At 62.6% G+C, this 55947-nt stretch carries 57 protein-coding genes (1 of these 57 cut by a window edge); 30 read left to right on the top strand and 27 right to left on the bottom strand.

What is annotated here, in order from left to right; all coding sequences use genetic code 11:
• Positions 1–591, top strand: partial view of a TetR/AcrR family transcriptional regulator gene (locus tag H1S03_RS04445; RefSeq protein WP_185803324.1) — the 3' portion only. The gene continues 27 nt to the left of window position 1, outside the view; only the last 591 of its 618 coding nucleotides appear in the window; its start codon lies beyond the left edge, outside the window; it ends in the stop codon at positions 589–591.
• On the opposite strand, the gene H1S03_RS04440 is transcribed toward H1S03_RS04445, so the two are convergent.
• On the bottom strand, positions 575–2347 hold the full coding sequence (locus tag H1S03_RS04440) for a putative bifunctional diguanylate cyclase/phosphodiesterase (RefSeq protein ID WP_185803323.1): 1773 nt from the start codon (positions 2345–2347) through the stop codon (positions 575–577). The two genes, H1S03_RS04445 and H1S03_RS04440, sit on opposite strands and share 17 nt — an antisense overlap.
• Positions 2348–2501: 154 nt before the next feature.
• On the opposite strand from H1S03_RS04440, the gene H1S03_RS04435 reads away from it, so the two are divergent.
• The 4 genes from H1S03_RS04435 to H1S03_RS04420 all read left to right on the top strand — a co-directional run bounded on the left by H1S03_RS04435 (position 2502) and on the right by H1S03_RS04420 (position 5242).
• The gene (locus H1S03_RS04435; protein WP_185803322.1) at positions 2502–2915 is read left to right on the top strand and encodes a DUF2852 domain-containing protein; all 414 of its coding nucleotides are present in this window, start codon (positions 2502–2504) and stop codon (positions 2913–2915) included.
• Between the two features lie 85 nt (positions 2916–3000).
• Positions 3001–3474, top strand: a complete 474-nt coding sequence (locus tag H1S03_RS04430) for an RDD family protein (protein ID WP_166191811.1) — start codon at positions 3001–3003, stop codon at positions 3472–3474.
• Positions 3475–3570: 96 nt separating this feature from the next.
• Positions 3571–4380, top strand: coding sequence for an arginyltransferase (locus H1S03_RS04425; protein WP_185803321.1), 810 nt, complete (start codon positions 3571–3573; stop codon positions 4378–4380).
• Between the two features lie 238 nt (positions 4381–4618).
• Positions 4619–5242 carry a hypothetical protein gene (locus H1S03_RS04420; RefSeq protein ID WP_221892589.1) on the top strand — a complete coding sequence of 208 codons (624 nt, stop codon included), beginning with the start codon at positions 4619–4621 and terminating at the stop codon, positions 5240–5242.
• A 79-nt stretch (positions 5243–5321) separates the two neighbouring features.
• Here H1S03_RS04420 and H1S03_RS04415 read toward each other — a convergent pair whose 3' ends face one another.
• The 3 genes from H1S03_RS04415 to H1S03_RS04405 form a co-directional block, all read right to left on the bottom strand.
• The gene (locus H1S03_RS04415; RefSeq protein WP_185803319.1) at positions 5322–7685 is read right to left on the bottom strand and encodes a TRAP transporter large permease; all 2364 of its coding nucleotides are present in this window, start codon (positions 7683–7685) and stop codon (positions 5322–5324) included.
• A 30-nt stretch (positions 7686–7715) separates the two neighbouring features.
• A complete protein-coding gene (locus H1S03_RS04410; RefSeq protein ID WP_185803318.1) occupies positions 7716–8615 on the bottom strand; it encodes a TRAP transporter small permease subunit in 900 nt (299 codons plus the stop codon).
• A gap of 92 nt (positions 8616–8707) precedes the next feature.
• Entirely contained in the window at positions 8708–9790 is a 1083-nt protein-coding gene (locus H1S03_RS04405; RefSeq protein WP_185803317.1) for a TRAP transporter substrate-binding protein, read from the bottom strand.
• 207 nt (positions 9791–9997) lie between these two features.
• Between H1S03_RS04405 and H1S03_RS04400 the strand changes: the two genes are divergently transcribed.
• From H1S03_RS04400 to H1S03_RS04380, 5 genes are all read left to right on the top strand, one after another.
• The gene (locus tag H1S03_RS04400; RefSeq protein WP_185803316.1) at positions 9998–11410 is read left to right on the top strand and encodes a cache domain-containing protein; all 1413 of its coding nucleotides are present in this window, start codon (positions 9998–10000) and stop codon (positions 11408–11410) included.
• Positions 11407–12039 (top strand): response regulator, encoded by a 633-nt coding sequence (locus H1S03_RS04395; protein ID WP_185803315.1) that lies wholly within the window; start codon positions 11407–11409, stop codon positions 12037–12039. Before H1S03_RS04400 ends, H1S03_RS04395 begins: the two co-directional genes overlap by 4 nt.
• 334 nt (positions 12040–12373) lie before the next feature.
• Positions 12374–14125: an acetolactate synthase 3 large subunit gene (locus H1S03_RS04390; protein WP_185803314.1), complete on the top strand. Its 1752-nt coding sequence runs from the start codon at positions 12374–12376 to the stop codon at positions 14123–14125.
• A gap of 167 nt (positions 14126–14292) precedes the next feature.
• Positions 14293–14856 (top strand): acetolactate synthase small subunit, encoded by a 564-nt coding sequence (gene ilvN / locus H1S03_RS04385; RefSeq protein ID WP_166191829.1) that lies wholly within the window; start codon positions 14293–14295, stop codon positions 14854–14856.
• A gap of 235 nt (positions 14857–15091) precedes the next feature.
• Positions 15092–15337 carry a GlsB/YeaQ/YmgE family stress response membrane protein gene (locus H1S03_RS04380; RefSeq protein ID WP_185803353.1) on the top strand — a complete coding sequence of 82 codons (246 nt, stop codon included), beginning with the start codon at positions 15092–15094 and terminating at the stop codon, positions 15335–15337.
• Positions 15338–15562: 225 nt separating this feature from the next.
• Here H1S03_RS04380 and H1S03_RS04375 read toward each other — a convergent pair whose 3' ends face one another.
• A complete protein-coding gene (locus H1S03_RS04375; RefSeq protein WP_185803313.1) occupies positions 15563–16000 on the bottom strand; it encodes an Lrp/AsnC family transcriptional regulator in 438 nt (145 codons plus the stop codon).
• Positions 15997–16452, bottom strand: a complete 456-nt coding sequence (locus tag H1S03_RS04370; protein WP_166191837.1) for an Lrp/AsnC family transcriptional regulator — start codon at positions 16450–16452, stop codon at positions 15997–15999. Before H1S03_RS04370 ends, H1S03_RS04375 begins: the two co-directional genes overlap by 4 nt.
• A gap of 134 nt (positions 16453–16586) precedes the next feature.
• Between H1S03_RS04370 and ilvC the strand changes: the two genes are divergently transcribed.
• The 7 genes from ilvC to H1S03_RS04335 all read left to right on the top strand — a co-directional run bounded on the left by ilvC (position 16587) and on the right by H1S03_RS04335 (position 22069).
• On the top strand, positions 16587–17609 hold the full coding sequence (ilvC, locus tag H1S03_RS04365; protein ID WP_166191840.1) for a ketol-acid reductoisomerase: 1023 nt from the start codon (positions 16587–16589) through the stop codon (positions 17607–17609).
• 230 nt (positions 17610–17839) lie between these two features.
• On the top strand, positions 17840–18292 hold the full coding sequence (locus H1S03_RS04360; RefSeq protein WP_185803312.1) for a DUF4760 domain-containing protein: 453 nt from the start codon (positions 17840–17842) through the stop codon (positions 18290–18292).
• Positions 18293–18319: 27 nt separating this feature from the next.
• The gene (locus H1S03_RS04355) at positions 18320–18466 is read left to right on the top strand and encodes a hypothetical protein (protein ID WP_185803311.1); all 147 of its coding nucleotides are present in this window, start codon (positions 18320–18322) and stop codon (positions 18464–18466) included.
• A gap of 44 nt (positions 18467–18510) precedes the next feature.
• Positions 18511–19077, top strand: a complete 567-nt coding sequence (locus H1S03_RS04350; RefSeq protein WP_185803310.1) for a hemerythrin domain-containing protein — start codon at positions 18511–18513, stop codon at positions 19075–19077.
• 108 nt (positions 19078–19185) lie between these two features.
• Positions 19186–19551 carry a preprotein translocase subunit SecG gene (gene secG / locus H1S03_RS04345; protein ID WP_166191849.1) on the top strand — a complete coding sequence of 122 codons (366 nt, stop codon included), beginning with the start codon at positions 19186–19188 and terminating at the stop codon, positions 19549–19551.
• A 161-nt stretch (positions 19552–19712) separates the two neighbouring features.
• Positions 19713–21356: a CTP synthase gene (gene pyrG / locus H1S03_RS04340; protein WP_185803309.1), complete on the top strand. Its 1644-nt coding sequence runs from the start codon at positions 19713–19715 to the stop codon at positions 21354–21356.
• Between the two features lie 35 nt (positions 21357–21391).
• Entirely contained in the window at positions 21392–22069 is a 678-nt protein-coding gene (locus tag H1S03_RS04335; protein WP_185803308.1) for a fumarylacetoacetate hydrolase family protein, read from the top strand.
• Between the two features lie 6 nt (positions 22070–22075).
• On the opposite strand, the gene H1S03_RS04330 is transcribed toward H1S03_RS04335, so the two are convergent.
• Positions 22076–25489, bottom strand: coding sequence for an indolepyruvate ferredoxin oxidoreductase family protein (locus tag H1S03_RS04330; protein WP_185803307.1), 3414 nt, complete (start codon positions 25487–25489; stop codon positions 22076–22078).
• Positions 25490–26053: 564 nt separating this feature from the next.
• Between H1S03_RS04330 and H1S03_RS04325 the strand changes: the two genes are divergently transcribed.
• Positions 26054–26965 (top strand): LysR family transcriptional regulator, encoded by a 912-nt coding sequence (locus tag H1S03_RS04325; RefSeq protein WP_166191861.1) that lies wholly within the window; start codon positions 26054–26056, stop codon positions 26963–26965.
• Positions 26966–27198: 233 nt separating this feature from the next.
• Here H1S03_RS04325 and H1S03_RS04320 read toward each other — a convergent pair whose 3' ends face one another.
• Positions 27199–28059 (bottom strand): LysR family transcriptional regulator, encoded by an 861-nt coding sequence (locus tag H1S03_RS04320; RefSeq protein WP_185803306.1) that lies wholly within the window; start codon positions 28057–28059, stop codon positions 27199–27201.
• Positions 28060–28350: 291 nt separating this feature from the next.
• On the opposite strand from H1S03_RS04320, the gene purL reads away from it, so the two are divergent.
• The 4 genes from purL to grxD all read left to right on the top strand — a co-directional run bounded on the left by purL (position 28351) and on the right by grxD (position 31500).
• Complete coding sequence (gene purL, locus H1S03_RS04315) at positions 28351–30528, top strand: phosphoribosylformylglycinamidine synthase subunit PurL (protein WP_185803305.1); 2178 nt, start codon at positions 28351–28353, stop codon at positions 30526–30528.
• Between the two features lie 95 nt (positions 30529–30623).
• Positions 30624–30866 carry a BolA/IbaG family iron-sulfur metabolism protein gene (locus H1S03_RS04310; RefSeq protein WP_166191870.1) on the top strand — a complete coding sequence of 81 codons (243 nt, stop codon included), beginning with the start codon at positions 30624–30626 and terminating at the stop codon, positions 30864–30866.
• A gap of 17 nt (positions 30867–30883) precedes the next feature.
• Complete coding sequence (locus H1S03_RS04305; protein ID WP_166191873.1) at positions 30884–31132, top strand: hypothetical protein; 249 nt, start codon at positions 30884–30886, stop codon at positions 31130–31132.
• Positions 31129–31500, top strand: a complete 372-nt coding sequence (gene grxD / locus H1S03_RS04300; protein WP_166191876.1) for a Grx4 family monothiol glutaredoxin — start codon at positions 31129–31131, stop codon at positions 31498–31500. Before H1S03_RS04305 ends, grxD begins: the two co-directional genes overlap by 4 nt.
• 119 nt (positions 31501–31619) lie before the next feature.
• Here grxD and H1S03_RS04295 read toward each other — a convergent pair whose 3' ends face one another.
• The 4 genes from H1S03_RS04295 to H1S03_RS04280 are packed head-to-tail and all read right to left on the bottom strand — an operon-like array spanning position 31620 to position 33435.
• On the bottom strand, positions 31620–32453 hold the full coding sequence (locus H1S03_RS04295) for a patatin-like phospholipase family protein (protein WP_185803304.1): 834 nt from the start codon (positions 32451–32453) through the stop codon (positions 31620–31622).
• On the bottom strand, positions 32440–32790 hold the full coding sequence (locus H1S03_RS04290; RefSeq protein WP_185803303.1) for an ArsC/Spx/MgsR family protein: 351 nt from the start codon (positions 32788–32790) through the stop codon (positions 32440–32442). The genes H1S03_RS04295 and H1S03_RS04290 overlap by 14 nt, the downstream gene beginning before the upstream one ends.
• Positions 32787–33188: a cell division protein ZapA gene (locus tag H1S03_RS04285; RefSeq protein WP_185803302.1), complete on the bottom strand. Its 402-nt coding sequence runs from the start codon at positions 33186–33188 to the stop codon at positions 32787–32789. Before H1S03_RS04285 ends, H1S03_RS04290 begins: the two co-directional genes overlap by 4 nt.
• Positions 33181–33435 carry a hypothetical protein gene (locus tag H1S03_RS04280; protein ID WP_185803301.1) on the bottom strand — a complete coding sequence of 85 codons (255 nt, stop codon included), beginning with the start codon at positions 33433–33435 and terminating at the stop codon, positions 33181–33183. Before H1S03_RS04280 ends, H1S03_RS04285 begins: the two co-directional genes overlap by 8 nt.
• Before the next feature lie 257 nt (positions 33436–33692).
• Between H1S03_RS04280 and tkt the strand changes: the two genes are divergently transcribed.
• From tkt to H1S03_RS04240, 8 genes are all read left to right on the top strand, one after another.
• Positions 33693–35705 (top strand): transketolase, encoded by a 2013-nt coding sequence (gene tkt / locus H1S03_RS04275; RefSeq protein WP_185803300.1) that lies wholly within the window; start codon positions 33693–33695, stop codon positions 35703–35705.
• A 158-nt stretch (positions 35706–35863) separates the two neighbouring features.
• A complete protein-coding gene (locus H1S03_RS04270; protein WP_166191894.1) occupies positions 35864–36007 on the top strand; it encodes a hypothetical protein in 144 nt (47 codons plus the stop codon).
• A 17-nt stretch (positions 36008–36024) separates the two neighbouring features.
• Positions 36025–37212, top strand: a complete 1188-nt coding sequence (locus tag H1S03_RS04265; protein ID WP_185803299.1) for a phosphoglycerate kinase — start codon at positions 36025–36027, stop codon at positions 37210–37212.
• Between the two features lie 172 nt (positions 37213–37384).
• A complete protein-coding gene (locus H1S03_RS04260; protein WP_185803298.1) occupies positions 37385–38314 on the top strand; it encodes a class I fructose-bisphosphate aldolase in 930 nt (309 codons plus the stop codon).
• A gap of 163 nt (positions 38315–38477) precedes the next feature.
• Positions 38478–38786 carry an FtsB family cell division protein gene (locus H1S03_RS04255; RefSeq protein WP_240910335.1) on the top strand — a complete coding sequence of 103 codons (309 nt, stop codon included), beginning with the start codon at positions 38478–38480 and terminating at the stop codon, positions 38784–38786.
• 118 nt (positions 38787–38904) lie between these two features.
• The gene (gene pdhA / locus H1S03_RS04250; RefSeq protein ID WP_185803297.1) at positions 38905–39924 is read left to right on the top strand and encodes a pyruvate dehydrogenase (acetyl-transferring) E1 component subunit alpha; all 1020 of its coding nucleotides are present in this window, start codon (positions 38905–38907) and stop codon (positions 39922–39924) included.
• On the top strand, positions 39921–41309 hold the full coding sequence (locus tag H1S03_RS04245; RefSeq protein ID WP_185803296.1) for a pyruvate dehydrogenase complex E1 component subunit beta: 1389 nt from the start codon (positions 39921–39923) through the stop codon (positions 41307–41309). The genes pdhA and H1S03_RS04245 overlap by 4 nt, the downstream gene beginning before the upstream one ends.
• 13 nt (positions 41310–41322) lie before the next feature.
• Positions 41323–42687 carry a pyruvate dehydrogenase complex dihydrolipoamide acetyltransferase gene (locus H1S03_RS04240; protein ID WP_185803295.1) on the top strand — a complete coding sequence of 455 codons (1365 nt, stop codon included), beginning with the start codon at positions 41323–41325 and terminating at the stop codon, positions 42685–42687.
• 84 nt (positions 42688–42771) lie between these two features.
• Here H1S03_RS04240 and H1S03_RS04235 read toward each other — a convergent pair whose 3' ends face one another.
• The 15 genes from H1S03_RS04235 to H1S03_RS04165 form a co-directional block, all read right to left on the bottom strand.
• Entirely contained in the window at positions 42772–44379 is a 1608-nt protein-coding gene (locus tag H1S03_RS04235) for a DUF2125 domain-containing protein (RefSeq protein WP_185803294.1), read from the bottom strand.
• Positions 44328–45143, bottom strand: coding sequence for a serine O-acetyltransferase EpsC (epsC, locus tag H1S03_RS04230; RefSeq protein ID WP_185803293.1), 816 nt, complete (start codon positions 45141–45143; stop codon positions 44328–44330). Before epsC ends, H1S03_RS04235 begins: the two co-directional genes overlap by 52 nt.
• 73 nt (positions 45144–45216) lie before the next feature.
• The gene (locus tag H1S03_RS04225) at positions 45217–45933 is read right to left on the bottom strand and encodes a DUF2793 domain-containing protein (RefSeq protein ID WP_185803292.1); all 717 of its coding nucleotides are present in this window, start codon (positions 45931–45933) and stop codon (positions 45217–45219) included.
• Positions 45926–49765, bottom strand: coding sequence for a baseplate multidomain protein megatron (locus H1S03_RS04220; RefSeq protein ID WP_185803291.1), 3840 nt, complete (start codon positions 49763–49765; stop codon positions 45926–45928). The genes H1S03_RS04225 and H1S03_RS04220 overlap by 8 nt, the downstream gene beginning before the upstream one ends.
• Positions 49766–50221, bottom strand: coding sequence for an NlpC/P60 family protein (locus H1S03_RS04215; RefSeq protein ID WP_185803290.1), 456 nt, complete (start codon positions 50219–50221; stop codon positions 49766–49768). It abuts the gene before it with no gap.
• Positions 50196–51089, bottom strand: coding sequence for a DUF2163 domain-containing protein (locus H1S03_RS04210; protein WP_185803289.1), 894 nt, complete (start codon positions 51087–51089; stop codon positions 50196–50198). Before H1S03_RS04210 ends, H1S03_RS04215 begins: the two co-directional genes overlap by 26 nt.
• Positions 51089–51715 (bottom strand): DUF2460 domain-containing protein, encoded by a 627-nt coding sequence (locus tag H1S03_RS04205; RefSeq protein ID WP_166191925.1) that lies wholly within the window; start codon positions 51713–51715, stop codon positions 51089–51091. Before H1S03_RS04205 ends, H1S03_RS04210 begins: the two co-directional genes overlap by 1 nt.
• A gap of 75 nt (positions 51716–51790) precedes the next feature.
• Complete coding sequence (locus tag H1S03_RS04200; protein WP_185803288.1) at positions 51791–52444, bottom strand: phage tail tape measure protein; 654 nt, start codon at positions 52442–52444, stop codon at positions 51791–51793.
• Complete coding sequence (locus H1S03_RS04195) at positions 52441–52632, bottom strand: rcc01693 family protein (RefSeq protein ID WP_185803287.1); 192 nt, start codon at positions 52630–52632, stop codon at positions 52441–52443. The genes H1S03_RS04200 and H1S03_RS04195 overlap by 4 nt, the downstream gene beginning before the upstream one ends.
• Positions 52629–52970, bottom strand: coding sequence for a gene transfer agent family protein (locus tag H1S03_RS04190; protein WP_185803286.1), 342 nt, complete (start codon positions 52968–52970; stop codon positions 52629–52631). The genes H1S03_RS04195 and H1S03_RS04190 overlap by 4 nt, the downstream gene beginning before the upstream one ends.
• Positions 52967–53380, bottom strand: coding sequence for a phage major tail protein, TP901-1 family (locus tag H1S03_RS04185; protein WP_166191939.1), 414 nt, complete (start codon positions 53378–53380; stop codon positions 52967–52969). The genes H1S03_RS04190 and H1S03_RS04185 overlap by 4 nt, the downstream gene beginning before the upstream one ends.
• Before the next feature lie 36 nt (positions 53381–53416).
• Positions 53417–53809, bottom strand: coding sequence for a DUF3168 domain-containing protein (locus tag H1S03_RS04180; protein ID WP_185803285.1), 393 nt, complete (start codon positions 53807–53809; stop codon positions 53417–53419).
• A complete protein-coding gene (locus H1S03_RS04175) occupies positions 53806–54147 on the bottom strand; it encodes a head-tail adaptor protein (protein WP_240910336.1) in 342 nt (113 codons plus the stop codon). The genes H1S03_RS04180 and H1S03_RS04175 overlap by 4 nt, the downstream gene beginning before the upstream one ends.
• On the bottom strand, positions 54144–54695 hold the full coding sequence (locus H1S03_RS04170) for a head-tail connector protein (protein WP_185803284.1): 552 nt from the start codon (positions 54693–54695) through the stop codon (positions 54144–54146). Before H1S03_RS04170 ends, H1S03_RS04175 begins: the two co-directional genes overlap by 4 nt.
• Before the next feature lie 84 nt (positions 54696–54779).
• Positions 54780–55946 carry a phage major capsid protein gene (locus H1S03_RS04165; RefSeq protein WP_185803283.1) on the bottom strand — a complete coding sequence of 389 codons (1167 nt, stop codon included), beginning with the start codon at positions 55944–55946 and terminating at the stop codon, positions 54780–54782.
• Position 55947 lies beyond the last annotated feature (1 nt).

The following is a 55947-nucleotide window of genomic DNA, read 5'->3' as shown; positions in this document are numbered from 1 at the left end:
GGAAACCTGCGACAGGCGTTGGTCGAGGCGACCCTTACCCTGATCGAGGAAAAGGGCCCGACCGGGTTCACCCTGGCTGAGGCTGCCCGGCTGGCCGGGGTCAGCGCCGCCGCACCCTACCGCCACTTCAAGGGCCGCGAGGATTTGATCGCAGTGGTGGCGTTGCAAGGCTACGAAATGTTCGCCGATCTGCTGGAGCACGCCTATGACGAGGGCAAGCCATCCGCCCTCGCCGCGTTCGAGACTGTGGGCCGGGCCTATCTGCATTTCGCGCGGGTTCAACCCGGCCACTACATCGCGATGTTCGAAAGCGGTGTGTCCGTCCTGGGCAACCCCGAGCTTGCCCGCGTGTCGCAACGCGCAACCGACGTTCTGGACCGCGCGGCGGAGGCCATGATGCAACATCTGCCAAAGGGCCAGCGACCGCCTGCCAGCATGGTCAGCCACCATATCTGGGCGATGAGCCATGGCGTCGTCGAATTGTTCTCACGCGGGGCGCCAGGGGCCCGCGCACCCTTCTCACCGGAGGAGCTGCTGGAATCGGGGATAGGCATCTATCTGCGCGGGCTCGGCATCATTCAGAAGGACTGAGGCACGAATTCAGTTCACGCAGCAAGGTGTTGCTCGGGCGGCTGGCGAATGCGGCCAATGCCTCCACATCCATGGGTTTCGAGAACAGCCAGCCCTGCAAGACGCTGCACCCCATTTCGCGCAAAATCCGGGCCTGCTCCATCGTCTCCACCCCCTCGGCCACGATATCGACGTTCAATGTGCGCCCGATTTCGATCATCGCGGCAATCACCCTCCGGGCATGGTCCGACCCGTCCAGCGCCGCCGTGAACTGCCGGTCGATCTTCATCCTGTCGGGGCTCAACCGCAGCAAGCTGACGATCGACGCATAACCGGTGCCGAAATCATCGATCTCGATCTCGATTCCCAAATCGCGAATGCGGTCGATCTGCCATTGCCACGTGGCATCGGTTTCATCGAACAAGACTGTTTCAACCAGTTCGAAGCTGAGGCTGCCCGGCGCGAGGTTGAGCGCCCGCAATTCGTCGATCAGCTCCGACCCACCCAGTCGCTGTGCGGAAACGTTGACCGACAGGCGCGGGATGTCGATGCCCCGCTCGCGCAGGTTCTTCATATCGACGCAGGCAGCTTGCAGGATCATCGAATCTATGGCGCCCATCCTGTCGTCGCGTTCGGCAACAGCGGCAAACCGGCCCGGTGCCAGAATGCCATCCTTCGGATGGTGCCAGCGGGCCAGCGCCTCAACCCCGCAGATCTCGAATGTATCCGCGCGCACCTGAACCTCGTAGACGGGATGAAACTCCCCCCGCTCCAACCCGCGGATCATGTCGTCGGACAGCCGGTTTTCCAGCTTCATCTCCGCATCCATCGAGCGGGAGAAGATCTCGACCCGGCCGCGCCCCCCTGTCTTGGCGCGGTAAAGTGCAACATCGGCGTTCAGCAGCAACTGGCGAGGTTCTATCGTGCCGAAATCCGGCAGCGCCACACCGATCGACGCGCCGGTCCGGCATTCGACCCCCTTGCATCGCATCGGCTGCGACAGCCGGTCAACCAGACGTTGCGCCATTGCTAGAACGCGCGAAGCCTCACCGGTATATCCGCACAGGATCGCGAATTCGTCGCCCCCGACACGTGCCACGAAATCACCAAGGCGCGATTCCTGCACCATCGTCGTCGACACCTGACGCAAGACGTAATCGCCCATGAAGTGGCCGAACGTATCGTTGATTTGCTTGAACCGATCCAGGTCGATGTGCAGAACGGCCAGCTTTTCCCCCTTGCGCGCCGCTTCCTCCAGCCGTCGCTCCAGATATCTGCGGTTCGCCAGCCCGGTATGGGCGTCGTGCAGGCTGACATATTCGATTTTCTCGTTCGCCTCCGCCAGCAGCAGGGCGCGCTGCTCCGCCTCCCGCTTGAGCAGACCCAGATCGTGGATCGCGCCCAGTTGCTGATCGCGATATTCGGTTATGTCGAACAACAGCCCGGCGATCCCCGGCGTTCCATCCGGTAAGGTGATGACCACCTTCTCCACCAACCACAGGCGACCGTCGGCGGTTGAGCGCTGCGATACGCTGCGCCCCGAATGCAGACACCTCCTGTCCTCCTCTTCCACCAGGATGGGATCATATGTCTGGCACGACCGGCGGTCAGGTCGCTCCGGGATGACGGTATTGCAAAACAGCCCTTCAAATGCTGGATTGGTATAGAGGTATTGCTGCTGCGGGGTCTTGATAAACACCGGCGATCCCAGCGTCCCGATCAGTTCACCGAGTATTTCCAGCGTGACAGGGTTTTCTACCCGTTCCAAAACCTGCATTCGTACCCCCGGTCCGATCTGTACGCACAGCATCGGGGCAAAGTCCTACCGTAAGGTTTACGCCGCACGAATTTCGCGGATGGTGCTTGAACGGAGACAGCCGCTCCCCCAAATATGTTAATGTGAATAACATTTACATTTGGAAGGACCCCCGATGACAACCGCCACCGCCTACCTGCACAACGCCGAAAGCTGGCTCGACCAGCGGGGCAAGGGCGCCTGGATCGCTGCCATGGTGCTCGGCTTCATCCTGTTCTGGCCTCTAGGCCTCGCCCTGTTGTTCTATATGATCTGGAGTAAACGTATGTCTTCGCCGAAATCCTGTGCGCCCTGGCGCGCCCGCAGCCACACCTCACGCTCATCCGGCAATTCCGCCTTCGATGCCTATCGTGACGATACGATCCGTCGGTTGGAAGAAGAGCAGGAAGCGTTCCAAGCCTTCATGGAGCGGCTGCGCAATGCACGTGACAAGGCCGAATTCGACCAGTTCATGAACGAGCGGCGTGAGCGTGCCGACACGCAGGCCACCACCGAGGCCGATACGACGCAACGGCAGAATTTCGACTGAAACGCCCGCGTGACCCGAATGCCTCTTCGCGTTCGGGTCACGGCACCCCATATGACAAGCATACTCACTTAACGGAGCGGTATAGATGAACACCCGAGCCTACAATCCAAACTACCGCCCCGACCGGGCGAGCGGCCTGCCCGATCCGCAGACCGACCCGCAATTCTATGATGGCGTCCCGGCCAAGCGGCTGATCGCCTGGGTCTTCGACATCGTGCTGATCACGGTGCTGTGGTTCGTCTTCGGCCTGCTTACGCTGGGTCTGGGATGGCTGCTGCTGCCATTCTGGGCGGTCATCAGCTTCGCCTATCGTACGTTCACCCTGACAGGGCGCTCGGCAACGTGGGGAATGCGGATGATGGGAATCGAGATGCGCGACGGTTTTGGCCAGCGCTTCGGCCTGGGTCAGGCGCTGGTGCATACCGGCCTTTACACCGTATCGCTGATGTTCATGATTTCGCAGATCGTCAGTGTCGTCCTGATGGCGGGCACCGCGCGTGGGCAGGGTCTGCATGACATCCCCCTCGGGTCCACGGCGATCAACAGCCCGATGGGCTGAACGCAAACGGGTCGGATACGTTGACACCCCGGCATATTCGACCCACTCTTAACGGATCACGAAACGCGCCCGCTGGGCGGCTTACACTTGGGTCCGATGCGCTATACCCCGCCAAACCTGCCGCAGTTCTACGTGACGGCACCGCAGCCCTGCCCCTATCTGGATGGTCAGATCGAGCGCAAGCTGTTCACGGCCTTGCAGGGTGGCGATAGCCAGCGATTGAACGATGCCCTGTCCGCGCAGGGATTTCGCAGATCGCAAAACGTGCTCTACCGGCCCTCTTGCGTGGATTGCTCGGCCTGTCTGTCGGCACGAATTCGCGTGGCGGATTTTGCCCCCTCCCGCAGCCAGCGTCGGATCATTCGCAAGAACGGCGATCTGGAGCGGGCCGGCACGTCCCCCTGGGCGACCGAGGATCAGTACATGCTGTTCCGCCGCTATCTGGACCGGCGTCACGCGGATGGTGGCATGGCGGACATGGATATGTTCGAGTTCGCGGCGATGATCGAGGAAACGCCGGTGCGCAGCCGCGTTATCGAGTATACCGATGCGGAGGGGGCGCTGACGGCCACCTGTCTGACGGACGTGCTGAATGACGGCGTTTCGATGGTGTATTCGTTCTTCGACCCGGACGCGACCTCACGTTCGCTGGGAACCTATCTGATCCTCGACCACATCGAAATCGCGCGAGAGGCCGGCCTGCCCTATGTCTATCTGGGCTATTGGGTGCCGGGCTCACAGAAAATGGCCTATAAGGCGCGGTTCCGACCCTTGGAGATCTATCTTAAGGGACAGTGGCAGGATTTGACGGACCCGACCAATGTCGCAACCGGTCCGCAACCGGTAAAGATGGACCGCATTCAGGATCAGGTCGCCGCCATCCAGTTGCCGGACGGAAACGTTTAGGCGCCACCGCTTTCTCTACAAAAAATGATTCCGCAGGTTTTCAGTCGGCTCTGACATGACTGACAGAAGGCCTTCGACCGCAGTGGCCCGTCGCTGTCGAACATTCAAGATCTGTAACGATATCAAATCTGTGATCACCGCATGTGCAACGAAAGTGCGGAGCACACGTTATCGCACTGTCCCGTCAGATTCTAAGGGGCAGTTTGAAACAGATGAGAGGATATCTCAGATGACATTTATGAAAAAAACTTTGGCAGCATCGACCGCGCTCGCACTTGTCGCGGCACCCGCATTCTCGCAAACCACACCTACCGTGAACGCCGAAGCCAGCGCCGAAGCGCAAGTTCAGATTGAAAAAGACGGCGACAACGGCGTGAATTCCGTCGGTGACGCGCTCGGCGCGACCGGCGATTTCGCAACTGACACCGTCGGTGGAGCAGTCAATCTGGCCGGTGACGCCGTGACCGCAACTGGTGAGTTCGTGGCCGGAACCGGATCCGCGATCACGGGCCTGCTCGAAGGTCCGGGCGCTGACATGACGACCACAGCCACCGTCTATCGCTTTGTTTCGGCTGAGGAGCTGGACGCCCGCGTCGCCAAGGGTACGCCCGTGACCGGGCTGGATAATGCCTCCCTGATCGGGGAATACGTAACCACCCTCGACGGCACGCAGATCGGTCGCATCGGTGAGGTTGAGCGCACGGAGGCCGGCGCCCTGCAAACTCTGACGCTGGATACCAACGTCACGGATGCCGAATTCAAGCTGATGGCCAGTGCAACCACGAAAACGGATGATGGTATCATCCTTGCCCTGACAGATGCCGAATTCGTGGCAATCGTCGAGGCCACCGAAGCAGACTGATAGCTTCCTGCCTTTAACGAAAGGGCCCGCCCGGTCACTACACCGGGCGGGCCTTTTGCGTTTGAAGTGTTCGTTCAGATCAGTTCGACAGCAGATCCGGCACGATGGTCACGATGGATGGGAACAACCAGAGCAATCCCAGCCCGAGCATCTGGATCGCGACGAATGGCAGAACACCGCGATAGATGTGCCCGGTCGTGACGCTGACCGGCGCGACACCACGCAGGTAGAACAGCGCGAACCCGAACGGAGGCGTCAGGAACGAGGTTTGCAGGTTCACCGCAATCATGATCGTCACCCATTTCGGATCCAGCGTCCCGCCATAGATCACCGGCCCGACGATGGGGATCACGATGTAGATGATCTCCAGAAAATCGAGCACGAACCCCAGGATGAACAGCACCAGCATCACGATCAGGAAGACCTTGAGCTCACTGTCGAAGCTCTTGAGGAAATCCTGGATATAATGCTCCCCGCCGAAGGAAATCAGCACGAGGTTCAGCAACTGGGAGCCAATCAGGATCGCGAACACCATGCTGGTAACCTTCGCGGTCTCACGCACCACGGGGGTCAGAACGCCCTTGATCCACAGGATCCAGCAACAATACAGCAAAGTCAGCATCGTGATGGCGTAGCAGATCAGCGCCACGACGAAGGCGATGTAGTTTTCGACCGAGACCTGCTCGAGGGAGATGCGAAGATCGAAGGTCGTGCCCAGGATCAGCATCAGGGCAATCGCGAGGGTGCCGATCAGAACCGGCAGCGCGGATCGCTCGGGGTCCTCCGCCAGCTTGCGATAGGCCGCCAGCAACAGCGCACCCGCGGCCCCCAACGCCGCCGCCGGTGTCGGGTTCGTGATGCCGCCCAGGATCGACCCCAGCACGGCCACGATCAGAACCAGCGGCGGGAACACGACCCGTAGCAGATCGTTTTCACCCAGACGCGAGGCCACGTGGCGCATCGACCACAGCAAGGCCGCGAACGGAATGGCCAGGATCAGGAACGTCGTTCCGGGTGAAGTCAGCGGCCCGATAAACGCCGCGTCCAGTACGATGCCCGCAGCTATGGCGCCAACCCCAACAAAGATCGGCAGCATGGGCCGGTTGGGCGCGGTTGCGATGGACAGGGCCAATGCGATCCCCGCCATGACCCATACCAGCATCAGGTTGGAGGAGAGCATCGGCGCATTCTGAATGGCGCTCGCCCGTGCCTCTGCCATCTGCTCGGGCGATAGTACACGGTCCTCCTGGGACAGCGCGCCGCCATCCGCGTCGATTTCCGCTTGCTGCGCGACGGCGAGGTCCCATTTGTCCTGGCCGTGCCGCTCGATCATCGAGGCCTGACAATCGGCGGAGACATTGGTGCGCAGCACCGCTTGCTGCCCCTGAGCCGCGATGGTCGAGACGTTGACATTCTGCGACCCGGACAGCCCCACCGTGCTCAACCCGATGGCGAACAGAATGATTGCGACCGGAACACCCAGATACCAGGTAACGTTATGATAGGGGCCGACAATCTTGACCTCACCGGGTCCACCACGCACGGGCGGAGCCTTGTCGGGGAACACCATCGCGAAACAGAACGCATAGGCGGCGTAGAGGAACGCGAGGAAGATGCCGGGCAGCAGGGCCGCCTGAAACAAGGTGCCGACCGACAGGACCGCAGGTTCGCCCAGATAGGTCAGTGCGTCGGGGCACATGTTCGCCTGCGCGAATTCCTCCTGCGCGGTGGAGTACAAATCCCCCGCGAGGGTGCCCAGCAGAACGATCACGATGGAGGGCGGAATGATCTGTCCCAGCGTCCCCGAGGCCGCGATCACGCCTGTGGACAGCTCCGGCGAATATCCGCTGCGCAACATGGTCGGCAGGGCCAGCAGGCCCATCGTCACCACCGTGGCGCCGACGATACCCGTCGAGGCGGCGAGGAACGCGCCCACGACCACGATGGACACAGCCAGCCCGCCGGGCAGCGGCCCGAACACCCGCGCCATCGTCGTCAGCAAATCGTTCGCGATGCGGGACCGTTCCAGCGTGATCCCCATCAACACGAACATCGACACGGCCAGCAACGTCTCGATCGACGGGCCGGCAAAGACACGCTCGTTCATCCGGTTGGTAATCAACGCGATATTGCGATCAAAGGCGCGCTGCCACCCCTCCGCGAACAGAGGTTCCACATAGGTGGGCAAATCTGGATATCGAAACAGCGAAATCGTGTCCCGCGCCACACCGCTGGCCACCAGTTGCGCATATTCCGCAGACCGGTCATCGACCGCCTGATGCAGCAATATGCCCGCATCGCTGAGCAGCGCCAGTATGAAGAAGGCGATGATGCCCGCACCACCGATGGAAAACGCCACCGGGTAACCCGACATGATCGCCCCGAACAGGCAAGCGAAGGTGATAATCAGGCCAATCTCGACCCCGTCCATACCGAACAACATGTGATCCGTGCCCCTTGGTGTTTTGTGGCTTTAGTGGATTTCGGACGCGGTCTCGGCGATTTCATCGCCCAGCTGGTCCTTGTCGATATACTTGCCGTCGCTTTCCGGCCCCTCGATGCATTCCAGCAGCGAGCGGTAGAGGAAAGACCACGCCATCAGGAACATCAGACCGGCAAATGCCAGGATCAGAACCTTGAACAGGATGTAGGCGTTGAAGCCGTTGGGACTGAAACCGATGGTTTCGATATCCCAGCGAACGACCTGCGCCCTGCTCAACATCTGATCGAGCGTATTGGTCACGGCGACGGGCGGGCGGATCATGTTGCGCCACATGAAGTACCAGGCGAACATCCAGATGACCACGGTCAACGGCATCAGCAACAGGGCCGATCCCAACATATCCACGATCTTCTTCGTCCGATATTTCGCGCCGGCATAAAACAGATCGACCCGCACATGACCGCCCTGCACGAACGTGTATCCGACGCAGAGCGCAACAATCAAAGCGTTGTAGAGTTTCAGCTCCTCGGACCACCACGATATGTCCTGGGTAAAGCCGACATCCCCGATACCGAAGGTGATCGCGCCCTCACGGAACAGACGTTGCAGAAAGATGATGACGACCTGTTGCAGCACCAGCAACAGCGCCGCATAGGCGAAGAACCGCCCAAGTGCGTTCTGGCCGTACTCGATCACCCGCACGACCCCCCATAGGAACGGTCGGTGAAACAATCCGGCAATCAGAACAGCGGTAAAGATCGCGAGCAGTGCGAAAAACAATTCCGTCGAGGCACCGTAAAAGATGAACCGCATGAGGCTTTCACTGTCCTCGAACCAGTTCAGCCACGCGCCCGGATTTGCCAAAGCCACAAAGATGCCGGCCACCCCGGCCCACAGATTGCCAAAGAACCAGCTCAACGCATCAAGCATCGCACACCCGTCGGATTATTGAAGGAAGAGGTCCGGTCCACGAACCGGAGAAACGGGGCGCATATCGCTGCGCCCCGCCAATGGTTCGGCTATCAGCCCAGAATACGCTGACGCTGCTTCATAAACACGCCCGAGGAATCGTTGACCCATTTCGAGCTGGATTCCTGCGAAGCCATCGCGGATTCATAGGTGCGGCGATACAGATCGTCGCCCATGCTCTCCTCGATGACCTCCTGCGAGGCGGTGTAGAATGCGTCCCAGACATCATCGGGGAATTCGTGCAGTTCGACACCGGCGGACTGAAGACGCTCAAGCGCGGCCGCGTTCTCGGAGAGGAACATTGACAGCGTGTTCATGTTCGATGCCGCACAGACGGTTTCGATGATCGTCTGATGCGTCGGTGACAATTCGTTGAACACGTCGAGATTGGTGGTCAGGGTCAGGGCGGGGCCAGGCTCATGGAAACCGGCGGGGTAGTAGATCTTGGAGATTTCCTGGAAACCGGCCTTCTCATCCGCCCAGGGGCCGATCCACTCGGTTCCGTCGATCGCGCCGGATGCCAGCGCCTGATAGACCTCCGCACCGGGAAGGTTCTGAACGGATGCGCCCAGCTTGGCCAGCACCTGACCGCCCTGCCCGGGCATACGGAACTTGAGGCCGTTGAAATCCTCGGCGGATTCGATCCGGCGAGAGAACCAGCCGCCCGCCTGTGCGCCGGTATTGCCTGAGAGGAACGGCTTGAGGTTGAACAGCGCGCCCAGTTCGTGGTTCAGCTCCATTCCGCCGTCGGAATAGTACCAGGTGTTCATCTCCTGCGGTGTCATGCCGAAGGGAATCTGTGAGAACAGGGCAAAGGCAGGGTGCTGGTTGAGGAAATAGTAATCCACACCGTGATACATGTCCGCCTGACCGGAGGAGACGGCGTCGAACACTTCGAAGGCACCCACCAGTTCGCCTGCGGCCTTCAACTCGACCGTCAGCGCACCGTCGGTCGCGGCGGTGATCATGTCCGCACAGTATTGCGCGCTGTCATGCACACCGGCAAGCCCGCGACCCCATGTCGTGACCAGCGTCAGCGTGCGGCGACCCTGCGCATAGGCGGGTGCGGCCAGCGTCGCTGCGGCGGCAGTGGAGCCACCGATAGCTGTGTTCTTCAGAAAAGAGCGACGATCCATATTTTTCTCCCTATAACGCCCACCCTTGAATGGGCGGATCGATAAACAAGACCGATCCTAAACATATGCCGCGCGGCGTGGAATACCCATTAGCCCGTAGATCCGAAATTAAATTGCGCCGCGCCTCAAAATCTGACCACGACGCGACCATAACTGTTGACCTTGACCGGGCGGCGGGGCTTGATACTCCATTGTCCGTGGACTTCCATGATTGATCGACAACGTTTCCAGCTCAACCTGACCTACGGCCAGAAGATCTTCTTTCTGGCGACGGTTCCGCTGGTTCTGGCGATGGGCAGCATTGCGGGGCTGGTCGCCTATCAGGCGCGGCAACTGGCCGAGGATGAAATCGCCTTTCTGGAGGAAACCCTGCTGGAGGCAAAGCAAGGCGAATTACGCAATTACATGGCGCTGGCCCGCAACGCGATCTATCACATCTACGGCCCCGCCGGGCCCGACGATCAGGAGGCCAAGAACCGCGCCACGCAAATCCTCGCGGCGATGACCTACGGAAAAGACGGGTTTTTCTTCGTTTACGATTACGACGGCGTCAACCTGGTCAGCCCCAAGCAGACGGACCTGATCGGCCGCAACCTGATCGACCTGACGGACGGATCGGGCACGCCGGTGGTGGAGCCGCTGATCGCGCTGGCCCGCAACGGCGGCGGCTATCACGAATATGTCTGGCCCAAACCATCCAGCGCCGAGGAAAGCCCCATCGTCAGCTACGTTATCGGGCTTCAGGACTGGCAATGGGCGATCGGCACCGGCATCTTTATCGACGACGTTCGCGCGCATGTCGCCGTCAAGCGGGCGGAGATGGAGGCCCGGATCAAGGACACATTTGTCTGGATCGCGGCGATCACCCTGATTTTTCTTATCGGCGTCTTTGCCTCGGGAATGCTGATCAATCTGCGCGAACGGCGCCTGGCAGATTCGAAACTGGCCGTCCTGACGCAGCGCATCGTTCACACGCAGGAGGAGGAGCGCGCACGCGTCGCACGTGAATTGCACGATTCCATCTCGCAAATCCTCGTCAGCATCCGCTACGGGCTGGAACTGGCGAAGCGCAAGATCAAGACCGGTGCCGATGACCTGGAGGCGACGCTGCAAAAACCGTCCGAGGGGCTGACCCTCGCCATCAAGGAGGTGCGCCGCATCAGCCGTGACCTGCGCCCCGGCGCGCTGGACGATCTGGGCCTGTCCCCCGCCCTGAAATCGCTGGCCGAGGAATTTCAGGAACGCAGCGGGATCGTGACTCGGGTCGATACCGTCGCGGTGCGCAACTCCCTCTCGGTCGATGGCAAGACGGCGCTGTTCCGTGTCGCGCAGGAGGCATTGACCAATGTCGAACGCCACTCCGCCGCGACCGAGGTCGTCCTGCGCGTCATCCTGCATCGCTCCGGCGCCTCGATGACGATCACCGATAACGGCTGCGGATTTACACCGTCGCGCCGGGGCGGTACGGGCATTGGACAGCGCAACATGGCCGAACGGATGGAGCATCTGGGCGGCACCTTCCGCATCTCATCCTCGACCAGGGGGACGCGCATCGAGGCCAGCCTGCCGGCCTGCCACCTGATGTCCGGTGCCCCAACGGAGCAGAGAAAGTTCGCATGATCCCCATCCGCGTCATCCTTGCCGACGATCATCCCCTTGTTACCGAGGGGGTAAAAGCGGTGCTCGAAACCTTTGACCAGATCGACCTGATCGCCTCCGTCACGAACGGCCGCGATGCTGTCACCGCCATCGAACGGCTGGACCCCGACATCACCCTGATGGACCTGAACATGCCCGGCATGAACGGGCTGACGGCGACGGAACTGGTTCTGGAACGCGACCCCGCCGCCCGGATCATCATCCTGTCCATGCACGACAATCCCGAATATATCGCGACCGCCCTGCGTCATGGTGCAAAGGGCTACCTGCTCAAGGACGTCCCGACCGAGGAGATCGTCGAGGCGATCGAGAACGTTCATGCGGGGGAGACCTATCTGTGCACCGGTATCGATGGCGCGATGCAGCCCACCTTGGACTGCGACCGCGAACCCCTGACCAGTCGCGAACAGATCGTCCTGCTGCGCCTCGCCCGCGGGTTGTCGAACAAGGAAGTCGGGCGCGAACTCGAAATCTCCGTGCGCACGGTCGAAACCCACCGAAAGAACATCAAGCGCAAGCTGGCGATCGAGACGACGGCGGGCCTGACCCGCTACGTTCTGGAAAGCGGCTTGCTGGGCCTGACGGACTGATCCGGGCGCGACACCCTGAAATCGATTCGCATCCCTCCGCCCCGATATCTAAAGCTGCGCGCACAGCGCCAGACGCGACATTTAATTTCAGTAAATCCCCCTTTTGCGCCACTTTCCCCATAATACGGTGTTGACCCCACCTGCCAAGAGGGTAAAACAGGGTCGTGCAAAGGAAAAAGCCATGACAACTCTCGTAGTAATTATCGGACAGCGCACCTGACGCGGGGATGATCCCCACGGCAGCAGGTGCGCTTGACCCCCAACCGGGGGTTTTTTTATGCCTTATGCACATTTGAAACAGGGCCACGTGCCCGTCAGGAAGAGAGACAGACCCATGACCCGTATGTCTGGAGCACAGATCGTCGTCAAAGCCTTGAAAGATCAAGGCGTCGATACCGTATTTGGCTATCCGGGCGGGGCCGTGCTTCCGATCTACGACGAAATTTTCAAGCAGAACGACATCCGCCACATTCTGGTGCGTCACGAACAGGCCGCAGCACACGCGGCGGAGGGGTACGCCCGCTCCACCGGCAAGCCGGGCGTTGTCCTCGTCACCTCCGGCCCCGGTGCGACGAATGCCGTCACCGGCATGACGGATGCGCTGATGGACAGCATTCCCATGGTCGTTCTGACCGGTCAGGTCCCGACCTTCATGATCGGCAACGATGCCTTTCAGGAGGCGGACACCGTCGGCATCACCCGCCCCTGCACCAAACATAACTGGCTGGTGAAGGACACGGACAACCTGTCCAGCACCCTGCATCAGGCGTTCCACGTCGCCACCAGCGGCCGCCCCGGCCCGGTTCTGGTCGATATCCCCAAGGACGTGCAATTCGCCGACGGCACCTATGTCGCGCCGGAAAAGTCCGACAAGGGCCACTATGCCCCCCGGGTCAAGGGCGATGCCGAGGCGATCACGCAAGCGGTCGAGCTGCTGGAGACAGCGAAGCGTCCGATCTTCTATACCGGCGGCGGCGTCATCAACTCCGGCCCGGCGGCCAGCCAGCTGCTGCGCGAACTGGTTGAGGCGACCGGCTTCCCCATCACCTCCACCCTCATGGGGCTGGGCTGCTATCCTGCCAGCGGCAAGGCCTGGCTGGGTATGCTCGGGATGCACGGCATGTACGAGGCCAACATGGCGATGCACGATTGCGACGCGATGATCTGCATCGGCGCGCGCTTCGACGACCGGATCACCGGGCGCACCGATGCGTTCAGCCCAAAATCCCGGAAGGTGCACATCGACATCGACCCCTCTTCGATCAACAAGATCATCCGCGTGGACGTGCCCATCATCGGTGACATCGCCCACGTGCTGGAGGACATGCTGCGCATCTGGAAGTCCCGCGGCCGCAAGACCCGGTCCGAGGAAGTCGCAAAGTGGTGGAAGAAGATCGACACCTGGCGTGAAACCAAGTGCCTCGCCTATGAGAAGTCGGACAAGGTCATCAAGCCGCAATACGCGCTGGAACGGCTGGAGGCGCTGACCAAGAAATACGACCGCTACGTCACGACCGAGGTCGGCCAGCATCAGATGTGGGCCGCGCAATATCTCGGCTTCGAGGAGCCGAACCGCTGGATGACCTCCGGGGGCCTCGGCACCATGGGCTACGGCTTTCCGGCCTCGGTCGGCGTGCAGATCGCGCATCCCGACAGTCTGGTCATCAACGTCGCGGGTGAGGCGTCATGGCTGATGAACATGCAGGAATTGGGCACGGCGATGCAGTTCCGCGCGCCGGTCAAGCAGTTCATCCTGAACAATGAGCGTCTGGGCATGGTCCGCCAGTGGCAGGAGCTGTTGCACGGTGAGCGGTATTCGGCCAGTTGGTCCGAAAGCCTGCCCGATTTCGTCAAACTGGCGGAGGCGTTCGGCGCCAAGGGCATCCAATGCCATGACCCCGAAGGCCTGGACGATGCGATCATGGAAATGATCGAACATGACGGCCCCGTCGTCTTCGACTGTCTGGTGGAAAAGCACGAGAACTGCTTCCCGATGATCCCGTCGGGCAAGGCGCATAATGAAATGTTGCTGGGCAACACCTCGACCAAGGATGCGATCGAGGCCGGCGGCGCGGTGATGGTCTGAGCACCGGCTTGGCCTCCCCGCGATCCTGCCGGATCGGGGATGTCGCATTAACCCGGGGCGGCGATCCTGAACTGGGATCGACCCGCCAAAACAAACGGTTGTAGGATTTTCTTCAACCAATTGCCATTAACCTGTTCCCCGCGGGGAACATCCTGGAGGAGCGTCAGATGAGCCCGCTAGACCTCAAGAAGGGCAGCTCGAAAAAGAGCGCCTACGACCTCAAGACCCCGTTCTCCGATGTGGATGAGCGTCACACCCTCGCCGTACTGGTGGACAACGTCGATGGCGTGCTGGCGCGCGTCATCGGGCTGTTCTCGGGCCGGGGCTACAACATCGACAGCCTGACCGTGGCGGAGGTCGATCATACAGGCCACCGCTCACGCATCACCGTCGTCACCACCGGCACGCCGCAGGTGATCGTGCAGATCAAGCACCAGCTCGAACGTATGGTCGTGGTGCATGAGGTCCACGACCTGACCGTCGAGGGGCCCAGCGTCGAGCGGGAACTGGCTCTGGTCAAGGTCGCCGGCACCGGCAACGAACGGGTCGAGGCGCTGCGCACGGCCGAAATCTTCCGCGCCCGCGTCATGGACACCACGACCGAGAGCTTCGTTTTCGAGCTGACCGGCGTCCCGAACAAGATCGACGCCTTCGTCGATCTGATGGTGCCGCTGGGCCTCGTCGAGGTCGCCCGCACCGGCGTCGCCGCGATGGCCCGCGGTCTGGAATGACCTGAAAACACGCGCCCCCGATCCGCCGGGGCGCGTTCGGCTGCCGTTTGCACGGTGCCGTGCCGATCCCAACAGGCCAGGATACTCATTCGGCACGTCCCGCGCGTGGGGGCTTTCCGAAAAAACAGCCCGCTTTCGTGGCTGAACCATGGCGCGCATCATTGGCTCTGCATCCTTGACGTGCCGGCTGACGGGATCATTCTCTCAATCACCATTCGCAATTGAGGAGCAAGACATGGGCTGGATCGTCGCAATCATCGTAGGTGCCATCGCCGGCTGGATCGCCGAGAAGATCATGAAGGCCGACCACGGGCTTCTGACCAACATCGTTCTGGGCATCATCGGCGCCATGATCTTCAACGGACTGCTCGGCCTCGTCGGCATCTCTGAACGCACGGGCTTTTTCGGCAGCCTGATCGCGGGCGTGATCGGCGCCTGCCTGTTGATCTGGATCTGGCGTATGATCAAGGGACGCAGCTAAGCGCACCCTATGGCCACGGCGCATTGCGCCGGGCCAGTCATCCCCCTTGCACAGGACCAACCATCGCGTAGGGCAATGACATCATCTACCCCCCTGCTGATGCACACGATGCTTTGCGTTTCGCGCAGTTCGATGTTGAACGGCCTCCCGTTCTCGCTGCGACGCCACGCTCTGGACGAAAGCTCGCCTTCATATCCGGTGTTCTGATTGACACCGGAATATGTATTATTCGTCACCCAGCAGGACGTTTGATTCCACATCTCCCACCCCGGGCAGCGTCATGATGCGCCGTCGCAGGATACGCTCGAAATCGCTGAGGTCCTGCGCCACGACCCGCAAGCGGTAATCGTACAGCCCGATCACCTGCTGGACGAGTTGTACCTCGGGGATCGAGATCACGGTACGCTCGAAATCCGCCATCGCGGTCCGGCCCCGCGCCGCCAGTTTAATGCCCAGAAAGACCGTCACGCCGTAGCCCAGTTTCGCCGCATCCACGACCAGCGCACGCCCGGTGATGACGCCGTCCGCCTCCAGCCGCCGGATCCGCCGATACGCCGCAGGCTGGCTCAACCCGACCGCATCGCCCACCTGCTTGGCGTTCAACCCGCCATCGCCGCGCAGCGCATCGAGGATCGCATGATCCGTCGCGTCCAGTTCCGTCATACGGGCACCGCTTGCGTGTTCTTCAGCTCCGAAACCAGCATCAGGCTTTCCAGGTCGAGGATATGCGGCAGGGCCATGATCCGGTCGCGGTAGATTTGCTGGTAATGCGCCAGATCGCGGGCGGTGACGTCCATGCGGATGTCCACCCGGCCCAGCAGGGTCTGGATCGCCGTGACCTCGGGGATGGTGCGGGCCTCCGCGATGAAGGCGTCGAAGGCATTGCGCGCCGTCTTGTCGAGCGTGATGCGCAGGAAGACCTGAACCTCCAGACCCAGCTTGCGCTGGTCGATCAGGATCTGCCGCCCCTTGATGACTCCGTCCCGCTCCATGCGCGCGATCCGGCGCCAGCACGGCGCGTGGCTGAGGCCGGCGCGTTGCGCCACCGTGGCGACGGAGGCGGCGGGATCGGCCTGCATCTGACGCAGGATGCGCCTGTCGGTATCGTCTAGCATGAATTTTCCGCTTCACGGCAGTTTCACGCATTAGTATACGCCGAATGACGGCTTTTCGACAGAGAAAGAAATATCTCTCGCAGATTTCCGCGTAAATTGCCCCTCAACCGGGGAACACAACAAAGGATATACCCATGCGCGTTTATTACGATCGTGATTGCGACATCAACCTGATCAAGGACAAGAAGGTCGCGATCCTGGGCTACGGCTCGCAAGGTCACGCGCACGCGCTGAACCTGCGTGACAGCGGCGCGAAGAATCTGGTCGTCGCCCTGCGCGAAGGATCAGCCTCCGCCAAGAAAGCCGAGGGCGAAGGCCTGAAGGTCATGGGCATCGCCGAGGCAGCCGCATGGTGCGACGTCATCATGTTCACCATGCCCGACGAATTGCAGGCCGAGACCTACAAGAAATACGTGCACGACAACCTCAAGGACGGCGCGGCCATCGCCTTCGCCCACGGCCTGAACGTGCATTTCGGCCTGATCGAGCCGAAGCCCGGCGTCGATGTCATCATGATGGCACCCAAGGGCCCCGGCCACACCGTGCGCGGTGAATACACCAAGGGCGGCGGCGTTCCCTGCCTGGTCGCCGTGGATCAGGACGCGTCGGGCAAGGCGCTGGAAATCGGCCTGTCCTATTGCGCGGCCATCGGTGGCGGACGCTCCGGCATCATCGAGACGAACTTCCGCGAGGAATGCGAAACCGATCTGTTCGGTGAGCAGGCAGTGCTGTGCGGCGGTCTGGTCGAGTTGATCCGCATGGGCTTCGAGACGCTGGTCGAGGCAGGCTACGCCCCCGAAATGGCGTATTTCGAGTGTCTGCACGAGGTCAAGCTGATCGTGGACCTGATCTACGAGGGCGGCATCGCCAACATGAACTACTCGATCTCAAACACCGCGGAATACGGCGAGTATGTCTCCGGCCCGCGCATCCTGCCCTATGATGAGACGAAGGCCCGGATGAAGGCGGTTCTGCGCGACATCCAGACCGGCGCATTCGTGCGTGACTTCATGCAGGAAAACCAGGCAGGTCAGCCGTTCTTCAAGGGCACGCGCCGCATGAACGACGAGCATCAGATCGAGCAGGTCGGCCAGAAGCTGCGTGAAATGATGCCGTGGATCTCCGCAGGCAAGATGGTGGACAAGTCCAAGAACTGATCCTGTGGGCGCCCGCAGTGAACCTGCGGGCGCCTTCGCGCGTTTACCCCTCATAAGGAACTGTATGCGAGGGTATCAGGGTGTGTATTGCATTCGGATATTATTACGCATAGATCTTGTAGAAGAATTGCTTATGGAGGGGCAGATGAGCTTCGAAGGTTTTGGCAACGGATAGTCGCCGTGGAAAGGGAGCGTATGACACGCTCCTTTTTGATTCCAGGCACGGACTTGTGCCCCATAGCAGTGGCAGTCACGCCGCGCGTGCCATTCTGCCGCCCCTGATTGTGCTCATCGCCCTCGCGGCAGCGACGCCCTATCTGATCCGAAACCATTGGTTCGGCGTGGCACCTCAGGTCTGGGTCACGGGTGTCGGCCTGTTGCTGGTCACGATGACATTCATGCTGAATGCCTGGATCACGCGGATCAACAATCAGGAGCAGTTTACCCTGAAATTCCTGTTCGATTCCCGCCTTTCGACGGAATTTCGCAATGACCTGAAGCTGCGGGAGGAGTTTTTTCCGGCAGGCCGCAAAGTCGCTCCGAACAGTTACATCGAAGCCTATATGATAACGTTCGATCGCGACTGCACGAACTCCCGCGATGGTGCCCATGCCGCCATGCGTATTTTGAACTACTACGAGTTCATGTGCCTGAGCATTCTGCGCGACGACCTGAATGAGTAGATTCTGCGCTATTCCATCCGCTCGATCATGTGCAATTATGTGGAGGATTTTGCGGATGTGATCGAGCATACGCGCACGATCAACAGCAAGAGCTTCTCTCACCTGTGCCATGTCTACAATCGCTGGCGCAATCCGGGAAAACCGGCCATAGGGACGAAGCTGGGCAGCAGCTGATCCGCGCGGCCTGCCGCGCACGCGCGACGAAAGGAATGTCGGCCATGGACCTGGACCTCAACACCCGCGAACGCCTGCCGGACGCCCTGCGTGTGCTGTTCGAATCCTATCCGCGTGAGACGTGGGAGGAGCATCGTAATTTCGGTGAACTGATCCGCTTCTGGCTGGACCGGCACCTTCAGTTCCGCCGGATGAACGCGATGTTGCTGGCCGGGGCCGAGGGGTATCTGGACGGCAGGCTGGATGCGGAGCGCTATGGCCGTGAAACCGGACGCACCGGTCAGATGCTGCTGCACCATCTGCATGAGCATCACATGGTGGAGGATACCCACTATTTCCCCGTGCTGACCCGTCAGGACGCGCGGTTGGAGCGTGGCTTCACGATGCTGGACGCGGATCATCACGCGCTGGACGAACATCTTGCGGAATTCGCCAAGGATGCGAACGGCTTGCTGCGCGCATTGGGCACCGGCAATGCACGGGATGAGGCCGGGCGGTTGCATGAGCGCCTGACAGGTTTCGGCGGCTTTCTCGACCGGCATCTGACGGATGAGGAGGAACTGATCGTGCCCGTCCTGCTGCATTACGACCCGCGTGAGTTCCGCGCCTGACGTCACGGTCGGTGGACTGCGACGGGAATACGCCGTTTTCGCATCGACACCTCGGGATCGCTTTGTTAGATAGCCTCGCATCGCCATCAGTCAGCGCACGGACCCGTAATGCAAAACGTTCTTCTCGTCATTCTGCTTCTGCTCGCACTCGCGCTTATCATCGTGGTGCTGATGCAGCGCTCCGAAGGGGGCGGCCTCGGCATGGGTGGTGGCGGCGGCGGTGGCGGCATGATGTCCGGGCGCGGCGCGGCATCCGCGCTGAGCAAGGTGACATGGATCATCGCGGCTGCCTTTCTGTCGCTGTGCGTGGCCCTTACCATCATCGCCGCGCGCGAGAGTGGGAACTCCAGCGTACTGGACCGGCTGGGCACGGAGCAACCCGCAGGCGATGTCGATACGACGCTGCCCGGGGACCTGCAGGGCGACCTGCTGCCGCCGACAGGTGGCCTAGAACTGCCGCCAGCGGCTGAATAACAATTCAATACATCGCGTCACATACCCCCCCGACCACTAGATCGGGGGGTTGATCGCTTGCTGGAATCATCTTTTCCGGGTAAGGGATCAATCCCGTGGCGTGGTGACGATCCAGACTGACACCAGGCGGCAATTCAGGCCGACACGGGGGACCATTTCATATGGCACGATACGTATTCATTACCGGCGGGGTGGTCTCCTCGCTTGGCAAGGGACTTGCCTCCGCCGCACTGGGTGCATTGCTGCAGGCGCGGGGCTATTCGGTACGGCTGCGCAAGCTCGACCCCTATCTGAACGTCGATCCCGGTACGATGTCGCCATTTGAGCATGGTGAAGTCTTTGTCACCGATGACGGCGCGGAGACGGATCTGGATCTGGGTCACTACGAACGGTTCACCGGGGTTGCGGCGCGTTCGACGGATTCCGTGTCCTCCGGCAGGATCTATTCCACCGTGTTGGAGAAGGAACGCCGGGGCGAATATCTGGGCAAGACAATTCAGGTGATCCCGCACGTTACCAACCAGATCAAGGATTTCCTGGAAGTCGGCAGCGACGAGGTCGATTTCATGCTGTGTGAGATCGGCGGCACCGTCGGCGATATCGAGGGGTTGCCCTTCTTCGAGGCGATCCGGCAGTTCGGGCAGGAGAAACCCTTCGGCCAGTGCCTGTTCATGCACCTGACGCTGCTGCCCTACATTGCCGCCTCGGGGGAGTTGAAGACGAAGCCGACGCAGCACTCGGTCAAGGAGCTGCGCTCCATCGGGATCGCGCCCGATATTCTGGTGTGCCGCGCCGATCAGCCGATTCCCAGCAAGGAGCGTGAGAAGCTCGCCCTGTTCTGCAACGTGCGGCCGGAACGGGTGATCGCTGCGCTGGACCTCAAGTCGATCTACGAGGCGCCGCTGGCCTATCACCGCGAGGGGCTGGACCAGGCGGTTCTGGACGCGTTCGGCATCGCGCCGGCCCCTGCCCCCAAGCTGGACCGCTGGCGCGACGTGGCCGACCGTATCTACAACCCCGATGGCGAGGTCCGCATCGCCGTCGTCGGCAAGTACACGCAGCTAGAGGACGCCTATAAATCCATCAGCGAGGCGCTGACCCATGGCGGAATGCACAACCGGGTCAAGGTGCGCACCGAATGGATCGACGCGGAGATCTTCGACAGTGACGATCCGGCCCCCTATCTCGAAGGATTCCACGGCATTCTGGTGCCGGGAGGCTTCGGTGAGCGGGGAACCGAGGGCAAGATCAGAGCCGTGAAATACGCGCGTGAGCACGACATTCCCTATTTCGGCATCTGCCTGGGAATGCAGATGGCCGTGGTCGAGGCCGCGCGCAATCTGGCCGGTATCGGCAAGGCGGGCTCCGAGGAGTTCGACACCGAATCCGGCGGCGGGCGATTTGAGCACGTGATCTATCACATGAAGGAATGGAACGAGGGCAACCGCACCATCCAACGCTCGATCAACGACGACAAGGGCGGCACCATGCGACTGGGCGCCTATGACGCGACGCTGGCCGCGGGCAGCAGGATTGCGGATATCTATGGCGCCACCGAAATTTCGGAACGGCACCGTCATCGGTTCGAGGTCGATATTACCTACAAGGAAAAGCTGGAGGAAGCGGGTTTGCGCTTCTCCGGCCTCAGCCCGGACGGGGAATTGCCCGAGATCGTCGAGATTCCAACGCATCCGTGGTTCGTCGGCGTACAATTCCACCCGGAACTGAAATCGAAACCGTTCGAGCCGCACCCGCTGTTCGCCAGCTTCGTGCGCGCGGCAATGGATCAGTCCCGACTGGTGTGAAGGGGCCTCCGGCGGGGATATTTGGAGAAAGTGAAATGAGCTTCGTACTGCCCGCCCCCGCCCAGCCCAGTGTCGCCGTCGAGGGCACGGAGGACCGGTTTCCCGTCCGGCGCGTGTTCTGCGTCGGGCGCAATTATGCCGCCCACGCGCGCGAGATGGGCAATGACGAGCGCGACCCGCCGTTCTTCTTTACCAAGCCTGCGGATGCGCTGGTCGGGGACGGGCACACCATCCCCTACCCGCCGCAGACCAAAGACTTGCATCATGAGGTCGAACTGGTCGTCGCGATCGGGACCGGCGGCACGGATATCCGTGCTGAGGACGCGTTGAGCCATGTCTGGGGCTATGCCATCGGCAATGACCTGACACGGCGCGATCTGCAAGCGGTGGCGAAGAAGGCCGGGCGGCCGTGGGATTGGGGCAAGGCGTTCGACAATTCGGCAATCTGCGGTCCGGTCCACCGTGGCCCGCATCCCCTGACCGGCGCGATCACCAGCCGGGTCAACGGGGAGGAGCGCCAGCGCGGCGATCTGTCAGAGATGATCTGGTCGGTGCCGGAAATCATCGCCGCCTGCTCCGCCTCGGTCACGCTGGTGCCGGGCGATCTGATCTATACCGGCACGCCTGCTGGCGTGGGCGCATTGCAGCGGGGCGATAGCTGTACCTGTCAGATCGAGGGGCTGGGCGCGATAACCACGATCATCGCGCCCTGATTGCAGTTACTGCGCGGCGTGCAGGATCGGCGCACCGCCGGCCCTGAACCGGGCGAGGATTTCCTCGCGCCGCTTTGCAGCATCCTCGGCATTGGCCTGCTTCACGTGGCCGAAGCCGCGAATTTGCAGCGGCAACAGCGCCAACGCGACGGCCGCGTCGTGGGTGGACGCATCGACCGATGACAGGACCTCATCCATATCCGCCTCGAACTGAGCGATCAGCGCCCGCTCCATCTTACGCTCGGCGGTATAGCCGAAGGGATCGAGCGGGGTGCCGCGCAGCGTCTTGCCATGGCGCAGGATTGAAAACGCCTTGAGCATCCACGGGCCGAATTCGGACTTCGCCGGGCGACCCTCGGCGTCCTTCTTGCCCAGGATCGGCGGGGCCATGTGAAAGCGCATGTTCGTGACGCCCTCGAATTTCTCCGCGATGGCCTGTTCCAGCGTTTCGGAATGCAGACGCGCCACCTCGTATTCATCCTTGTAGGACAGCAACTTGTGATATCCCTGCGCCACGGCGAGGGCGAGCTCATCGCTGACCTTTCGGGCACGATCCACCAGCGCGGTGTATTTCTTCGCCAGCTTTGCGTTCTGATAGGCCGTCAACTGATCCGCGCGGAAGGCGACACGTTCCTCCAGGCTGCGCTCCTCCACCGGGACTTCGGAGGTTGTCAGCGCCGCAGCCTCATCGGGCGCATGTATCGCCCAGCGGCCCAGTTCGAAGGCGCGTTTGTTGCCCTCGACCGCGGCACCGTTGAGTTCCAGGGCGCGCATCAGCGCCTCCAGCGACAGGGGAACAAGACCCGCCTGCCACGCGGCACCCAGCATCAGGACGTTCGCGTAGATCGCGTCGCCCAGGACCTTCTCCGCCAGCTTGGAGGCATTCAGCATCGCCAGCGCGTCATCGCCGAGGCGGGCGCGCAGGGCGAGGCTCATGCGGTCGGTTGGCAGTTGGAATTCCTTGTTATGGGTGAATTCGCCCGTGATGATCTCATGACTGTTGCACACGGCGCGGGTGCGGCCACGGGTCATCAGGCCCAGAGTCTTGGACCCGGCGGCCACGACCATGTCGCCCCCGATCACGCCGTCAGCCTCCCCCACTGCGACGCGCACGGCGCTGATGTCACCGGGTGTTTCGGCAATGCGGGCGTGAATGTGCACCGCGCCGCCCTTTTGCGCCAGACCGGCCATTTCCATGACGCCGGCGCCCTTGCCCTCCAGATGTGCAGCCATGGCGAGCACGGCGCCGACGGTGACAACCCCCGTGCCGCCGACGCCTGTGATGACGAGGTTATGCGTGCCGTTGATCGTCGGCAGGGCGGGCATGGGCAGGTCGTCGATCCGCACAGCGGTCGTTTCCGCCTTGCGGACCTTGGCCCCCTCAACCGTGACGAAGCTAGGGCAGAATCCCTTGAGGCACGAGAAATCCTTGTTGCAGCTCGACTGGTCGATCTGGCGTTTGCGGCCAAGTTCGGTTTCCAGCGGCAGGATCGAGACGCAGTTGGACTGAACGCCGCAATCGCCACAGCCCTCGCACACGGCGGGATTGATGAACACGCGCTTGTCGGGATCGGGGAAGGTGCCGCGCTTGCGCCGGCGGCGTTTTTCGGCGGCGCAAGTCTGGATGTAGAGGATGACGGAGACGCCCTCAATCTCCCGCAACTCACGCTGAACGGCGTCAAGCTCATCCCGTTCGCGCATTTCTATGGGGAAGCTGGCGGGATCGACGTCCTCCTTCGGATCGTAGACACCGACGATGCGTGAAACGCCCATCGCCTTGACCTCATGCGCGATGCGCAGCGCGTCCAGACCGCCCTCGTTGGATTGGCCGCCCGTCATGGCGACGGCATCGTTATAGAGGATCTTGTAGGTGATATTGGTGCCTGCGGCCAGCGCGGCGCGGATCGCCTGCACGCCGGAATGGTTATATGTGCCATCCCCTAGGTTCTGGAACACGTGCTGCGTTTTCGAGAAGGGTGCCTCACCTATCCAGTTCGCGCCCTCGCCGCCCATATGGGTGAAGCCGACGGTTTCGCGGTCCATCCATTGCACCATGTAGTGACAGCCGATGCCGGCATATCCACGAGAACCCTCGGGAACCTTGGTTGAGGAGTTGTGCGGACAGCCGGAGCAGAACCACGGCAGGCGGGCGGCGATTTCCTCGGCGTTGTCGGCCTTCGCGGCGGAGTCCAGAACCTCCATCGCGGTGGTCAAGCGTTCCGAGGTCACGCCCTCCTCCGCCAGCAGAGCGCCCAGCTTTCGTGCGATCAGGACGGGATCGAGCGCGCCCTTGACGGTGAACAGCAGGTCGCCGTCTTCCTTTTTCCAACCGACGACGCGACGGCCCTTGCGGTCATCGAAGATCGCCTCCTTGATCTGCACCTCGATCAGCTTTCGCTTCTCCTCGACGCAGATGATGATGTCCAGATCGTCGGACCATTCGCGCATCGATTTCATGTCGAGCGGCCACGGCATGCCGACCTTGTAGGTGGTGATGCCCAGACGCTGGGCCTCCGCCTCGTCGATGCCCAACAGGTCGAGGGCGTGGATCGTGTCGAGCCAGCTCTTGCCGCTGGAGACGATGCCGATGCGCGCGCCGCGATCGCCGTGGACGCGGTAGTCCAGTTTGTTTGCGCGGGCAAATGCCTCGGCTGCGAAGCGTTTGTAATCGTGCAGGCGGGCCTCCTGCTCCGCCGGGGAATCGCCCAGACGGATGTTGATGCCGCCTGCGGGCATGTCGAAATCGGTGGGTTGGCGGACCTGAACGCGGTCGATCGAACCGTCCACGACCTCCGTCACCTCGATGGTGTCCTTGAGGCACTTGATCCCGACCCAACAGCCGGAATAGCGGCTCAACGCCCAGCCCAGGATACCGTAATCGAGCACTTCCTGCACACCGGCGGGGGCCAGGATCGGCATCAGGGCATCGACCAGCGCGAATTCCGACTGGTGCAGCACGGTCGAGCTTTCGCCCGTATGGTCATCGCCCATCGCGACCAGAACCCCGCCAAGCGCGGACGTGCCCGCCATGTTCGCGTGGCGAAAGACATCGCCCGAACGGTCCACGCCCGGCCCCTTGCCATACCAAAGGCCGAACACGCCGTCATACTTGCCCTCGCCCCGCAATTCCGCCTGTTGTGCGCCCCACAGCGCGGTCGCGGCGAGGTCCTCGTTCAGGCCGGACTGGAACACGACGTTCGCCTCCGTCAACTGCTTCGCCGCGCGTTGCATCTGCTGATCCACGCCCCCCAGCGGCGATCCGCGATATCCGGTAACGAGGCCAGCCGTGTTGTGCCCGGCGGCGCGGTCGCGCGCGGCCTGCATCAATGGCAGGCGCACCAGCCCCTGAATACCACTGAGCAGAACGGTGTCCTTGCTCAGATCGTAGCGGTCGGACAGGCTTACATCCTGTAGCGTCATATCATCATCTCCCACATGATGCCCAAACTGCGAAGGCTTCACGAATTGAGTTACGACCCTAGGTTAGGTAAGAAATATTGACCCTTCAAGGTGAATTTTCGAAGACTCACGCAGATGTGCGGCGCGTGGTGAAGGACGAGCGAAGGTATCGGGATTAGTACCGACACCGAACGTGCAAGCCGAACCGTAACGAAATCTTCAGAATCAATAGCTTATACAATACGCAACGAAATGCCCTTTTAATTCGGCAGACAGGACGATGCTATATCATCCCTCCGTTCTGGGGCATCGGATCGAAATCGCTTTCGTGTCTAGCCCAAAGGGATGATTCACCATCCAGAACAGGGGGAAACCTTCGAAAGTGTCTTTATAATTTGCCCAAAATTATCAGTAGCGCCTTGGCCCACGACGCGAATTTGGTATCCTCGCAGCAAATCTCGTGCAAAAAAGCCATGCGGTTGCGTGACAGTCGCGCGATAGTCTTGAGCAAGTCGAAACGGTCCATATCTGCCGTGGCCAATCATTCAGCCGGGACACATCGGAGCTGAGGGGAGCGAAGACGGTATGGACTGGGACAAATTGCGGATTTTCCATGCTGTGGCGGATGTCGGCTCTCTCACCCATGCGGGGGACAGCCTGCATCTGAGCCAATCTGCCGTCAGTCGCCAGATTCGGGGGCTGGAGGAGGCGCTGAATGTCACGCTGTTCCATCGCCATGCGCGCGGGCTGATGCTGACCGAACAGGGCGAGTTGTTGTATTCCGCCACACGCGACATGGCCAAACGGCTGGCCGCGGCCACCGCGCGCATTCGCGACAGCGAGGATGAGGTTTTCGGCGAACTGCGCGTCACCACGACCACCGGATTCGGGACGCTGTGGCTGGCCCCTCGCCTGATCCGGCTTTACGAGAGGTATCCCAACCTCAAGATCAATCTGATGCTGGACGAACGGGTCGTCGATTTGCCGATGCGTGAGGCGGACGTGGCCATCCGGCTCAAGGAACCCAGTCAGGCCGATCTGATCCGCCGCAGGCTGATGGACGTGCGGATGCGGTTCTATGCCTCGGAGGACTATATCGGTCGCAATGGCCTGCCCGCCACGGCGGAGGAGTTGATGCGCCATCGCATCATCGGACATGCGCCCGATTCCCCGCAGGTTGCCGCCGGTCAGGCCTGGCTGCGCCCGTTCCTCGACGGGGATCATCCCAGCCATCTGACGGTAAACAACTATTTCGGCATCCTGCAATCGGTAATCCACGGCCTGGGCATCGGCGCCCTGCCCGATTACGTGACGAACAACCAGCCCGATCTGGTTAACGTCGTGCCCAGCCAGGCGAGCGGCGTGGTGCCGGTCTATCTCGCCTATCCCGAGGAATTGCGTCATTCCAAGCGGGTCGCGGCGTTTCGTGATTTCATTCTGGCCGAAATCGCCGCCTATAAACGCGCCCAGCGGGAGGCGGCGGAGGCTGCAAGCTGACCGTCATGGATCGCAGTGGCCCATAGCGATCAGATTGTGCTGTAACCGCAACACATGCACCCAGCGGGATACAGCTATGCGTATACAGTTGTGCACACTCACTTGCCATAAGCGGTCGGGCGTTCTAGATACCCTCTCAAGACAGGCGGATGTGCGGCTCCGGTTGCTTCCCGTCGGTCTTGATACCTCCCTGTTGGACTTGGGCCGAGCTTTATGCTCGGCCTTTTTTTTGCTTACTCGACCTGCTTTTTCAGCCACTTGAGCACAGCCTGGACCTGCGCGCGCTGGGGGCCCTTGCGGTAGAGCAGGTGATAGCCGCAGCCCGGGGTCTCATCCTCCCACAAGATGCGCAGGCGGCCTGCGTCCACATCCTCCTGAACGAACAGTTTTGTGGTCGCGGCAATGCCCTGCCCCTCACGCAGGGCGGCCAGCATCATGTAGCCGGGGATCTGCGTGATGTTTTTCACACGTTCCATCGGGATGTTCATCGCGGTCAGCCAGATCGCCTGTTCATGTCGGCCGGGCTCCTCGAACCATGGCAGGGCGAGCAGGTCTTCAGGGCAATCGGGCGACCAGGATTCGACCAGGGTGGGCGCGGCGCACACGACGAACGAGGTCGGAATGAACGGCTCATTGATGACGCCGGGCCAGCCGCCCGGACCAAAGCGGATCGCCAGATCGTACTCACCCGCCCCCAGATCCACCAGTTCCGGGCCGGGATTCAGCGCCAGTTCGATGTCCGGATGCGCATCGCGCAGGGCCGCAAGGCGGGGCATGAACCAACTGACGGCAAAGCTGGGGGTCAGCGCGATACGCACGGGCAGAAGGCTTTTCTGATCGCGAATTCTGGAAATTCCCTGCCGGAAGCTGGCGAATCCCTCCGCCAGGTCATGTGCCAGGGCCTGCCCGTCCGTCGTCAGGGCCAGACCGCGCCCGGCGCGCTGCACCAGAATGACGTCCAGTTCACGCTCCAACCCGCGCACCTGCTGTGCAACAGCGGCATGTGTCACGTTCAACTCCCGCCCCGCGGCGGAGAAGCTGAGATGGCGGGCCGTCACCTCGAAGGCGCGAAGGGCGGCGAGAGGCGGGAGCAAGGGTTCGGGCATATGTAACTCAGGCTAACATTTCAGAAACCGTTATGGCTCGCATGAAGTCGAGATCAGGCTCATATTCAGTACATCGAAACACAGGAGGAGGAGAACGTCATGTTATTTCTGTTCGCGAATACATATTCGATTGCCAGCCGAACCGATCCGCTGCAACGTCAACTTCACCCGCCGCATCAGCCGGTCTATGAGCGACGCATAGATCAGCGGCAGAGGTGACTTGCCGACAGGGGCCTCCGCCCCCTAAAAGGCTGCAACGCAAGCCTGCCGGAGGCCCCGATGTCCAACGATCCCGCCATCACCACTGACCTTATCGCCGCTCACGGCCTGAACGATGAGGAATACCAGCGCATCCTCGACCTGATCGGGCGTGAGCCGAGCTTCACCGAACTGGGCATCTTCTCCGCGATGTGGAACGAGCATTGTTCCTACAAGTCGTCGAAGAAGTGGCTGCGCACCCTGCCCACAACCGGTCCACAAGTGATCTGCGGCCCAGGTGAAAATGCGGGCGTCGTCGATATCGGCGAAGGCCCCGACGGGCAGAAGATGGCCGTGGTCTTCAAGATGGAGAGCCACAACCACCCCTCCTATATCGAGCCGTATCAAGGGGCCGCCACCGGCGTCGGCGGCATTCTGCGCGACGTGTTCACCATGGGCGCGCGTCCGATCGCGGCGATGAACGCGCTCAGCTTCGGCCGGGTCGAGCATCCGCGCACCCGAACTCTCGTCAATGGTGTGGTTGAGGGGGTGGGCGGCTACGGCAATGCCTTTGGCGTGCCTACGGTGGGCGGGGAATTGCGGTTTCACGCGGCTTACGATGGCAACTGTTTGGTAAATGCCTTCGCAGCCGGTCTGGCGGATGCGGACAAGATTTTCTATTCGGCGGCGTCAGGCGTGGGAATGCCGGTGGTCTATCTGGGCGCGAAGACGGGCCGTGACGGCGTGGGCGGCGCGACCATGGCCTCCGCCGAGTTCGATGACACCATCGAGGACAAGCGCCCCACCGTGCAGGTCGGCGACCCCTTCACCGAAAAGCGCCTGATGGAGGCAACGCTGGAATTGATGGCGACGGGGGCCGTGATCTCGATTCAGGACATGGGGGCGGCGGGCCTGACCTGCTCCGCCGTGGAAATGGGCGACAAGGGCAATCTGGGCGTCCGGCTGGATCTGGAGCGTGTGCCGGTGCGCGAAGAAAACATGACAGCCTATGAGATGATGCTGTCGGAATCGCAGGAACGCATGTTGATGGTCCTGCTGCCCGCCAAGGAGGATGAGGCCAAGGCGGTGTTTGACAAATGGGATCTGGACTTCGCCATCGTGGGTGAGACGATTGCCGAGGATCGCTTTCTGATCGTGCACAATGGTGAGGTAAAGGCCGACCTGCCGTTGAAGGCGTTGTCGGGAACCGCCCCCGAATATGACCGCCCCTGGGTCGCCACCCCGCCTGCGGGACCAGTCGGGGACGTGCCCGAGGTGGACCCGGCGGAGGCGCTGCTGGCGCTGGCAGGCTCCGCCAATTATGGCTCACGCGCATGGGTCTGGCAGCAATACGACACCACCGTCATGGCCGATACCGTGCGCGCGCCCGGTGCCGATGCGGGCGTCGTGAGGGTGCACGGCACGGACAAGGCGCTGGCCTTCACCTCGGACGTGACGCCGCGCTATTGCCTGGCGAACCCGGTCGAGGGCGGCAAGCAGGCGGTGGCGGAGGCGTATCGCAACCTTTGCGCCACCGGGGCCACCCCCTTGGCCACGACCGACAACCTCAACTTCGGCAATCCGGAAAAGCCGCAGATCATGGGGCAGCTTGTAGGCTGTATCGAGGGGATCGGCGCGGCGGTCGCGGCGCTGGACATGCCGATCGTGTCGGGCAATGTCAGCTTGTATAACGAGACGGACGGCACCGGCATCCTGCCGACCCCGACCATCGGCGCGGTGGGCCTGCTTGCCTCGCTTGATGATATGATCCCCACGGCACCCAGCGATGGCGATATGCTGGTCCTGCTGGGGGAAACGCGCGGCCATCTGGGCCAGTCCGCCCTGCTGGCGGAACTGTATCAGCGCATCGAGGGCGACGCCCCACCGGTCGATCTGACCGCGGAGCGGGCGCATGGCGAACTGGTGCGGGCCGCTTTCGCCGCCGGTCTGATCCGCGCGGCCCACGACCTGTCGGATGGAGGGCTTGCGCTGGCGGCCAGCGATATGGCGCTGGCGGGGGATGTCGGCATCACGCTGGAGGGCAGCGGAACCGGCTGGTGGTTCGGTGAGGATCAGGCGCGCTATCTGCTCGCCACTCGCGATGCGGAGGCGCTGATCGCCATGGCCCGGTCCAAGGGGCTGCCCGCGAAGGTCGTGGGACAGGTCGGCGGGGGCGCGGTTGTCCTCGGCTCCGCCTCGGTTGCGCTGGCCGATCTGCGGGTGGCCAGCGATACCGCCCTGCCCCATCGCTTCGGCTGAGGTTGGTCGGGACCGAAACGCGATGCGGCGGCACACCTTGCCGCCCGCAGCGGGACGCAATACATTTTCATCAAACGAGAGAGGGAGATGACACGATGGCCATGCAGGCGCATGAGATCGAAGCCCTGATCCGCAAGAAATTCCCGGACGCCGAGATTCGGATCGACGATCTGGCCGGTGACGGCAATCACTACGCCGCCTTCGTCACGGCGGAGGAATTTCGCGGGCTGAGCCGGGTAAAACAACATCAGGCCGTTTATGCGGCATTGGGCGATCAGATGCAGGGCAGCAACGGGTTGCTGCACGCTCTGGCGTTGACGACCAAGGTTCCGGCGTGAGCGAGGGAGCCATATGGATGGTCTATGTGATCGGCGGCATTATCGCCGCTGTCATCCTGCTGGCCATCATCGAATATGCCTTCAGGTCGAAGCGCCCTGCCCGAACATTCGCAGAGAAATTCGACATCGACCCCACGAAACTGCGTGAGGTGCACACCACGTTCGGGAATCCGCTGGGACATGGTGACATCCAGAAGGCGAACGACTACATGCGCGATCAGGCCATCAAGGCACGTGCAGTGAAAACCAAGGAGCCCAGGCAATGACAAATCCCGCACATGACATCATCGACGCGGACGTGAAGGGCAACGATGTCGTCCTGTTCATGAAAGGCACGGCCTCCATGCCGCAATGCGGATTCTCATCCCGTGTGGCAGGTGTTCTGACCTACATGAATGTCCCCTTCAAGGATGTGAACGTTCTGGCGAACGAGGATATCCGGCAGGGGATCAAGGATTATTCGGAATGGCCGACGATCCCGCAGCTCTATGTAAAGGGTGAGTTCGTGGGCGGCTGCGACATCATCACCGAAATGGTCCTGTCGGGCGAGATGGATACCTTGCTCAAGGAAAACGGCGTTTCGTTCGATGAGGAAGCCGCCGCGCGCGTTCGTGAGGCGAACAAGCAGGAATGATCCTGCCACCTGTCGGGCGCAACCTATGTGCCCGATAGGCTGATTGCCGTTCTGTGTGCGCTCAGCGCCTTGTACCGGCCAGCATCACCGCCTTTACCCGCGCTTAAACCCGGTGAAGACTATGCTGTCAGGGTTGCGCGGAACGCGGCCCCGTCATCCATCCCCTGTTTCCAGGCGGCCTCGATCCCGGCGCGGTCGGTGAAGTCCAGCTTGTTGGTCGCGATCTTGCGTGAGGGTTTCGCGTAGGTACGGCCCTCGATCACGGGCAGTTTGGGATAGGGGCGCGTGACCATGATAAGCTGGTCCTCGCCCTCCTCATGCGGGAAGGCATTGTCCACCACACCGCCGTCGATCACCGCCACGCCGTCCCAGAACAATTGGTCAAAGACCGGCGGGCTGGACGCGGCTGCCACGACCAGATCGACGAAGCGCCCCTCGCGCGCGGCCTGACGCGCATCGACATAGACGGGAACCGCCCCCATGCGACGCGCCGCGCGGACATGCGGGGATCCTCGGGCCGGAACCTCCGCCGCGTAGGCGAGCACGGTGGCCAGCGCGCCGTAGCGGGAGGGTTTGGCCAGTTGGACGGTGAATTGCGGACCTTCCGCGATTGCCTCGACCGCGGCGGTGTTATCCATCATGATCGAAACGATCGTGCGGTAGAGCACCTGATGAATGAACAGATCGCCGCCGCTGCGCCTTCGCGCCCAGCTCATGTTGCCGGGGCCACCTGCGGCAACGTCGAAATGACTGCCGGTAATGTCGAGCAGTCGCGCCTCCTGCTTCGTCACATAGGCGAGCGCGGACAGCGCCCCGCCCGAGACGGCGTTGATTTTCTGCGTCGGCGCCAGCAAATCGTAGATCGACCCGAGAAAACCGCCATGCCAGAAGCATCGCGTCCCCCCACCGCCGAAAACGAGATTTGGAAATCGCTGGATTTCAGATTGCGTCACGCCACTCCGCCTCATCGAACCCGGTCGCAACCGTGGTGCCGGCGACCAGCACGGGCCGCTTGATCAGTCGCGGATCGGCCACCATGCGGGCGATGGCGAAATCCACATCCGATTTCATGCGCTCCTGCTCGGGCTGAGGCAAGGCGCGAAAGGTCGCGGCGCGCGCATTCATCACCCGGTCCTGCCCCGCGCTGTCGATCCATGTGCGCAACGCCGTGGCCAGGTCCGGCACCTTCGCGAAGGGGGTGTACTCATAGGCCACATTGCGCGAGTCGAGCCATTTCAGGGACTTGCGAACCGTTGTGCAGGATGGAATGCCGTAGACTTGAACGCTCATTCCGCCTTGGCCTCCAACGCGTCGGCCATTGCCTCCAGCGTTTCGGCGGTGCGGGTCAGGGCGGCGAGCGCCTCCGCCGGATCCTGCTGGAACAGACCGCCCGGCGCGGGTGCGGCGGGCGCGGCGCTTTCAGCCTCCGCCCGTTCGGCACGCAGTTCGAGGGCGCGAATCCGATCCTCCGCCGCGCGAAGCTGACCTTGCAAGGCGATGTGCCGGTCGCCCAGCATCAGCGAGGACATCAGCAGCATCCGGCTTTCAGGCAGTTGCCCGATGGCGGCGACGAGGTTCTGCGCCTCGGACGCGACGAGGGCCGCGGCGGATTGCAACTGGCGTTCCTCCCCATCGGCGCAGGCGACGCGGAAGGTCTTTCCACCGATATCCAGATCGATCTCAGCCATTTTCAGCTTCCTCCACCAGGGGGCGCAATTCGGAGATCAGGCCGTCGAGCTGCGCCATGTCGGCCTCACGCTTCAACTCCATATCCTTGAGCTGCGCGCGCAGGGCGACGTTCACCCGCTCCAACCTGCGCAATGCGACGGGATCGCCGCCCGGTTCCGCCGCAACGTTCTGTTTTGCCGCGATGGCGGTGGCGATCCGGGTGGTGGCCGCCTCGATGCGGGCCTCCAATGCCTCGATATCGTTCATGTCATGCCTCTGCTGCCCTGGGGCGTTCGCCCTGTTTTGGCGTAACCTATCGCGTTCCTTCGACCTTCGCCAGTTTTGACACGCATTTTCGCCGGTGAAAATGCCGCGAGTCAGCCCGATGCTCCGCGCTGCTGCCAAAATGACCCCAAACCGGCTGAAAGTCGCCTCGATTGCGGTATGCGGGCCCGATACGCTTGACCAAAGGGTGTGCAGTGGTATTGAGAGCGCGACTTTTCCCAGTGGATGAGAGATCACTCGTGAACATCGAAGACCTGCGCGCCCGCCACCCCGATCATTGGAACAAGGCCACCGCGATCCGTGTGCTGGCCCTCGACGCGGTCAAGGCCGCGAATTCCGGCCATTCCGGTATGCCCATGGGCATGGCGGACGTGGCGACGGTCCTGTTCGAGAAGCACCTGAAGTTCGACGCTTCGCAGCCCCGCTGGGCCGACCGCGACCGGTTCGTGCTGTCGGCGGGCCACGGCTCCATGCTGCTTTATGCGCTGATGTATCTGACCGGCTATTCCGACATCACGCTGGAGGAGATCAAGAACTTCCGCCAGTTGGGCGCGCGCACGGCGGGCCATCCGGAATACGGCCACGCGGACGGGATCGAGACGACGACCGGCCCGCTGGGTCAGGGCATCGCGAACTCCGTCGGCTTCGCCATCGCCGAGGCATCGTTGCAAGCGCGGTTCGGCAAGAAGATCGTGGATCACCACACCTACGTGATCGCGGGCGACGGCTGCCTGATGGAAGGTGTTTCGCAGGAGGCCATCGGCCTGGCCGGCAAGCAGCAACTGGGCAAGCTGATCGTGTTGTGGGATGACAATGGCATCACCATCGACGGCAAGGTCTCCATTTCCGATGTGACCGATCAGATGGCGCGGTTCGAGGCGTCAGGCTGGTCCGTCTTCTCCTGCGATGGGCACGACCCCGAAAGCATCGACGAGGCGATCCGGCAGGCGAAGCAATCGCCCAAGCCCTCGATGATCGCGTGCAAGACGCATATCGCCATCGGCTCCTCGGCTCAGGATACGTCCAAGGGCCACGGCGCGCTGACCGACGACACGCTGATCGCGGACACGCGCAAGGCCTATGGCTGGACCCACGCGCCGTTCGACATTCCCGCCGACCTGCTGTCGGAATGGCGCCAGATCGGTGCGCGCGGGGCAATCGCCCGCCAGGAATGGGAAACGCGCCTCGCGGGATTGTCCGGCACCAAGCAAGCCGAGTTCAAGCGCCAGATGTCCGGCGAGACACCCAAGAAGCTGTCCGCCGCGATCAAACGCTTCAAGCAGGACGCATCCGAGGCGGGCAAGGCCGTCGCCACGCGCAAGGCATCGGAACTGGCGCTCGGCGTCATCAACTCCATCCTGCCCGAGACGATCGGCGGCTCCGCTGACCTGACCGGCTCCAACAACACATTGACGCCGGATCTGGGCACGTTCGATGCGGACAACCGCAAGGGTCGGCACGTGTCCTACGGCATCCGCGAACATGGCATGGCCGCCGCGATGAACGGCATGGCGTTGCATGGCGGTGTCCTGCCCTATGGCGGCACGTTCATGGCCTTTACCGATTACGCCCGCCCGGCAATGCGCCTGTCCGCGCTGATGAACATCCGGGTGGCCTATGTGATGACCCACGATTCCATCGGTCTGGGTGAAGACGGCCCGACGCACCAGCCGGTCGAGCACATGGCAGCGATGCGCGCCATCCCGAACCTGACCGTCCTGCGCCCCGCCGATACCATCGAGACGGCGGAGGCCTGGGAACTGGCCGTGACGATGGAGGGGCCCTCGATGCTGGCCCTGACCCGTCAGAACCTGCCGGTGGTCCGGACCGAGCACAAGACGAAGAACCTGACGGCACAGGGCGCATACGTTCTGGCGGAATCGCAGGGCAAGCGCATGGCGATCCTGCTGGCCACCGGTTCGGAAGTCTCCGTCGCGCTGGAAGCCCGGCGTCTGCTGGAAAACGAGGGCATCGGCGTGCGCGTCGTCTCCATGCCGTCATGGGAACTGTTCGAGCAGCAGGACGAGGCCTATCGCAAGCGCGTCCTGCCCGCAGGCCCCGTGCGCGTCGCGGTCGAGGCAGGCATCCGTCAGGGCTGGGACAAGTGGCTGTGCGGTGAGCGCGGCAACTGGAAGAAAGCCGATTTCGTCGGCATGGACAGCTTCGGCGCCTCCGCCCCGGCGGGCGAGTTGTTCGAGCATTTCGGCATCACCGCCGAGGCTGTCGCGCAAAAGGTTCGCGATCTGCTGTAATGTCCTTTGCCGGGGGGGGGTGACACCTCCCCCGCAATACGCATCTACGCTCGGTGTGGCACGCCCGATTTCCATTCCGACGGGTTGCCTGGCCCCGAACGGCGGGTGACATATCTGCGGACGTTGCGTAAACAGGATGCGACGGTCGGAGAGGATTCATGAACACGACATTCGCCCTTTGGCTTGGCGGTATCATCGTTGCCATCTTCCTCGCCGACACCCTCTTTTTTGGCTGGGACCTCTGGATCGACGCGATGAAGCTGTTGTGGCGCATCTCGACCTGGATGGCATTCTGGCGCTGACCTCAAAGGACCCCGACATGAGCTGGAAAACCCTCGACGATCTCGACCTCGCTGGAAAGGTCGTGCTGACGCGTGTCGATCTGAACGTGCCCATGCAGGATGGCGCGGTCAGCGACGCCACCCGGATCGAGCGGATCGTGCCGACCGTGCGCGATATTCTGGCCGCTGGCGGCACACCGGTGCTGCTGGCGCATTTCGGGCGGCCAAAGGGCAAGGTCGTCGCGGATATGAGCCTGGAGCAGATCGTTTCCACCGTTGAAGAGCATCTGGGCGTGCCGGTCCGCTTCGCCAGCGATTGCATCGGCGCGCCGGTGAAGGACGCGCTGGCCGATCTGCCCGACGGCGGCGTGGTTCTGGCGGAAAACACGCGCTTCCACCCCGGTGAGGAGCAGAACGACGCGGATTTCGCCAAGGCGCTGGCCGAAGGCGGCGACATCTATTGCAATGACGCATTCTCCGCCGCGCATCGGGCCCATGCCTCAACCGAGGGGCTGGCGCGGCTGCTTCCCAGCTGCGCGGGGCGTCTGATGGCGGAGGAACTGGGGGCGTTGCAGGCGGTGCTGGGCGATCCGCCGCGGCCGGTCGTCGCCGTGGTGGGGGGGGCGAAGGTCTCGACCAAGCTGGACCTGCTGGGCAATCTGATCGACCGCATGGATCATATCGTGATCGGCGGCGGCATGGCGAACACGTTTCTGGCCGCGCAGGGCATCGACGTGGGCAAGTCGCTGTGTGAACACGACATGACCGACACTGCCCGCGCCATCATGGACAAGGCAAACGGGTCGGGCTGCACGCTGCATCTGCCGGTCGATGTGGTTGTCGCGCGGGAGTTCAAGGCGGGCGCCGAGTCGGAGACGGTGGCGGCGAATGCCTGCCCCGAGGACGCGATGATCCTCGACGCCGGGCCGGAAACTGTCCGCGCCGTGGCTGAGTTGTTCGGTCAGGCCAAGGCCGTGGTCTGGAACGGCCCGCTGGGCGCGTTCGAGATCGAGCCGTTTCACGCCGCGACCAAGGCCGCGGCGCTGACGGTCGCGGAGCTGACACGAGAGGGACGCCTCGTTTCCGTCGCGGGCGGCGGCGATACTGTCGCCGCACTGAACATTTCGGGGGCGGCGGATCATTTCACATACGTATCCTCCGCCGGCGGCGCGTTTCTGGAGTGGCTGGAGGGCAAGACCCTGCCCGGCGTCGCGGCATTGGGCTAAGCCCCTGATTTTCTGGGCATCCGCCCACAAATCATGCATTTGCCCGTGTTTTTGGAATATTTGTTGCACCGCACATGATTCAAAGCGGTTGGGGGCCGGTCACACAGTTGACCGGTCCGCGCCTGCTGGCTAGCAAACATCATGTTTCCCGAGGCTCCTGGAGGACCCCCTGATGAAAGCCACTCGCATCGTTCGCAACATCCTTGCCAATTATGAGGGCGAAACGCCCGGAGTGAAGGCGAACCTGTGCCGGATACTGATGCAGGGTAAGCTGGGGGGATCGGGTAAACTGGTGATCCTGCCGGTCGATCAGGGGTTCGAACACGGCCCTGCCCGCAGCTTCGCTCCGAACCCCGCCGCCTATGATCCGCATTACCACTATCAACTGGCCATAGATGCGGGCCTGTCCGCCTATGCCGCGCCGCTGGGCATGATCGAAGCTGGAGCGGACACATTCGCCGGTCAAATCCCCACCATTCTGAAGGCCAACAGCGCGAACTCGCTGATCCCCGACGAAGCGCCGAAAGATCAGGCGATCACCGCCACCGTGGACGATGCCCTGCGTCTGGGCTGTTCGGCCATCGGCTTCACCATCTATCCGGGATCCTCCGCCGGTCTGGACATGTTCGAGGAAATCTCGGCCATGCGGCAGGAGGCGGCGGCCAAGGGCATCGCGACCGTCATCTGGTCCTATCCCCGTGGTGAAGCCCTGGACAAGGACGGCGAGACGGCGATCGATATCGGTGCTTACGCCGCACAAATCGCCGCCCTGCTGGGCGCGCATATTATCAAGATCAAGCTGAGCAGCGATCACCTCAGCCTGGGAGAGGCCAAGAAGGTCTACGAGAGCGAGGGCATCGACATCTCCGATCAGGCGGCACGGGTGCGCCACTGCATGCAGGCCAGCTTCGACGGGCGCCGGATTGTCGTCTTCTCGGGCGGGTCCAAGAAGGGCGCGGACTCGGTCTACGACGATGCCCGCGCAATCCGCGACGGCGGCGGCAACGGCTCGATCATCGGACGCAACACGTTCCAGCGCGAGCGGGGTGAGGCGCTCGATATGCTCGGCAAGATCATCGACATCTACAAGGGCCGTGACTGATCCAACGGGGCGGCCGGTACAGGCCGCCCCACCCCAAGCTGCCCGCAAGTGTAGCGAAAATACCAGTCTGAGTGTTTTCACGCCGAAAGTGTTTCACAGACGATTCTGAATTTGCCATAGTCGCTGTAAGAAAATTCAGTCTTTGCAGTCGTCTGGTAATTCCGTGGTCAAACCATCCAGCATTCCGGCCCGTGCGTTGAGCGACGCGGCATTTTCGCTCGGTGCGCTGGGACTGATAATCTATTTCGCGTTCATCGCCCTGCAGGGCAATCACGGCATGACCCGCCTGGCCACGGTGCATGAGGACATTCGCGATCTTAACGTCACGCTGGCCAGCCTGCGGCAGGAGCGTGGCGAGTTGGAAAACCGCACGCACAGACTGTCGAGCGACTACCTTGACCTTGACCTGCTGGATGAGCGGGCACGGCTGGTTCTGGGGCTGGTTCGGCCTGACGAAATTTTGATCCGCTGACACCGAAATCCTTTGACGACCCTCGACATTGATCCACCTGAAATTTATGGGTGCTATTGATGTAACCCCACGTTAAGCTAGGGTAGTTTGATATCAAACGAGTCTGAGGAGACGTTTCATGGCGACACGAAAGGCGGCGGCCAAGCGCCCCAACGCGTCCAGGGAGGAATTGCTCGCCTATTATCGCGACATGCTCCTGATCCGGCGATTCGAAGAAAAGGCGGGCCAGCTTTACGGCATGGGCCTGATCGGCGGGTTCTGTCATCTTTATATCGGTCAGGAAGCGGTGGTCGTCGGGCTGGAAGCCGCAGCGAAGGAGGGCGACAGCCGCGTGACCTCCTATCGCGATCACGGTCACATGCTGGCCTGCGGCATGGACCCCAAGGGCGTGATGGCAGAGCTTACCGGCCGCGAGGGCGGCTATTCCCGTGGCAAGGGTGGCTCGATGCACATGTTCTCGGAGGAGAAGAAATTCTACGGCGGGCACGGCATCGTCGCGGCCCAGGTGCCGATCGGCGCCGGACTGGCTTTCGCCAATAAGTACAAGGGCGAGGACACCGTTTCCTTCGCCTATTTCGGTGACGGGGCGGCGAACCAGGGTCAGGTCTACGAGACCTACAACATGGCCGCGCTGTGGGACTTGCCGGTGATTTTCGTCATCGAGAACAACCAGTATGCGATGGGCACCTCGGTGCAACGCTCCACCCACTCCCCTTCGTATTGGGAGCGGGGCGCAGCCTTCGGTATCGAGGGGCGTGAGGTGGACGGCATGGACGTTCTGGCAGTCAAGGAAGCCGGTGAAACCGCCGTCGCCCACTGCCGCGCGGGCAAAGGGCCGTATATTCTGGAAGTGAAGACATACCGCTACCGTGGCCACTCCATGTCCGATCCCGCGAAATACCGCACACGTGAGGAAGTGCAGAAAATGCGCGAGGAACGCGACCCGATCGAGGGCATCAAGGCGATGCTGCTGACCGGAAATCACGCAAGCGAGGATGAACTGAAGGACGTGGACAAGGAGATCAAGGCGATCATCAATGAATCCGCCAAGTTCGCGCAGGAAAGCCCGGAACCCGCGCTCGAAGAGCTGTGGTCCGATATTTACGCCGACGAACTTCCGCAGGAGGCAGCAGTATGACCATCGAGATCCTGATGCCCGCGCTTTCCCCGACAATGGAGGAAGGCACACTCGCGAAATGGGTCGTCAAGGAGGGGGACAGCGTCTCCTCCGGCGACGTGATCGCGGAGATCGAGACGGACAAGGCCACGATGGAGTTCGAGGCCGCGGACGAAGGCACGATCGGCAAGATCCTGATCGAGGAGGGCGCCGAGGGCGTCAAGGTAAACACCCCCATCGCCATTCTGCTGGAGGAAGGCGAGGATGCCTCCGCTGCGGATGCCGCCCCTGCGGCGGCCCCGGAGGAGAAGGCAGAACCGCAAGAGGACGCGTCTTCAGAAATCGAACATGAGAAAGCTCCCGCCGCCGCAAAACCTGCGGCGGATACGCCCGCCCCGACGCCGGACGTGCCCGAGGGGACCAGCTTCAAATCACAAACCGTCCGTGAGGCCCTGCGCGATGCAATGGCCGAGGAAATGCGCCGGTCCGAGAATGTTTTCCTGATGGGGGAGGAGGTGGCTGAGTATCAGGGCGCCTACAAGATCAGCCAGGGCCTGCTCGACGAATTCGGCGCGAAGCGCGTGATCGACACCCCGATCACCGAGCATGGTTTCACCGGCCTTGCCGTCGGTGCCGCGTTCGGCGGACTGAACCCGATCGTGGAGTTCATGACCTTCAACTTCGCCATGCAAGCGATCGATCAGATCATCAACTCTGCCGCCAAGACGCTGTACATGTCCGGCGGTCAGATGGGCTGTCCCATCGTGTTCCGCGGCCCGAACGGTGCTGCAGCGCGCGTGGGTGCGCAACACTCGCAGGATTACGCGGCGTGGTATTCCAGCATTCCGGGTCTCAAGGTCGTGCAACCCTACTCCGCCGCCGACGCGAAGGGCCTGCTGAAAACGGCGATCCGCGATCCCAATCCGGTGATCTTCCTCGAAAACGAAATCCTCTACGGCAAAACGTTCGACGTGCCGGAGATCGACGATTTCACCATTCCGTTCGGCAAGGCGAAGATCTGGCGCGAGGGCACGGACGTGACCATCGTCAGCTGGGGCATCGGCATGACATATGCGCTGGAGGCAGCGGACGCGCTGACCGAAATGGATATCTCGGCTGAGGTGATCGACCTGCGCACGCTGCGACCCATCGACTACGCGACGGTCATCAACTCGGTGAAGAAGACCAACCGCTGCGTCACCGTCGAGGAAGGCTTCCCCGTCGCGTCGATGTCGAACCATCTGGCCGCCCATATCATGGCGGAGGCGTTCGACTACCTCGACGCGCCGGTCCTGTCATGCACGGGCAAGGACGTGCCGATGCCCTATGCCGCAAATCTCGAAAAGCACGCGCTGACCACCACTCAAGAGGTGATCGACGCAGTTCGTGCCGTGACCTACAAGTAAGGAAGGGGAAAACATGCCCATCAACATTCTGATGCCTGCGCTTTCCCCAACGATGGAGGAAGGCACACTCGCGAAATGGGTCGTCAAGGAGGGAGACAGTGTCTCCTCCGGCGACGTCATCGCGGAGATTGAGACAGACAAGGCCACGATGGAGTTCGAGGCCGTGGACGAAGGCACGATCGGCAAGATCGTGGTCGAGGAGGGCACGGAGGGCGTGAAGGTCAACGACCTGATCGCCGTCCTGCTGGAGGAAGGGGAAAGCGCCGACGATATCGACGATGCTTCGGCCCCTTCAGAAGAGTCCTCTTCGAACGCCGCCCCGGCTGAGGCTCCCAAGGAAGTCGAACCGGCGAAGGGATACGGCCGCGATGACGATGCCGCCAAGCCGGCCCCTGCCCCTGACTCGGCCCCAAAAACTGCACCCGCTAAATCGAAGGATGGCGAGCGCCTTTTCGCCACGCCGCTCGCACGCCGGATCGCAGCGGACAAGGGTCTGGATCTGAGCGAGATCACCGGGTCCGGCCCCCATGGCCGCATTGTGAAATCCGACGTGGAAAATGCCACGGCGCAGCCGAAGAAGGCCGCGTCCGAGGACAAGGCAGCACCTACTGAAAAGATGGCTCCGAAGGGGGGCGCGCCAGTTCAGGGCATGTCCGCCGAAACCGTGGCGAAGATGTACGCGGATCGCGACTACGAGGAAGTCAAACTCGACGGTATGCGCAAGACCATCGCCGCCCGCCTGACAGAAGCGAAGCAGACGGTTCCGCATTTCTATCTGCGCCGCGACATACATCTCGACGCGCTGATAAAATTCCGTAGCCAGCTCAACAAGGGGTTGGAGGCCAAGGGCGTCAAGCTGTCGGTCAACGACTTCATCATCAAGGCCTGTGCGAACGCACTTCAGCAGGTCCCGGATTGCAACGCCGTCTGGGCAGGCGACCGGATTCTGAAGCTGAAGCCGTCGGACGTGGCCGTCGCCGTGGCGATCGAGGGTGGCCTTTTCACTCCGGTTCTGCGCGATGCCGACAGCAAGAGCCTCAGCGCCTTGTCAAAAGAAATGAAGGATCTGGCCGGTCGTGCGCGTGATCGCAAACTTGCACCGCACGAATATCAGGGTGGCACGTTCGCGATTTCGAATCTGGGCATGATGGGGGTGGAGAATTTCGACGCCGTCATCAACCCGCCGCACGCCTCGATCCTGGCCGTCGGAGCGGGCGTGAAGAAGCCTGTCGTGGGCAAGGATGGGGAGCTGACCACCGCCACGGTGATGAGCGTCACCCTCTCGGTCGATCACCGGGTCATCGACGGTGCGCTCGGGGCGGAATTCCTCGCCGCGGTCAAGGAGAACCTTGAGGATCCCATCACGATGCTTGCCTGATTGGGCGCCGAGCAAGATCTGGAAAGGCCGCTTCCCTTTGAGGAAGCGGCCTTTTTTCGTTCACACTGCAGCGTTCGGTGGGGTCTATTGCAGCGGCACACCGTTCGCACTGACCGTTCCGTCAGGTGCTACCTCAATGACCGAGGTATACGTATCCGGCCGGTCCCCCGGCACCAACATCAGCCCCATCAGCATCCGTGCACTCATCATGATCTCAGGCGGTAGCACACCCATACCAGCCAAGGTGGCTATAACTCCGTCCAGGCCTGACACCTCCGCGTTCATGCTGCCTTGCGGCACGGTTTCGCCTTGCGAGTTATCGAAGGTAAACGCACCCTCTGCCACCAGATCAACCCCGATCGCGGACAGCGACAACTCGTTAATATCCAGACTCTCAAACTTGAGGCGACTGATGTCCTGCTCAATTTCGGACATCTGCGCGAACAATCCATCCTCGAATTGCCCGCCAAACGCCAGATCCAGGACGAGGTCGGCAGGGTCGCGAGGCAGTTGTCCTTGTGGATCCACCATACTCCAGACATTGTCCGAAACCGACAGCCGATCCAGGCGCAAGCTGTACGCTCCGTTCGCGGTACCCTTCTCAACCATCACTGGTATAGACAGGGACGTATCGAGCCCCGCAAGAGAAACCGACGCCTTTGGAAAGGGCAATACGGTGCCGGTAAGTGTCATAACCATGTCCTCACCACTGATCTGCGCGGTCAACTGACCCTCTTTCAGCTCGGCATTGAAGGCGGAGGCCCCCGTACTGGCATCCGTCAAAATCGTCGCCCCACCGCGATTCGTCATTTCCGAGGCAGATCGAGCCTGCCCGGACGTCCCGCTGACAGCAAAGGAATCCTGCTTGAGCACTGGCGGAAGCTCCTCGGCACGCAAACCGGCGAGACGCTCCGCCAGCGGCATGCCTGCCCACTCCGCCTGATAGGCCGTGTCTTCGTAAACAGACAACGCTCGGGTACTCACGCCACCCTGTGCCTGGGAAGTCAAGCTCTCGGTCGTCACCCGCTCGATCCGGGTGGACATGCTTCCCTCGCTCCGCGCGAAATTGCTCACCATCTCCGAGGTGATGCCTTCGCCGATGAGCGATGCGGTAAAGGCCGGCACGTCAGCAACACCATCGTTGGACATGTCGACCGTTGCACGACTTACCGTATAGACGCTCTCCACCAGCTCTGCCGAACCCCGCATCTGATAGGTGTAATCGTCGTGGGTGATCGATACCTCACCCATTTGATCGCCATCCTCCATCAGATCGAAGCTCAACGCTTCCAGCCCCTGAACATCGACTTCGAAATCGTCGTTCAAAATGGGCGCGAATACGATTTCTCCCTGCGTCTGGCGCAGCAGCGGTTTATCGTCGAGGTCAAGGATCAGGATATCGCGCAGAACGACACTGCCATCTTCGCGCGTTTCCAGATCATACTGGATCGCACCATCCGCCAGCGCCGCCATAGCTTCCAACCGATCGGTGACGTCCGCAGGCGTCAGTACGGCATAGGCAGGACTGGTGGCGAGCAAGGCAAGGCCGGAAACACCGGCGAACAAAAACTTCATCTCGACCCTTTCAAGAACAACACACCTGCCTAATGCGACGTTTCCGCACGCTGGGAAATGTGAATTCACACAGTCGTGTTCAACAAATGGTTCATGGAGACGGCTGGCTGATCGCATCCCGCCTCTCCAACCACACGCGCCGGGACTCCTGCCACCGTCTTGCACGGTGCGACCGACTCCAACACGACGGAACCCGCAGCGATACGACTGCAATGACCCACCGTGATGTTGCCCAGAATGGCCGCTCCGGCACCGATCAATACGCCGTGTGCGATCTTGGGATGGCGGTCGCCGTCTTCCTTGCCGGTGCCCCCCAGCGTGACGGAGTGCAACATGGACACGTTGTCGCCCACGACTGCGGTTTCCCCGATCACGATCGAATGGGCATGGTCTATCATCACGCCCTGACCGATCCGCGCGCCGGGGTGGATATCGACGCCAAAGACTTCGGACGTTCGCATCTGAAAGAAATAGGCCATGTCCACGCGCCCGTGTATCCACAGATGCCGTGCCACGCGATGGGCCTGCACCGCCTGATAACCCTTGAAGAACATCAGCGGCTGGATCAACCTGTGGCAGGCCGGATCGCGCTCCAGCACGGCGACGGCGTCGGTGCGTGCGATGCGTCCCAGTTCGGGATCGGCATCATGCGCCTCCGTCATGATCTCGCGAACCAGCCCTTCGGTCATTTCGCCCGAGGCCAGCTTTTGCCCCAGCCTGTAGCACAGCGCGTCCTCGAAGGTCCGGCGATTCAGGACACTCGCATGAACCAGTCCCGCCAGCCTGGGCTCATCCGCGACCATGGCCGAAGCCTCATCGCGGATGCGCGACCACACCGGATCGAGCGTTTGTGCAACTTCGCGTGTGTTTAACTGAGGCATGTCGCCCTCCCTGACTTCTCCTCTCAAATCGGCGCAATGGCTGCAAAAATCAAGCATGTCCGTATCACGATGTTCACACGGCCCTTGGCGGTTCGATCCGGGACAGATGAATTGCCAGCCGCACGACACCCCCAGCGAACTCCGCCGTGCCCTCGGGTGTCAGCACCAGGGACGTGTCGGAATAATAGGTGACAGGCTGCCCCGTAAGACCCTGCGCCCAGGAATTGAGCGCCGTTCCCAGACCCGAGCCATAGCGGTTTTCCGACCCGGCGACCCCCAGTTGCCACCCCGTCAATCCGGAACCGAAAAGGGTTGAGATCACACGCGCCGAAACGCCAAGAACTTGCGTATTGGCCGGAATCGGCAAGTCACTGGACACCGCAGCACCCAACAGGGTCTGATCGAATTCGATCACTTCATCACGCGTATAGGCCCCGCCGGGGGTGGTCGTAGCGCCCACCTCGACCCAATTCGTGCCGTCGAAACGACGCGAAACACCGGATGCGATGTCCCATGCCTGCCACCCGACAGCGGCGGAAACGTAGTGCCATAGCCCATCCAGCGACACGGCAATGCGTCCGCCCTGCCCGGCCCAGTCCCCTGTGGGTGCCGTGCCCAGCGCATAGGCCGCGCCCTCCGCCGCGACGGCTGGCGGCGTCACCGCATCGACCGCCATCAGGCGAAGCTGCACCATCGCGTCCAGCCGGGTCAGCGCCTCGTTTACGGTCACGTGCTTTTGCGCCTGGGCGGCCTGCACCAACGGCAGACCCAAATACGTGGTCTCAGTCATGTCGTGTCATCCTTGCAATGGGTCCGATACCGAACCGGGCAGAGATCTGCCCGACCGTGATGTCATAGGGGGCCGCTGGCAGATCGGCGGCGTCCAGCAAAGCGTGTGGCTCTGTCACCTCCTTGCTGAAGACTACGGTGCCGGCCTTCTCGATCGTGACCAGATAGGCCTCGCGCTCCTCGTTGAGGGGTACATCGCCCCCCGCCCACAGATCCCCGTCGATCCTGGTGCGGCGAATCCAGCTGACGTCCAGCCCCTCGGCCGTGCCCCGGCCTCGCAGATGCACCGGCTGATATGGCCTGAGGCCAACCCCGTCGAAGGCATGAACCTCCGTAGTGTAGCTGGCATTGTCCACACTGCGTGAAGCCGGCCCGATCCGCAGATAGCGGTCCAGTCCACGTGCAGAATACGGCAGATCAATCTGCACCGGCGCGCCGTCCAGGGCGATGAACCGCGTGCCTTCGGGCCAGGCCTCTGGCATGACGAACTCGGTGCCCGCCTGACCGCGCAGCAATCCGCTCAACTCATAGGTCATCGGACCCACCAGCCTGGCGTCGCGATACTGCACGACCTCCCAATCGCCGGAATCGCCGTATCGCAGCGCCGCGACATTCGCCCCGTCCAGCACCGCCTCGGCGGTTCGACCCTCCAACGTACCGTGGCTCAACTCCACACGCAGGATGCCACCGCTCCACACCCCGGTGCGCGCGGTAGGCAAGGGTGCCCTTAGCACGCCGAGGGTTGCCTGTCGCACGATCTGTCCGGCCAGTTCATAGCCACTTTGCGATGGCGACAGGAACACGTTGACCGGACCCGGCCACGGGGTCGCGGCGGCGGCGGCATAGGGCGCGTGCTCCACCTCGTCCCCCCGCAACAGCGGCAGGTCCAGCACTTCGCTCAACACCGGCCCGGCACCGACCAGACCCGGTGCATCGAACAACCGATCCGGGTGATAGGCGGAGGCATAGACGCCAGGTTCCACCCGGATCGCGTCAAGCTTGCGCGCCCCGCGTTCCTCGATCCGGTCGATCCGCCAGTTCAGACCGTCCAGCTCGATCACATCGCCCGGCTCCAGCGCCAGCAATGACGGAGGCACCGAAACCTGCATCCCATCGCGAGAGACAACGGCCTCCGCCAGCCAACGCTCCGCGATGGACTTGGCCTGCCCCGCGCCCAGCGCGATGGGCAACTCCGCAGTTTCCGCACGCAGAGGCGCCCCGGCACGCAGCGCAGCTTCGACGGAACCGCTCTGATAATCGTGATCCGACTGGATGTAGCGCAACCGCACCCGGTCCGGCTGTTCATCCAGCGGTCCGCGAACTTTCTGCGGCCCGCTGTCCTCAACCGGATCCAGATCGCCCAGATCCGCATCCACCAACCCGTCACGGCTAAAGAAGTGCAGCACACCATCGCGTTCCCGACAGTCGAAGCCATAGGCCAGCATCAACGGTTGCAGACCGGCCCGCGCGGACTGTCCGTCGCGCATCTCCATCCCCGCAACACCGCCATACAGACGCCCCGTCTCCACCGCCCTCACGCCCGAGCGTGCGCACACTTCACGCACCACATCCGCCAGCACGGCCATCTCCTGCCTGCCGGAAATCCAGTGACCCGTGGCGAAGTTCACCCCATCGGACCATAATCCGACACGATTGGGAAAGTCCGGCCAGGGCCGTGCATCCCACGCCCAGACATGCGCACGGTCCATGCGCAGCATCGGCTCCTCGTATATCTCGGAGATCGGATTGTTCTCGGGCGCGTTCCAGTAATCCAGCACGGCGTTGATGTACTGGTGCTGGATGAAATCGTCCCGCGCCCCGGTTGAGAAATAGGGCACGGCATTCTCGCTCGACTTCAGATCGCGAAACACATTGGGCTGGTTGGTCCCCTTGTCGATGGCGGGGCAGCCGAATTCGGTGAACCAGATCGGCTTGGAGCGTGGAACCCACGCCGTCTCCAGGTTCGAGCGGACCCCGCCGGGCCGGTCGAAATGCGGCCGAGCCCACCAGTTGCGGATGTCCTTGTAGCGAAACACGTGATCGTCGCCATAGGCTGCGTCCACGATCGGCGTGCGCAACTGTGCCACACGATCGGCCTGCGTGGCGTAATACCAGTCATAGCCCTCGCCCCCCTCGATATTGGACTTGAGGTATGCAGGATCGTGGATCGCCTCCCACCCGTCCTGTGCATCCAGATGGGTATCGCCCGCCCTCCAGTCGCTGAGAGGCATGTAATTGTCGATCCCGATGAAATCGACATTCGCATCTGCCCACAACGGGTCCAGGTGATAGATCACATCGTCACCGTCATGATGTCCGTAATACTCGGACCAATCGGCAGCATAGCTCAGCTTCACATCGGGGCCGAGCACGGCGCGCACCTCCGCCAGCAACGTAATCATCCGCGCCACGGCAGGATAGGCGCCCGTGTCATCACGGGTGCGCAGCAGATCCCGCATCTCGGACCCGACACAGAACGCCGCCACCCCGCCCGCTGCCTTGCACAGATGCGCGTAGTGCAGGATCATCCGGGCGAAGCCGAAATCGCTGCCCGCATAGCGCACCGTATCGCCCACGATTGTGAAGTCTTGCGCCGTGGCAGGACCGAAGAACGCCGCGATCTCACCCTCGGCCGCCGCGGTTCCGTTCGCCTCGACCGCGATACGGCCACGCCAGGGAAACGCCCCCTGTTCCGCGGCCCCCGCCGGATCGGGCAAGCCGTTGCCCTGCGGAATATCCATCAGGATGAAGGGGTAAAAGGTCACCTCCACCCCCCGGTCGCGCAGCGTGCCGATTGCCTCGATGATTGCGGCATCGGCAGGCGTGCCACCGTAATTGACACGATCCCCGGTCTTGCTGATCTGGTGTCCCTCGGCGCGGTTCAGCCCGCTGACCTGCCACGCCATCCTGTCGCCTTCGGACAGCACCTGTTCCACCCCCGGCGTGATCTCGCACTGCCCGGCGCGCAGATCGCTGCCGAACCAGCTGGCCACCAGCAATGTCGAGGCGACATTCGGCAGTTGCCCCTGCAAATGATCCAGCGACAGCGTGATGTCGGCAGCGCCTGTGTCGTTGTTGACGTTGATCGTCTCATAGATGCCGGGCCCGTGAACCAGGCTTACCGGCTCCGTCGCGAGGGCATATTCGCCTGTGCCGGGGATCAGCGCGACCGCCTGCACCCTGTCGCGCAGGGTCGGCGCGTCGCTTTCCGGCTGACGATAAACCTCGACGTTGATCTGCGGAATCCGGTTGCCGTATTTCGCCAGCTCCAACCCCTCGAAGACGACATAGGCCGTGCCGCGATAGGCAGGCGCTGCGTCCACCCCCTCAACGGCGGCGATGACCGGATCGGGCATCTGCGTGTCCGATCCGTCATGGAAGCGCACTTCGACCTCGGACTGGTCCACCAGCTTGCCATCCGCCCAGATGCGCCCGATGCGCGTTGCGCGCCCCTCGCACAGGGCCAGCGCGAAGCTGACCGAATAACTGTACGAGTTTTGGGTGACCTTGGGCTTGGACCCCTTGCCACCCCCGCCGGAGGATTTGCTGACCGTTTCCAGAAACCGGCTGGACCAGATCATCTGACCGGGCAGCCGCATCCGGCCCGCGATATAGGGCAGCGCCGTGCCCTCCTGCGCACCCTGTACGCGCCAGGTGTCCAGCCGCCCCGTTTCGACGGTGGAGGCACCGGCCCCCATGATGCGCTGATCGATCATCGAGCCGATGGTCGCCCCCACCGCCTGCCCGATCGCCGCGCCGGTCAATCCCATGACCGTGCCGCCCACAGCCCCACCAATGGCGGAGCCTGCGGCAGCCAATAATAGCGTCGCCATTCAAATTCTCCCTGCCGGAAAGCGGAACCCCGCCACGATCCGCCGTGCCCATGCGGGGCCCAGCGGGCTTTCGACGACCCCATGCCCCGAATAGGCATGGATGATCCGCTGCGCGCCGGGTGCGGCATCGCTCAGGATCGCCAAGTGTTTGGCCACCGCCTGCCCCTTCATGCGAAACAGCAGCACGTCGCCAGATTGATAGGGCGGCTCCACCCGGATCAGATGCCGTGCCGCACCTTCGTGCAGACGTTCGACCCGATCGACCTCGGACCAGTCGGGGGTGTAGCCGGGCATTTCCTCCGGCTCGCCCCCGATGATCTCACGCCAGATGCCACGGATCAGGCCGAGGCAATCCGCCCCGGCCCCCCGCACGCTGGCCTGATGCTGATAGGGCGTGCCCAGCCAGGTCCGCGCCTCGGCCACAACCTGCTCAGCCCTTGCGCAACGATCCGCCATCATGCACCTCCCCCTGATTTGGATAGGATGTCATCCAGTCCTCCCCCGGAATGTGGGGGAAGCCGCGATAGTTGAGGAAGTTGTCAAACTTGGCGCGACACGTCTCCGCCCGCCGGTCGCAACCGGCCAGCACACTGAACGTATCGCCCGCCGCCACCGCAAAGGCCGTTCCGGTCCGCAAACCCAGCAGGCGCACGCCGTTGCGCGTGGTGTCGTGCCGGATCGCGGACCTGGCCCCGGCATTCGCGCCGCTGATCCAGGTCACCACACCCCCCGCAAACCAGTCGGGCGCGTAGCCGGCCAACCCATCGACGATCAACGCACCGTCGCCCTCGATCGCATCGACGGTGCCATCGGTGTACCAGGCAGGGTCCGTCACATCGACACCGCAGCGCGCATCGCCCAACGTCGCGTCGCAATCGTGGTTCAGCGCGCGACCGACTGGGCGGTTCAGGTCATCGACCAGCGAGCGTAGCTCCGCCTCGAACGCGCCCTGCCCGCGCCTGATCTCTCCAATCCGGCCGGTGAACAGCGCGATCCGCAGATCCGGCCTCTGCCAATCCACCAACCACTGCCGCACCTCGGCGCCGTCATACAACCCCGCCGCGATATCCACCTCGCGGATGGCATCCGCGCTCAACGCGCCCAGCACCTCGCCATTATCCGCGCTCAGACCCGTTGCCTGATCCAGCGCACCCGCGCTCAGGCCGCTGTCTGCCTCGTAGCGGACGCCATCCACCAACAAGGCCCGGTCATGATCGGTAAAGCCCAGCGCCATGCCATCCTTGCGCGTGACCAGCCAGCACCGGCACATCGTCGTGGCACCGCTGTCCAGCCGTGCCTGCATTTCCTGAGGAATATCGCGCATCAGACCCGCACCTCCACGATAGGAACGGAGGGGATTTCCCCCGCCTCGAAACCGCCCATGGACACCTCGATCACATCCGTGTCGAAGCGGACCGGAACGTCGAACTCGAACCCGGCGGTGATGACGGCCCCGTCCTGCGGTGGCGTGTCGAAGCTGACGATGCCCGTCGCGGTATCCAGCGCGTACCCGTCAAAGACCTGCACGCCCCCCACGCCCAGACGCAGCGTTCCCTCCACTGGCTTCTCGATGGGCCGCACATAGGATGTCGGCCCCGACAGATAGGTCTTGCTGAGCTGAAAGGCCGCGCTGACACCGTCACCAACGCCGATCTCCTCATCGAACGGCTCGATGGCCCGGTCCGAGGGGGCGGTGCGCCAATCCGACCAGTCGCGCCAGCGAAACCCGTGCAGCCGCCCGGCCCGCGCCTCGAAAAAGCCGATCACAACCTCCAGATCATCGCGCGACCGCATCCCCAGCCCCGCATCATAGCGACGGCGCGAGTGGGCCCAGGGGCTGTTGCGCTCCTCGTGCCCGCTGGCCAGCGTCACGATCTCCGTGCGCCGCTCGGGGCCGCCGGTCGATCCGAAACTGACGCTGACCGGAAACCGTACCTCGTGAAAGCTCATGGGCTCACTCCATTCAATATTCAATTCTTGGGGGGGGCACGCGCCCTGCGGCACGCTTTCGACGCGCGGGCGGCGTCACATATTGCGTTTGCCGCGTGACAGGGCGCGCGACATCTCCGCCGCGACCTGCGTGCGTGAGCGGCGGAATCCTTCGACATCGGGGGTGGAGATATTCATCGTCACGTTGACCGAACCGCCGCCCCCCGCTGCCTTGACCCCCAACGCACCGTCGGCGCCACGGGTCAGGGGCATGATCGCCTCGGGTCCGGCCTCCCCCATCAGGCCCATGCCGCCGCGCATGGGAAAGGTCGTGGCCCCGCTGACAACGCCCCCCTTGGCAAAGGCCGTGGGCCGCCCGCCCGACATGACCCCGCCCTCCGCGAACGGCATCATCGCGCCGAGGCCCCTTTGCACCAGCCCGCTCAGCGATGATCCGACCGCGTTCTGTACCGGCTTCAGCGCCTGATCCAGGAGCGAGGACGAGATACTCGCCCCCAACTGCCGCAGCGCGTCCGAGGCTCGGGCCCCGTCGAAGATCAGCGCGTCGAACGCCCCGCGAAGGCCCTTGCCCATCGCCCGGTCCAGCCCCGCCACCCCGGCCGAGGCGCTTTCCAGCGACCGCCCGGTGGAATCGAGTTCACGGCGGAACGTCTCCACCACCGCCTCGGTCGAGGCGATGGAGGCGTCCACCTCCGCGAACAGCTCCTGCACTTCGTTGATTTCACTCATTCGGATCGCCTTTCATCAGGGTATAATGCGCTCAGCTCCGCCAGCCGGTCGCGTGCCATCGCAGGTGCGGCCTGCGGATCCAGCCCCGCCATCAGCGCCAGCTCGGCAGGGGTCAGCGCCCAGAACTGGTCGGGGGTCAGCCGCAGCCCGTGAAGGCCCAGCCGCAGCAACGCGGTCCAGTCGATCATTCGGGGTGCACACCGGCAAAGGTCAGTCGCAGCAGACGCGCGGCAACCCTTGCGGCCTCCAACGGCCCACCTTCGACCGTGGCGGTGGCCAGCTTGCCCGCCGGTGCGCCGCCCGCCTCCAGCAAGGCGACCAGATCGGCGGCGCGAAACGTGCCGCTCTCGAACCGGGCGACCAGATCTGTCAGGCTGTCCGCGCCCAGGCGTGCCTCCAGCCGTGCCAGGGCACCCAGGCTCAGCCGCAGCACATGCACCTTGCCATCGAGGGTCAGCGCCACCTCCCCCCGATGCGGGTTCGGGCGCGCCTTGCCCGAACCGCGTTTCTTTCCGCCTGCGCTCATAGCGCGACGAAGCTCAGCGCCCCGGCGCTGGCCATCGACATCTCATAGACCGCCTCACCGTCATACTCCCCCGAATACTCGATCGCGGTCAGCTGGAACGGCCCTTCGATGATGCCGAAATCGGGGATGACGACCTGAAAGTCCGGGACCTCCCCGTCAAAGAACATCTGCCGCGCCCGCGCATCCGTGTCCGCATCGCGAAACACGCCGGAGCCCGACAGCGCGGCGGAGCGGACGCCAGCGCCGCCCAGCAATTCGCGCCAGCCGCCCGTGCTGTCCAGCGTGGTGGTATCGACGGTTTCCGCGTTGAACGAGATGCGGCTGGCCCGCAGCCCCGCCACCGTCTCGAATCCGCCCGATCCCGTCATGTCGATCTTGATCAGCAGATCTCTGCCCATCTGAGTGGCCATATTGAAAATTCCTTATAAAACAGTTTCTTGAAAGGATCAGTTCGCGTCCAGAAGAACCCGGAACGTCAGGGTAATCAGCCGCCGTTCGGTGCCGCGCGACCGGCGCGCCCGCGCCTTGAGGAACCGCAGATCCGTCACCGTGGCACCGGTCACCGCCGGCGGCGTGTGCAGCAGAATGCGCCCCACCTCCGCCGCCACCAGCTTCGCGCGGGAAAAGCCCTGCGCCGCCGAATGCACCTCGATCACGATGTCATGTTGGGTCAGATCCGGCCCGCGTTCCCGAACCTGTTCCTCCCCGATCGAGACATACTCGTTCGAGGTCGGAACCGCGGTCGCGTCCAGCACTTCGGCCAGATCGGTGATCTCGGGCGCGGCACTCAACGCCCAGTACAGGCCCTGTTGCAGCGGCCATGAAAATGCGTAGCTCATGCGCCACCTTCCTCTGCCCAAAGTTGCAGGTAATGCGCCGCGCGGTCATATTCCGCGACGCCCAGAATGCGGAACACCCGGTCCCCCATGCGCAACCGCTGGCCTGCAATTGGCCTGCGGGACCGTCCTTCGGGCGCGGCGCGCAGAATGATCCGCACCTTGATGGTGGACACTTCCAGCGCCCCCTCACGTACCAGCCGGGCCGAGGGACGCTCAATCGCGGCCCACAGCGTGCCAAGCGCCTGCCACCCCTCCATCAACCCGCCGCCGCCGTCGGGCGTCATCGCGCGGGCCTCCAGCACCATTTCCCGGTCCAGCACCGGGGCCGACCCGCTCACAGCCGCACCGGGCGATGGGCATCCAGCAATGCCAGCACGCCGAACGGCCAATGGTCCTGCCCGCCGGAGCGGTTCTCGTAATAGCTCGCCGCCAGCAGCTTCACCGCATGGCGCAGATCGGGCGGCACATCCGCCGGATCGGGGCCGTAACCGGCGGTGAAGTCCACCTCGACCTGACCGCTCTCCGGCACCGAAACCGACCCCAGCAGCACGGGCCGATGCGCATCGACGCGCAGCGTGACGTTGGGAACCGTGCGCGCATGGCCCGCCGCATCGACGACGCGAACCTCCTCCAACGCCACGACCGGCGCGACCGGCACGCCCTGGCCAGCCTCACGCCAGTTGGTCAGGATCAGGCGCAGACCGCGCGTGATTAGCGACTTGCCGATGCGCGCCTCCACGGCGCTGGTTGCCGCGCGCAAATACATCTCCAGCATCGCATCCTGCGCGCCGTCATCCTCGAACCCGGTGCCCAGATGCAGGTGGTCCGCGAAATCGCGGATCTCCACCGGCACCCGCGCCGGTCCGTTGCGTTCCGTCATCATCATCGGCTGTTCTCCCGCCCCGTCGGATACAAAAAGGGCCCGCGCGAACGCAGGCCCCTCCAATTCACTCAGTCAGTCAGTCGCGTTTCAGTTGGCTGCGAACTTCAGCAGCTTGATCGCGGCGAAGTCGCTGACATCGCCACCCACGCGCTTGGTCGCGAAGAACTGCACGTTCGGCTTGGCCGAGAACGGGTCGCGCAGGATGCGCATATCGGGACGTTCCGCGATGGTGTAGCCATTGGCGAAGTCACCAAAGGCAATCGCCGTCGCGTCCAGCGCGATGTCGGGCATGTCCTCGCAGATCAGCACCGGATACCCCATCAGGCGCGCAGGCTCACCCGCCGCCAGCGTGTCGGACCACAGGAAGCGACCGTCCGCGTCCTTCATCTTGCGCACGGCACCGGCAGTCTTGGAGTTCATCACGAAGCTGGCATTCGCGCGATACTGCGCGCCCAGCGAATAGACCAGATCGACGATGGCATCCGCCGGATCGGCGATCGAGAAATCCCCATCGGTGCCGGTGGCGACATAGCCCAGCGATCCCCACGCCCAGACATCGTTGGCCACATTGGCATAGCTCATGATGCCCCGCGGCTTGCCCACGCCGTCGCCCGCGATGAACGACACGCTCTCGGCGCGCGCGAACTTGTCCGCGATGCGGCCCGCCAGCCAACCCTCGACGTCGAACGCGCTGTCGTCCAGCAGACGCTGCGATGCCTTGGGCATGGCGGACAATTCGTGCAGCGGGATCGAGATACGCTCCAACTGCGGTGCGCCCGTCTCGCTCGCATTCGCCGTCTCGTCCGACCAGCCCGCGCCGGTGTCGTTGTGATCGACCAGCACGTCAAAGGCGGATGCCTCGACATTCACCACATTCGCGATGGAGCGCAGCGAAGCCGCACCCAGCAGAACGCTCTGCACCGTGGCCGAGGTCTGCGGATCGACCAGATAGCCACCCTCGGCGCTGACCTGGGTGGACATGCCCTTTTCCTCAACCCCCAGCGCGCGCAGGCCGTCATCATCGCCCGAGCGCAGATAGGCCGCGAACGCCTTCTGATGAGGCACCTCGACCTCGGCGGCGGCGGACAGGGCGGGGCGGGCGGATTTGGTCTGCATCATGGTCAAACGGCTCTCTTGTTCCATAAGTCTGGTCTGAATGTCGGTTTGGAAATTCTTGAATTCGCTCAGAAAGCCTGTCATGGCCGCCTTCACGTCGGTGGTCTTCGCCGCCGATTTGCAGTCGATGTCGTGCATC

Origin of the sequence: Pontivivens nitratireducens, assembly GCF_014235845.1 — a bacterium.
GTDB classification, from domain to species: Bacteria; Pseudomonadota; Alphaproteobacteria; order Rhodobacterales; family Rhodobacteraceae; genus Pontivivens; species Pontivivens nitratireducens.
Note: the sequence above shows the minus strand (reverse complement) of the source record. Positions and strands in the feature narration are given on the sequence as shown.

What these genes read in the sequence shown, in the direction of transcription:
- H1S03_RS04440 (WP_185803323.1), bottom strand. Translation starts at nt 2,347, where the DNA reads ATGCAGGTTTTGGAACGGGTAGAAAACCCTGTCACGCTGGAAATACTC.
- H1S03_RS04435 (WP_185803322.1), top strand. Translation starts at nt 2,502, where the DNA reads ATGACAACCGCCACCGCCTACCTGCACAACGCCGAAAGCTGGCTCGAC.
- H1S03_RS04430 (WP_166191811.1), top strand. Translation starts at nt 3,001, where the DNA reads ATGAACACCCGAGCCTACAATCCAAACTACCGCCCCGACCGGGCGAGC.
- H1S03_RS04425 (WP_185803321.1), top strand. Translation starts at nt 3,571, where the DNA reads ATGCGCTATACCCCGCCAAACCTGCCGCAGTTCTACGTGACGGCACCG.
- H1S03_RS04420 (WP_221892589.1), top strand. Translation starts at nt 4,619, where the DNA reads ATGAAAAAAACTTTGGCAGCATCGACCGCGCTCGCACTTGTCGCGGCA.
- H1S03_RS04415 (WP_185803319.1), bottom strand. Translation starts at nt 7,685, where the DNA reads ATGTTGTTCGGTATGGACGGGGTCGAGATTGGCCTGATTATCACCTTC.
- H1S03_RS04410 (WP_185803318.1), bottom strand. Translation starts at nt 8,615, where the DNA reads ATGCTTGATGCGTTGAGCTGGTTCTTTGGCAATCTGTGGGCCGGGGTG.
- H1S03_RS04405 (WP_185803317.1), bottom strand. Translation starts at nt 9,790, where the DNA reads ATGGATCGTCGCTCTTTTCTGAAGAACACAGCTATCGGTGGCTCCACT.
- H1S03_RS04400 (WP_185803316.1), top strand. Translation starts at nt 9,998, where the DNA reads ATGATTGATCGACAACGTTTCCAGCTCAACCTGACCTACGGCCAGAAG.
- H1S03_RS04395 (WP_185803315.1), top strand. Translation starts at nt 11,407, where the DNA reads ATGATCCCCATCCGCGTCATCCTTGCCGACGATCATCCCCTTGTTACC.
- H1S03_RS04390 (WP_185803314.1), top strand. Translation starts at nt 12,374, where the DNA reads ATGACCCGTATGTCTGGAGCACAGATCGTCGTCAAAGCCTTGAAAGAT.
- ilvN (WP_166191829.1), top strand. Translation starts at nt 14,293, where the DNA reads ATGAGCCCGCTAGACCTCAAGAAGGGCAGCTCGAAAAAGAGCGCCTAC.
- H1S03_RS04380 (WP_185803353.1), top strand. Translation starts at nt 15,092, where the DNA reads ATGGGCTGGATCGTCGCAATCATCGTAGGTGCCATCGCCGGCTGGATC.
- H1S03_RS04375 (WP_185803313.1), bottom strand. Translation starts at nt 16,000, where the DNA reads ATGACGGAACTGGACGCGACGGATCATGCGATCCTCGATGCGCTGCGC.
- H1S03_RS04370 (WP_166191837.1), bottom strand. Translation starts at nt 16,452, where the DNA reads ATGCTAGACGATACCGACAGGCGCATCCTGCGTCAGATGCAGGCCGAT.
- ilvC (WP_166191840.1), top strand. Translation starts at nt 16,587, where the DNA reads ATGCGCGTTTATTACGATCGTGATTGCGACATCAACCTGATCAAGGAC.
- H1S03_RS04355 (WP_185803311.1), top strand. Translation starts at nt 18,320, where the DNA reads ATGTGCAATTATGTGGAGGATTTTGCGGATGTGATCGAGCATACGCGC.
- H1S03_RS04350 (WP_185803310.1), top strand. Translation starts at nt 18,511, where the DNA reads ATGGACCTGGACCTCAACACCCGCGAACGCCTGCCGGACGCCCTGCGT.
- secG (WP_166191849.1), top strand. Translation starts at nt 19,186, where the DNA reads ATGCAAAACGTTCTTCTCGTCATTCTGCTTCTGCTCGCACTCGCGCTT.
- pyrG (WP_185803309.1), top strand. Translation starts at nt 19,713, where the DNA reads ATGGCACGATACGTATTCATTACCGGCGGGGTGGTCTCCTCGCTTGGC.
- H1S03_RS04335 (WP_185803308.1), top strand. Translation starts at nt 21,392, where the DNA reads ATGAGCTTCGTACTGCCCGCCCCCGCCCAGCCCAGTGTCGCCGTCGAG.
- H1S03_RS04330 (WP_185803307.1), bottom strand. Translation starts at nt 25,489, where the DNA reads ATGACGCTACAGGATGTAAGCCTGTCCGACCGCTACGATCTGAGCAAG.
- H1S03_RS04325 (WP_166191861.1), top strand. Translation starts at nt 26,054, where the DNA reads ATGGACTGGGACAAATTGCGGATTTTCCATGCTGTGGCGGATGTCGGC.
- purL (WP_185803305.1), top strand. Translation starts at nt 28,351, where the DNA reads ATGTCCAACGATCCCGCCATCACCACTGACCTTATCGCCGCTCACGGC.
- H1S03_RS04310 (WP_166191870.1), top strand. Translation starts at nt 30,624, where the DNA reads ATGGCCATGCAGGCGCATGAGATCGAAGCCCTGATCCGCAAGAAATTC.
- H1S03_RS04305 (WP_166191873.1), top strand. Translation starts at nt 30,884, where the DNA reads ATGGTCTATGTGATCGGCGGCATTATCGCCGCTGTCATCCTGCTGGCC.
- grxD (WP_166191876.1), top strand. Translation starts at nt 31,129, where the DNA reads ATGACAAATCCCGCACATGACATCATCGACGCGGACGTGAAGGGCAAC.
- H1S03_RS04290 (WP_185803303.1), bottom strand. Translation starts at nt 32,790, where the DNA reads ATGAGCGTTCAAGTCTACGGCATTCCATCCTGCACAACGGTTCGCAAG.
- H1S03_RS04285 (WP_185803302.1), bottom strand. Translation starts at nt 33,188, where the DNA reads ATGGCTGAGATCGATCTGGATATCGGTGGAAAGACCTTCCGCGTCGCC.
- H1S03_RS04280 (WP_185803301.1), bottom strand. Translation starts at nt 33,435, where the DNA reads ATGAACGATATCGAGGCATTGGAGGCCCGCATCGAGGCGGCCACCACC.
- H1S03_RS04270 (WP_166191894.1), top strand. Translation starts at nt 35,864, where the DNA reads ATGAACACGACATTCGCCCTTTGGCTTGGCGGTATCATCGTTGCCATC.
- H1S03_RS04265 (WP_185803299.1), top strand. Translation starts at nt 36,025, where the DNA reads ATGAGCTGGAAAACCCTCGACGATCTCGACCTCGCTGGAAAGGTCGTG.
- H1S03_RS04260 (WP_185803298.1), top strand. Translation starts at nt 37,385, where the DNA reads ATGAAAGCCACTCGCATCGTTCGCAACATCCTTGCCAATTATGAGGGC.
- pdhA (WP_185803297.1), top strand. Translation starts at nt 38,905, where the DNA reads ATGGCGACACGAAAGGCGGCGGCCAAGCGCCCCAACGCGTCCAGGGAG.
- H1S03_RS04245 (WP_185803296.1), top strand. Translation starts at nt 39,921, where the DNA reads ATGACCATCGAGATCCTGATGCCCGCGCTTTCCCCGACAATGGAGGAA.
- H1S03_RS04240 (WP_185803295.1), top strand. Translation starts at nt 41,323, where the DNA reads ATGCCCATCAACATTCTGATGCCTGCGCTTTCCCCAACGATGGAGGAA.
- H1S03_RS04235 (WP_185803294.1), bottom strand. Translation starts at nt 44,379, where the DNA reads ATGCGATCAGCCAGCCGTCTCCATGAACCATTTGTTGAACACGACTGT.
- epsC (WP_185803293.1), bottom strand. Translation starts at nt 45,143, where the DNA reads ATGCCTCAGTTAAACACACGCGAAGTTGCACAAACGCTCGATCCGGTG.
- H1S03_RS04225 (WP_185803292.1), bottom strand. Translation starts at nt 45,933, where the DNA reads ATGACTGAGACCACGTATTTGGGTCTGCCGTTGGTGCAGGCCGCCCAG.
- H1S03_RS04220 (WP_185803291.1), bottom strand. Translation starts at nt 49,765, where the DNA reads ATGGCGACGCTATTATTGGCTGCCGCAGGCTCCGCCATTGGTGGGGCT.
- H1S03_RS04215 (WP_185803290.1), bottom strand. Translation starts at nt 50,221, where the DNA reads ATGGCGGATCGTTGCGCAAGGGCTGAGCAGGTTGTGGCCGAGGCGCGG.
- H1S03_RS04210 (WP_185803289.1), bottom strand. Translation starts at nt 51,089, where the DNA reads ATGCGCGATATTCCTCAGGAAATGCAGGCACGGCTGGACAGCGGTGCC.
- H1S03_RS04205 (WP_166191925.1), bottom strand. Translation starts at nt 51,715, where the DNA reads ATGAGCTTTCACGAGGTACGGTTTCCGGTCAGCGTCAGTTTCGGATCG.
- H1S03_RS04200 (WP_185803288.1), bottom strand. Translation starts at nt 52,444, where the DNA reads ATGAGTGAAATCAACGAAGTGCAGGAGCTGTTCGCGGAGGTGGACGCC.
- H1S03_RS04195 (WP_185803287.1), bottom strand. Translation starts at nt 52,632, where the DNA reads ATGATCGACTGGACCGCGTTGCTGCGGCTGGGCCTTCACGGGCTGCGG.
- H1S03_RS04190 (WP_185803286.1), bottom strand. Translation starts at nt 52,970, where the DNA reads ATGAGCGCAGGCGGAAAGAAACGCGGTTCGGGCAAGGCGCGCCCGAAC.
- H1S03_RS04185 (WP_166191939.1), bottom strand. Translation starts at nt 53,380, where the DNA reads ATGGCCACTCAGATGGGCAGAGATCTGCTGATCAAGATCGACATGACG.
- H1S03_RS04180 (WP_185803285.1), bottom strand. Translation starts at nt 53,809, where the DNA reads ATGAGCTACGCATTTTCATGGCCGCTGCAACAGGGCCTGTACTGGGCG.
- H1S03_RS04170 (WP_185803284.1), bottom strand. Translation starts at nt 54,695, where the DNA reads ATGATGATGACGGAACGCAACGGACCGGCGCGGGTGCCGGTGGAGATC.
- H1S03_RS04165 (WP_185803283.1), bottom strand. Translation starts at nt 55,946, where the DNA reads ATGCACGACATCGACTGCAAATCGGCGGCGAAGACCACCGACGTGAAG.